This window comes from Acinetobacter sp. YH12043 (assembly GCF_013419915.1).
Taxonomy (GTDB): domain Bacteria; phylum Pseudomonadota; class Gammaproteobacteria; order Pseudomonadales; family Moraxellaceae; genus Acinetobacter.
In genome coordinates this window covers 173,014-225,985 of record NZ_VOZD01000001.1, presented here as the reverse complement: position 1 = coordinate 225,985, position 52,972 = coordinate 173,014, and the positions used below count along the sequence as shown (strand labels likewise).

General features: G+C 44.1%; 47 protein-coding genes and 1 pseudogene. 20 read left to right on the top strand and 28 right to left on the bottom strand.

What is annotated here, in order from left to right:
• Nucleotides 1-178: 178 nt before the first annotated feature.
• On the bottom strand, nt 179-424 hold the full coding sequence (locus FTU01_RS01050) for a SlyX family protein (RefSeq protein ID WP_004781873.1): 246 nt from the start codon (nt 422-424) through the stop codon (nt 179-181).
• Between the two features lie 39 nt (nt 425-463).
• Here FTU01_RS01050 and FTU01_RS01045 point away from each other — a divergent pair, with 39 nt between their 5' ends.
• Together FTU01_RS01045 and FTU01_RS01040 are read left to right on the top strand one after the other, a co-directional pair.
• A complete protein-coding gene (locus tag FTU01_RS01045) occupies nt 464-2,371 on the top strand; it encodes an ATP-binding cassette domain-containing protein (protein ID WP_180137817.1) in 1,908 nt (635 codons plus the stop codon).
• 123 nt (nt 2,372-2,494) lie between these two features.
• Entirely contained in the window at nt 2,495-3,430 is a 936-nt protein-coding gene (locus tag FTU01_RS01040; protein WP_180137815.1) for a lauroyl acyltransferase, read from the top strand.
• Between the two features lie 40 nt (nt 3,431-3,470).
• Here the strand turns inward: FTU01_RS01040 and FTU01_RS01035 are convergent, their stop codons facing one another.
• Both FTU01_RS01035 and FTU01_RS01030 read right to left on the bottom strand, forming a co-directional pair.
• Nucleotides 3,471-3,878, bottom strand: a complete 408-nt coding sequence (locus FTU01_RS01035; protein ID WP_180137813.1) for a GNAT family N-acetyltransferase — start codon at nt 3,876-3,878, stop codon at nt 3,471-3,473.
• 334 nt (nt 3,879-4,212) lie between these two features.
• Nucleotides 4,213-5,343, bottom strand: coding sequence for an endonuclease/exonuclease/phosphatase family protein (locus FTU01_RS01030; RefSeq protein WP_180137811.1), 1,131 nt, complete (start codon nt 5,341-5,343; stop codon nt 4,213-4,215).
• Between the two features lie 188 nt (nt 5,344-5,531).
• Between FTU01_RS01030 and asd the strand changes: the two genes are divergently transcribed.
• The 5 genes from asd to truA all read left to right on the top strand — a co-directional run bounded on the left by asd (nt 5,532) and on the right by truA (nt 11,603).
• Nucleotides 5,532-6,650: an aspartate-semialdehyde dehydrogenase gene (gene asd / locus FTU01_RS01025; RefSeq protein WP_180137808.1), complete on the top strand. Its 1,119-nt coding sequence runs from the start codon at nt 5,532-5,534 to the stop codon at nt 6,648-6,650.
• A 138-nt stretch (nt 6,651-6,788) separates the two neighbouring features.
• Nucleotides 6,789-8,378, top strand: a complete 1,590-nt coding sequence (locus FTU01_RS01020) for a hypothetical protein (protein ID WP_180137806.1) — start codon at nt 6,789-6,791, stop codon at nt 8,376-8,378.
• Nucleotides 8,379-8,443: 65 nt separating this feature from the next.
• Nucleotides 8,444-9,772, top strand: a complete 1,329-nt coding sequence (locus FTU01_RS01015; RefSeq protein WP_180137805.1) for a fimbrial protein FimV — start codon at nt 8,444-8,446, stop codon at nt 9,770-9,772.
• 46 nt (nt 9,773-9,818) lie between these two features.
• Complete coding sequence (locus tag FTU01_RS01010; protein WP_004781859.1) at nt 9,819-10,787, top strand: asparaginase domain-containing protein; 969 nt, start codon at nt 9,819-9,821, stop codon at nt 10,785-10,787.
• 18 nt (nt 10,788-10,805) lie between these two features.
• Nucleotides 10,806-11,603: a tRNA pseudouridine(38-40) synthase TruA gene (gene truA, locus FTU01_RS01005; RefSeq protein WP_159123637.1), complete on the top strand. Its 798-nt coding sequence runs from the start codon at nt 10,806-10,808 to the stop codon at nt 11,601-11,603.
• A 108-nt stretch (nt 11,604-11,711) separates the two neighbouring features.
• Here truA and FTU01_RS01000 read toward each other — a convergent pair whose 3' ends face one another.
• Nucleotides 11,712-12,719, bottom strand: coding sequence for an AraC family transcriptional regulator (locus FTU01_RS01000; RefSeq protein WP_004781856.1), 1,008 nt, complete (start codon nt 12,717-12,719; stop codon nt 11,712-11,714).
• Between the two features lie 231 nt (nt 12,720-12,950).
• Here FTU01_RS01000 and infA point away from each other — a divergent pair, with 231 nt between their 5' ends.
• The 3 genes from infA (at nt 12,951) to FTU01_RS00985 (ending at nt 14,304) form a co-directional block, all read left to right on the top strand.
• The gene (infA, locus tag FTU01_RS00995) at nt 12,951-13,172 is read left to right on the top strand and encodes a translation initiation factor IF-1 (protein WP_001284370.1); all 222 of its coding nucleotides are present in this window, start codon (nt 12,951-12,953) and stop codon (nt 13,170-13,172) included.
• Between the two features lie 140 nt (nt 13,173-13,312).
• On the top strand, nt 13,313-13,708 hold the full coding sequence (locus FTU01_RS00990; RefSeq protein ID WP_180052965.1) for a hypothetical protein: 396 nt from the start codon (nt 13,313-13,315) through the stop codon (nt 13,706-13,708).
• Between the two features lie 182 nt (nt 13,709-13,890).
• Nucleotides 13,891-14,304: a hypothetical protein gene (locus tag FTU01_RS00985; RefSeq protein ID WP_159123639.1), complete on the top strand. Its 414-nt coding sequence runs from the start codon at nt 13,891-13,893 to the stop codon at nt 14,302-14,304.
• Between the two features lie 63 nt (nt 14,305-14,367).
• Here the strand turns inward: FTU01_RS00985 and leuB are convergent, their stop codons facing one another.
• The 4 genes from leuB to leuC form a co-directional block, all read right to left on the bottom strand.
• Nucleotides 14,368-15,447: a 3-isopropylmalate dehydrogenase gene (gene leuB, locus FTU01_RS00980; protein WP_004781852.1), complete on the bottom strand. Its 1,080-nt coding sequence runs from the start codon at nt 15,445-15,447 to the stop codon at nt 14,368-14,370.
• Between the two features lie 41 nt (nt 15,448-15,488).
• A complete protein-coding gene (locus FTU01_RS00975; protein ID WP_005232350.1) occupies nt 15,489-16,052 on the bottom strand; it encodes a hypothetical protein in 564 nt (187 codons plus the stop codon).
• Nucleotides 16,053-16,141: 89 nt separating this feature from the next.
• A complete protein-coding gene (gene leuD, locus FTU01_RS00970) occupies nt 16,142-16,792 on the bottom strand; it encodes a 3-isopropylmalate dehydratase small subunit (protein WP_005232352.1) in 651 nt (216 codons plus the stop codon).
• A 21-nt stretch (nt 16,793-16,813) separates the two neighbouring features.
• On the bottom strand, nt 16,814-18,247 hold the full coding sequence (gene leuC, locus FTU01_RS00965) for a 3-isopropylmalate dehydratase large subunit (protein WP_180137803.1): 1,434 nt from the start codon (nt 18,245-18,247) through the stop codon (nt 16,814-16,816).
• Between the two features lie 262 nt (nt 18,248-18,509).
• Here leuC and FTU01_RS00960 point away from each other — a divergent pair, with 262 nt between their 5' ends.
• The 3 genes from FTU01_RS00960 (at nt 18,510) to ovoA (ending at nt 22,142) form a co-directional block, all read left to right on the top strand.
• Nucleotides 18,510-18,746 (top strand): DUF2061 domain-containing protein, encoded by a 237-nt coding sequence (locus FTU01_RS00960; protein WP_159123642.1) that lies wholly within the window; start codon nt 18,510-18,512, stop codon nt 18,744-18,746.
• Between the two features lie 185 nt (nt 18,747-18,931).
• Nucleotides 18,932-19,801, top strand: coding sequence for a LysR family transcriptional regulator (locus FTU01_RS00955; RefSeq protein WP_004781845.1), 870 nt, complete (start codon nt 18,932-18,934; stop codon nt 19,799-19,801).
• A gap of 217 nt (nt 19,802-20,018) precedes the next feature.
• Nucleotides 20,019-22,142 (top strand): 5-histidylcysteine sulfoxide synthase, encoded by a 2,124-nt coding sequence (ovoA, locus tag FTU01_RS00950; protein ID WP_257218446.1) that lies wholly within the window; start codon nt 20,019-20,021, stop codon nt 22,140-22,142.
• Nucleotides 22,143-22,185: 43 nt separating this feature from the next.
• On the opposite strand, the gene FTU01_RS00945 is transcribed toward ovoA, so the two are convergent.
• Together FTU01_RS00945 and FTU01_RS00940 are read right to left on the bottom strand one after the other, a co-directional pair.
• Nucleotides 22,186-22,437 carry a DUF2789 domain-containing protein gene (locus tag FTU01_RS00945; protein ID WP_005232362.1) on the bottom strand — a complete coding sequence of 84 codons (252 nt, stop codon included), beginning with the start codon at nt 22,435-22,437 and terminating at the stop codon, nt 22,186-22,188.
• 156 nt (nt 22,438-22,593) lie between these two features.
• The gene (locus FTU01_RS00940; RefSeq protein WP_180002976.1) at nt 22,594-23,244 is read right to left on the bottom strand and encodes an HAD family phosphatase; all 651 of its coding nucleotides are present in this window, start codon (nt 23,242-23,244) and stop codon (nt 22,594-22,596) included.
• Between the two features lie 182 nt (nt 23,245-23,426).
• Here FTU01_RS00940 and FTU01_RS00935 point away from each other — a divergent pair, with 182 nt between their 5' ends.
• The 3 genes from FTU01_RS00935 to FTU01_RS00925 all read left to right on the top strand — a co-directional run bounded on the left by FTU01_RS00935 (nt 23,427) and on the right by FTU01_RS00925 (nt 26,841).
• On the top strand, nt 23,427-23,909 hold the full coding sequence (locus FTU01_RS00935; RefSeq protein WP_004781838.1) for an RNA pyrophosphohydrolase: 483 nt from the start codon (nt 23,427-23,429) through the stop codon (nt 23,907-23,909).
• Between the two features lie 91 nt (nt 23,910-24,000).
• Complete coding sequence (ptsP, locus tag FTU01_RS00930) at nt 24,001-26,298, top strand: phosphoenolpyruvate--protein phosphotransferase (protein WP_159123644.1); 2,298 nt, start codon at nt 24,001-24,003, stop codon at nt 26,296-26,298.
• Nucleotides 26,299-26,340: 42 nt separating this feature from the next.
• On the top strand, nt 26,341-26,841 hold the full coding sequence (locus FTU01_RS00925; protein ID WP_166138117.1) for a hypothetical protein: 501 nt from the start codon (nt 26,341-26,343) through the stop codon (nt 26,839-26,841).
• On the opposite strand, the gene FTU01_RS00920 is transcribed toward FTU01_RS00925, so the two are convergent.
• Nucleotides 26,838-27,014: a hypothetical protein gene (locus FTU01_RS00920; RefSeq protein WP_004781833.1), complete on the bottom strand. Its 177-nt coding sequence runs from the start codon at nt 27,012-27,014 to the stop codon at nt 26,838-26,840. The genes FTU01_RS00925 and FTU01_RS00920 overlap by 4 nt on opposite strands.
• A 637-nt stretch (nt 27,015-27,651) precedes the next feature.
• Here FTU01_RS00920 and FTU01_RS00915 point away from each other — a divergent pair.
• Entirely contained in the window at nt 27,652-29,172 is a 1,521-nt protein-coding gene (locus tag FTU01_RS00915) for a catalase (RefSeq protein WP_004781832.1), read from the top strand.
• 144 nt (nt 29,173-29,316) lie between these two features.
• Here FTU01_RS00915 and FTU01_RS00910 read toward each other — a convergent pair.
• From FTU01_RS00910 to FTU01_RS00900, 3 genes and pseudogenes are all read right to left on the bottom strand, one after another.
• A pseudogene (locus FTU01_RS00910) lies at nt 29,317-29,436 on the bottom strand (catalase-peroxidase 2); the annotation flags it as partial.
• A gap of 84 nt (nt 29,437-29,520) precedes the next feature.
• The gene (locus FTU01_RS00905; RefSeq protein WP_034704696.1) at nt 29,521-30,576 is read right to left on the bottom strand and encodes an MBL fold metallo-hydrolase; all 1,056 of its coding nucleotides are present in this window, start codon (nt 30,574-30,576) and stop codon (nt 29,521-29,523) included.
• A gap of 411 nt (nt 30,577-30,987) precedes the next feature.
• Nucleotides 30,988-31,926, bottom strand: a complete 939-nt coding sequence (locus tag FTU01_RS00900) for a cation diffusion facilitator family transporter (protein ID WP_180137801.1) — start codon at nt 31,924-31,926, stop codon at nt 30,988-30,990.
• Between the two features lie 132 nt (nt 31,927-32,058).
• Between FTU01_RS00900 and FTU01_RS00895 the strand changes: the two genes are divergently transcribed.
• Entirely contained in the window at nt 32,059-32,496 is a 438-nt protein-coding gene (locus tag FTU01_RS00895; RefSeq protein ID WP_180137800.1) for a GNAT family N-acetyltransferase, read from the top strand.
• A 53-nt stretch (nt 32,497-32,549) separates the two neighbouring features.
• Here FTU01_RS00895 and FTU01_RS00890 read toward each other — a convergent pair whose 3' ends face one another.
• From FTU01_RS00890 to hcaE, 7 genes are all read right to left on the bottom strand, one after another.
• Entirely contained in the window at nt 32,550-33,458 is a 909-nt protein-coding gene (locus FTU01_RS00890) for a DMT family transporter (RefSeq protein ID WP_180137798.1), read from the bottom strand.
• 347 nt (nt 33,459-33,805) lie between these two features.
• The gene (gene hcaD / locus FTU01_RS00885; RefSeq protein ID WP_034704704.1) at nt 33,806-35,035 is read right to left on the bottom strand and encodes a 3-phenylpropionate/cinnamic acid dioxygenase ferredoxin--NAD(+) reductase subunit; all 1,230 of its coding nucleotides are present in this window, start codon (nt 35,033-35,035) and stop codon (nt 33,806-33,808) included.
• A 4-nt stretch (nt 35,036-35,039) separates the two neighbouring features.
• Complete coding sequence (locus FTU01_RS00880; protein ID WP_180137796.1) at nt 35,040-36,005, bottom strand: 3-carboxyethylcatechol 2,3-dioxygenase; 966 nt, start codon at nt 36,003-36,005, stop codon at nt 35,040-35,042.
• Nucleotides 36,006-36,071: 66 nt separating this feature from the next.
• Nucleotides 36,072-36,887, bottom strand: a complete 816-nt coding sequence (gene hcaB / locus FTU01_RS00875; protein WP_004781818.1) for a 3-phenylpropionate-dihydrodiol/cinnamic acid-dihydrodiol dehydrogenase — start codon at nt 36,885-36,887, stop codon at nt 36,072-36,074.
• A gap of 2 nt (nt 36,888-36,889) precedes the next feature.
• Entirely contained in the window at nt 36,890-37,216 is a 327-nt protein-coding gene (gene hcaC, locus FTU01_RS00870; RefSeq protein WP_004781817.1) for a 3-phenylpropionate/cinnamic acid dioxygenase ferredoxin subunit, read from the bottom strand.
• Entirely contained in the window at nt 37,216-37,734 is a 519-nt protein-coding gene (gene hcaF, locus FTU01_RS00865; protein WP_004781816.1) for a 3-phenylpropionate/cinnamic acid dioxygenase subunit beta, read from the bottom strand. Before hcaF ends, hcaC begins: the two co-directional genes overlap by 1 nt.
• The gene (gene hcaE / locus FTU01_RS00860; protein WP_004781815.1) at nt 37,731-39,098 is read right to left on the bottom strand and encodes a 3-phenylpropionate/cinnamic acid dioxygenase subunit alpha; all 1,368 of its coding nucleotides are present in this window, start codon (nt 39,096-39,098) and stop codon (nt 37,731-37,733) included. The genes hcaF and hcaE overlap by 4 nt, the downstream gene beginning before the upstream one ends.
• A gap of 280 nt (nt 39,099-39,378) precedes the next feature.
• Between hcaE and hcaR the strand changes: the two genes are divergently transcribed.
• On the top strand, nt 39,379-40,287 hold the full coding sequence (gene hcaR, locus FTU01_RS00855; RefSeq protein WP_159123907.1) for a DNA-binding transcriptional regulator HcaR: 909 nt from the start codon (nt 39,379-39,381) through the stop codon (nt 40,285-40,287).
• A 375-nt stretch (nt 40,288-40,662) separates the two neighbouring features.
• Here the strand turns inward: hcaR and FTU01_RS00850 are convergent, their stop codons facing one another.
• The 7 genes from FTU01_RS00850 to FTU01_RS00820 form a co-directional block, all read right to left on the bottom strand.
• The gene (locus FTU01_RS00850) at nt 40,663-41,523 is read right to left on the bottom strand and encodes an alpha/beta fold hydrolase (protein WP_180137793.1); all 861 of its coding nucleotides are present in this window, start codon (nt 41,521-41,523) and stop codon (nt 40,663-40,665) included.
• Between the two features lie 283 nt (nt 41,524-41,806).
• Nucleotides 41,807-43,081 (bottom strand): OprD family outer membrane porin, encoded by a 1,275-nt coding sequence (locus FTU01_RS00845; protein WP_180104574.1) that lies wholly within the window; start codon nt 43,079-43,081, stop codon nt 41,807-41,809.
• 415 nt (nt 43,082-43,496) lie between these two features.
• Entirely contained in the window at nt 43,497-44,516 is a 1,020-nt protein-coding gene (gene dmpG / locus FTU01_RS00840; RefSeq protein WP_166138095.1) for a 4-hydroxy-2-oxovalerate aldolase, read from the bottom strand.
• Between the two features lie 11 nt (nt 44,517-44,527).
• A complete protein-coding gene (locus tag FTU01_RS00835; protein WP_004781810.1) occupies nt 44,528-45,424 on the bottom strand; it encodes an acetaldehyde dehydrogenase (acetylating) in 897 nt (298 codons plus the stop codon).
• Nucleotides 45,425-45,446: 22 nt separating this feature from the next.
• Entirely contained in the window at nt 45,447-46,244 is a 798-nt protein-coding gene (locus FTU01_RS00830) for a 2-keto-4-pentenoate hydratase (RefSeq protein ID WP_034169840.1), read from the bottom strand.
• A 408-nt stretch (nt 46,245-46,652) separates the two neighbouring features.
• The gene (locus tag FTU01_RS00825) at nt 46,653-47,321 is read right to left on the bottom strand and encodes an HAD-IA family hydrolase (RefSeq protein WP_159123910.1); all 669 of its coding nucleotides are present in this window, start codon (nt 47,319-47,321) and stop codon (nt 46,653-46,655) included.
• A 320-nt stretch (nt 47,322-47,641) separates the two neighbouring features.
• Nucleotides 47,642-48,610, bottom strand: coding sequence for an RluA family pseudouridine synthase (locus FTU01_RS00820; protein ID WP_004781807.1), 969 nt, complete (start codon nt 48,608-48,610; stop codon nt 47,642-47,644).
• A 769-nt stretch (nt 48,611-49,379) separates the two neighbouring features.
• On the opposite strand from FTU01_RS00820, the gene FTU01_RS00815 reads away from it, so the two are divergent.
• Complete coding sequence (locus FTU01_RS00815; RefSeq protein ID WP_180137791.1) at nt 49,380-52,814, top strand: Rne/Rng family ribonuclease; 3,435 nt, start codon at nt 49,380-49,382, stop codon at nt 52,812-52,814.
• Nucleotides 52,815-52,972: the final 158 nt, after the last annotated feature.

Below are 52,972 nucleotides of genomic sequence, written 5' to 3'. Positions count from 1 at the left end.
TTAATGGAGAAATCTAATCGGTATGTTATACCTGAGAGAAGAGTGAGGAGTTATCCAAGGGTTGTAAAAGGAAAACCTCAAAAATACCCAAGAAAAAGCCAGTCAATCTCTTAACTGACTGGCATTATCACGACTGGAGGGCTTTCTTTTTGTTTTCTTTTTAAAAATTATTTGTAAATTAATAATGCGGGGGACGGTTGGTGACCGGATCAAAAGCATCAATCCCTTCGGACAAGTCTGCAGACTCAACACGTTGATATAACAACTGCATTTGTTTTTTTAAATCGGCAATTTCCAGATTCTGGCGAGTGACCTGCTGATTCAGCTGTTCAACTAAATCATCTAAAAATGCAATTCGCACTTGCAAATCTTCAATGGGTGCGGAAAATGACGCCTGATCATTTAGATTTTGTTGTTTAGTCATTTTAAGTCCTCATTTGGGATTTCAGGAAACATTAACATTATGGCCTATATTACTTTAAGGGATGTCCAACTGGCATTTGGCGGACCTGCCTTGCTCGACGGCGCCAACTTTAATTTGGAACGCGGTGAACGAGTATGTTTGATTGGCCGTAATGGTGAGGGTAAGTCTACCTTACTTAAACTGATTGAAGGAAGTTTACTCCCGGATAGTGGTGAAGTTTCGTTACAAAATGGCATCACCATTTCCATGCTGGCCCAAGACGTGCCAATGGATTCCGGCAAGGTTGCAGATATTGTTGCCGACGGCGCTGGTGAAGCTTCAGAAGTGTTGCGTGCTTACCATGAAGCCAGTGAAGCTTGCGTGCTCGGTGATATGGAAGCCTGTGACCGCATGGGACATTTGCAGCATCAGATGGATCAGCTGGATGGCTGGGCTTTAGAAACTAAGGTTAATTCAATCCTAAGTAAAATGGGACTGGATCCTGAAGCGGATCTGGCCGATTTATCTGGCGGTCGTAAACGCCGTGTCCTGTTGGCACGTGCCCTGCTCACCCAACCTGATGTGCTGTTACTCGACGAACCGACCAACCATCTGGATGTCGAAAGTATCGAGTGGCTGGAAAAATTCCTGCTCGAGCAGAACAACCTGACCTTACTGTTTATTTCGCATGACCGTGCCTTTGTGGACAGTATTGCGACCCGTATTGTCGAGCTGGACCGTGGTATTTTGCGTAGCTATGAAGGCAACTATTCACGTTACCTCGACCTGAAAGCTCAGCAGCTGGAAGCAGAAGAAAAACAGAATGCCCTGTTCGAGAAAAAACTGGCTGAAGAAGAAGCCTGGATTCGTCAAGGTATTAAAGCGCGCCGTACCCGTAACGAAGGTCGTGTTCGTGCTCTGAAAGAATTGCGTGAAGAGTCTAAAGCACGCCGCTTCCAGCAAGGCAAAGTCAACATGTCGACTCAGGAAGCACAGCGTTCAGGTAAAGTGGTGTTCGAGATTGAACATCTGAGCGTGAAGTTTAGTGACAATGCACCGATCATCAATGACTTCTCGGCGCTGGTAATGCGTGGTGACCGTATTGGTCTGGTGGGTGATAATGGTGTCGGTAAAACCACACTGATCAAAGCCATTCTGGGAGAAATCGAGCATGGCGGTACAGTCAAAACCGGGACCCAGCTGGAAATTGCTTATTTTGACCAGCTACGTAATGTGCTGGATCTGGAAAAATCAGTTAAAGATAACGTTTCGGAAGGTTCAGATCATGTCGATGTGAATGGCCAACGTCGTCATATCTATAGCTATTTACAAGACTTCCTGTTCTCGCCAGAACGTGCACGTACGCCAGTTAAAGCTCTATCTGGCGGTGAACGTAACCGTATTCTGCTGGCTAAGCTGTTACTGAAACCATCAAACCTGATCGTGATGGACGAACCGACCAACGATCTGGATATGGTGACATTGGAACTACTGGAAGAAATGCTAGCTGAATACAAAGGCACTCTGCTACTGATCTCGCATGACCGTGCCTTTATGGACAACGTCGTCACATCGACCTGGGTCTTTGATGGCAAAGGCAATATTGATGAATATGTCGGTGGTTATCAAGATTATCTGGAGCAACGTCCAGATCAGACTGTGGTTGACCAGAAAATGGCAGTCAAAAAAGCTCAGGCCAAAGCCGAAGCAGCGGCTACACCTGTAGCACCTGCGCCAAAGAAAAAACTCAGCTACAAAGATCAGCGTGAACTGGAAATGTTACCGGCTGAAATTGAAGCACTGGAAAAAGAACAAGCTGAACTTTCCGATAAACTGGCGGATGGCTCGTGGTTTGTCACAGATGCCGCAGCAGCGACCAAAGCATCTGAACGTTTAGGCGAAATTGATGAGATTTTGCTGGAAAAAATGGAACGTTGGGACCAACTGGAAAATATGACCAAAGGCTAATCTTTAAATCGCCTAGTCACTAAGCATCTGTATTCGTACAGGTGCTTTTTTATTTTACAGTTTTTTATTTCAAAAAGCTCTTCTGCTACACTGCTGACATCTTTGATTTCAAATATTGAATTTATGAGTCGAACGCCAGAATACAAACCCGGTGAATTTCAATGGTCATTCCTGTTGCCGCAATACTGGGGCATCTGGGTGGGTATTGTATTTCTGATGATTCTGGCCATCTTACCTTGGGCGATTCAGCATCGTCTGGCAGATCTACTCGGCCAGATGGCATTTAAATATTTGAAATCTCGCCGTGAAACCACGCTTCGCAATCTGGAAGTCTGTTTCCCGGAATGGTCAGCTCAAGAAGTTCGGGATAATGCCCGTATGGTCTTTATTGACCAGATGCTCGGTGTATTTGAGACCTTGAATGCCTGGTACTGTCCAAAATGGTTTAAAGGCCGGGTACAAATTGAAGGACTGGAACATATCCAGCAGGCTCAGGCAGAAGGTAAAGGGGCTTTATTGCTCGGTACCCACTCGACTTTGCTGGATGCTGGCGGTTATTTATGTGCACAGTATTTTGAACCGGATGTAGTGTATCGACCACAAAATAACCCCTTGCTCGATATGCTGATTTACCGCTGCCGTGCCACCATTTATGCCAACCAGATTGACCATGATGATATGCGTGGTCTGGTGCGTAACCTGAAAAATGGCCATGCTATCTGGTACAGTCCGGATCAGGATTTTGGTTTAAAACAGGGTGTAATGGCGCCCTTTTTTGGGGTACCTGCAGCTACAGTCACTGCACATCGTCGTTTATTGAAAATGACCAAGGCCGCTGCTATTCCACTCTATTTTTATCGAACTGGCGATATTAAAGATCCGCGTTACTGTGTGCTGATCGAGCCTGCGGTAGAGAACCTGCCAAGTGCGGATGAAGTCGATGATGCAACCCGGGTAAATCTGATTATTGAACGCCAGTTGCGCATTGCACCGACGCAATATATGTGGTTCCACCGTCGCTTTAAGACCCGTCCTGAAGGCTACGATAAAATCTATTAAGAACTAGAATTAATATGAATGCTATTATTGGCAAGAAAAATCAATGATCGGTTCCCTGATAAATCCACATTGCTTGTGTATGCCCTGCACGCTCAAAGCCTAGAGCTTTATAAAATTCAGTGGCATGCTGATCAGCCACCAGAATTTTCTGATGAAATCCTGAATAACGTTGCAGCATTTCTTGCATGATCAGACGACCAATGCCCTGTCGCTGCACCTCCGGGTGAACCAATAAATGTGGGAAATACACCACCAGATAACCGTCTGAAATCGCATTTCCCAAGCCAACCAGCCGACCGTTGATACGTGCGGTCACCAGACTATGAAAATGCTGCAAAGCCTGTAAAAGTAATTGAGGTTTTTCTGCAGCTGACCATTGATTGACAAGATAGAGCTGTAGCACTTCAGATTCATTGACTGAATCATGATCGGAAATCATAACTTTCATTCAGGTAATATCCATTTTTAATTTAAAGTTTATTTTAATAATCAATTAATTATAATAAAAAATGAGCTAAAAATAATTTAACCCAGGTTCTACATCCTGTAAAACCCGGGTTAATGAGGTTGTGCTTTCATATGTTATAATTGCTTCTTCGTTGTTGTGATTTCCCTTTCAGCATCATTTCCATGATGTTTTCATTCAGCTTCGTCTTCCTTATGAGAATATCCTTTCTCGACTCCCTGTGCTGATGAGCTTAGAATACGTGGATTCCTCTGTGCTGCCCATTCGCAAGAAGCGGAAACTGCTGTAAGCAATATCGTACACTTTTCAGCTAAAACTATAAGAATTTCTCCTTATTCTTATATGCCATCGCAATCTTATCAGTGACTTTCTTCTCTTCTTTCTCTGCCTTTTCAATTCCTTCCTGAATGGCTTCTTTGGCTTCCTGATCATCCTGGTCCGTTTCTTCCAGCTCTTCCTGATGATGCTCAAATACCCGCCCAGTTTGTAATACCAGATAAACCGGAAAATGATCTGACCCGACATGTTTTAAACGCTCCATATGCACCAGAGCGAAATCAGTACTATGAAACACATGGTCAAGCGACCAGCGCAATAAGGGATAATCGGCATGAAAAGTATTCACATAATGACGCCCTACCCGCGGATCAAGCAACCCACTAATACGCTGAAATAAACGTGTCGTGCGTGACCAGGCCACATCATTCAGATCTCCCATCACAATGCAGCTTTCATCCAGATCCTTAATCTGATCCCCTACAATCAGCAGTTCCGCATCACGTAAGGTTGAATCTTTGGCTTCAGTTGGGCTTGGTGGTTTCGGATGCAGACAATAAAGCTGTACCGGCTGTCCGGAACGTAACAAGACCTTGGTATGAATCGAGGGAATTTCATCACTCAGAATAAATTTAACCTCGGTTTCACTCAGCTCAAGTTTGCTGTACAGATGCATGCCATACAGATTATCCAAAGGTACAGGTACCCGATAGGGGTAATCTGGCTCAATGACGGCCAGCGCATCCTGCCATGCATGATCGGTTTCCAGCGTTAAGACCAAGTCTGGCTGATGGGTCTGGATCTGTTCAATCAGTAAATGATATTTAGTATTGGTGGTCAGAACATTTGAAACAATCAGGGAAATCTGACGATCCGGATCCAGCTGATCCTGCTTGACCTGCTTGACCTGTTTTGTCCAAACAAAGGTATAAGGCAAGACCATTTTCAGCTGATACGCCAAAGCAGCGATCAGGCCGACAAAAAGCAGCTGATTGAAGGCCGTCCATGGGTGATCGACCAGGAGAAAAAGAACAAAGGCAATGAAGCCCAAAACCAGAATCTGTAAACGTGGAAAATCTGCACCACGAATCCACCATTCATCTCGGGGAATCAGCGACCAGAAACTTAACCAGATGACCACGATTGCCATGATCTGGATAAACCCTACCATAAGATACACTCTTTACTAAGTTATTATTTTTTCTAAAAGAAAAATTGCTTTATCAATTTTGTATGTATCATAAAGCAGATATTTCGCTCAAGAATATTGATGTTTTGATTGTGTAGCTCTTGCAGTCACGTCCCTTTTTGATACACTCGAATCCCTTTTGATTTTTTAACGCACCGAGGCAAAGTGACATGAAAGTAGGTCTGGTCGGTTGGCGCGGGATGGTGGGTTCCGTCCTTATGCAACGTATGGTTGAAGAGAATGATTTTGCTCATTTTGAGCCATTCTATTTTTCTACCAGTAATGCGGGTGGTGAAGCTCCGGCATTTGGTGGTAAGACTGCCCCAGCACTTATGGATGCAACAGACATTAACAGTCTGAAGCAAATGGATGTCATTATTACCTGTCAAGGTGGCGATTACACCACTGAAGTTTTCCCAAAAATCAAAGCTGAAGGCTGGAATGGCTACTGGATTGATGCAGCATCTACCCTGCGTATGGATGATGAAGCAATCATCGTACTTGATCCGGTGAATATGCATGTGATCAAAGATGGTTTGGTTAAAGGCACCAAGACTTTTGTCGGTGGTAACTGTACAGTTTCCTTGATGCTGATGGGCTTGGGCGGTCTGTTCCAGAACAATCTGGTGGAATGGGCAACGTCAATGACCTATCAGGCCGCTTCAGGTGCAGGCGCGCAAAACATGCGTGAACTGATCAATGGTATGGGTTATTTATATAACAATACCAAAGAGTTGCTAGATGATCCGCGTTCTCCAATTCTGGATATCGACTCTAGAATTGCTGAATTACAACGTGGTGAAGGCTTCCCGTCTGCAAACTTTGGCGTTCCTTTAGCAGGTTCTCTGATTCCATACATCGACAAGCAGCTGGAAAGCGGCCAGTCGAAAGAAGAATGGAAAGGTCAGGTTGAAACCAACAAGATTCTGGGCAACCAGCAGATCGTGCCAATTGATGGTCACTGTGTACGTATCGGCGCAATGCGTTGTCACTCTCAGGCATTAACGCTGAAACTTCGCAAAGACGTTCCACTGGATGAGATCGAAGATATCATTGCAAATGCAAATGACTGGTCTAAAGTCGTGCCAAACACTCGTGAAGCCTCAATGACTGACCTGACTCCTGTTGCAGTCACTGGCACATTAACTGTACCTGTTGGTCGTCTGCGTAAACTGAACATGGGTAAAGAATACCTAGGTGCATTCACAGTAGGTGACCAGTTACTTTGGGGTGCTGCAGAACCTTTACGTCGTATGCTGCGCATCTTGATTGACTATAAAAACTCTTAAGTTTCCGTCAGGAAATAAAGCATGAAGCCGATCTTTATTGATCGGCTTTTTTGTGTAACTATTGCGTAAGTATTTTACAAAAAACAAACATCCCGTTAATCTATAATTTTCGCTATGCGATAATGACTGAGCTCACAGATGACTGTATATAACAAATTAAAGCTTGCCATTTTAGCCATTGTTGCTTCACAAAATATCTATGCGATTAATGTAGATTCGGTACAAATCCAGTCTGCACCTGGGGAATTGCTTTATGCGGAAATGAATTTCCGTCAATCAGATATTAACTTGCCCATTGAGGTAAGTTTAGCCTCGCCAGAAGACCTGATTTCTATGGATGCATCGCATCAGCCACCGGGTCATTTAAATTTTTTCACCCGTCGCAACAGTAATGGTACTGGGGTTATTACCATTACCTCCTCGCGCCCGGTCACTGATCGTGAATTAAATATCATTGTCAAAATCAAGGAAGGCAATGCAGCACGCCTACAGCATATCCGTACTGCATTAAGACCTAAAACTGATTTGTTACAGGCCAGCCTGAAACAGAATGAACAGCCACTCGCGCCTGTCGTAGTCGTGAGTGAAAAAGATATTGCCCTGAACTTACCGGTGAGTACGCGTTATACCAATGCACAATCCAAACCAGCCACCCCGTTTGTGGCAGAAAAACCGTTAGCCTTACAAAACACAGCACCTCCTGCATTATCAGCCAGCTCTATCCCTAAAACAGCGTTAGCTGCTGTGACCCATGAGCCGACATCGAGTATTGCAGCTCAAGTCACAAGCCCAACAAAACTTAATACTGAAACTGCGGTAGCAGCGACAAGTCATAGTTCACAGCAAGCTGGCAATGTAAACACTGCGCCAGTGAATACTTCATCCAAAGCGGCTCAAGCAGATGCAACGTCAAACTTACAGGCTGCAGCTACAAAAATTCAGGCTGAAACAAAACCAGCTGAAATTACAATAGATCCAACAAATAAAAATGCAGCCTCAGCGCAAGTTTCTGCACCGACAAGCACTGAAAACCAGATGGTGTCCAGTGATCCACTTGTCAAAAAATATGCAGAACAACAGGCTCGCAAGCAGGCGGCATCCAGCACTGCACAGGACAAACCAAATTTAGCGACTAAAACTCAGGCACAGCCGGCAGCCATCAAACAAAGCACCTCAACCCAGATCAAGCCGACGTATGTGGTACAGTCAAATGAGTCGCTTTGGGGCATTGCTTCCAGGATTGCCAATGAACAGCAGCGTCCAGTAAGTGAGGTCATGCAGCAGATCAAGCGTGAGAATGAACATGCTTTTATTGGGGGTGATGCTAACCGCTTGCGTAAAGGCGCAGCACTTAATTTAGCGACCGTTCATACTGCGAAAACTCCGATACAGGCCTCAGCAATTAAGTCTGCTCAAGCACCCTCCAAACCTGCTGCAAAAACCAAATATCGTCTAAATGAGGCTGAAATGAGCCTGGTTGCCGAGAATCAGCGTGATTCCGGCCAGGTTTCTGCCAACTCAAACACAAAAGAAAATCGAACTTCGAAAGAGTTGTCATTAAAAGTTATGACAGCCCGTGAAAAAACCGTTAAATTACAGAGAAACGTAACTGAACTAGAATTGGCACTCAATCAGAAGGATCACAGAATTCAATTATTAAATGCTCGTCTTGCCCAGCTGCAACAGCAGCTTAAAGCACAACAGGCAGATAAAAAGCCAATTAATTAAAAAGTTACACATGACGATTTATTGGGATAGGCGAACTTAAGGACTCTATCCCCAAGGGGTAAAACATGCTGATTTATGTGATTCCATTAGTGATATTGATCATCGTATTAATTGTCGTAAAAAAACGACAAGATGCTCAAGAATCAGATAAAGCAAAAACTAAAACTGTAAAAGCGAAAAAACCTGGCGCTGCGTCAAAATCCACTTCACAAAGAACCAAAGTGGTCGAGCCAGCCGGAGTCGTTAAAAAATCAGCAACGCCTCTATCAGCAGAAACACGCAAGAAAATTGAAGGTCTGATTCAGGAACGTAATTTCTTTGCAGCTGAAGCTCAAATCAATCAGGCACTGAATCGCGATAATTCTCAACATGAGTTATATTTACTGCTACTCGACATTCATATCCTGCAAAAAGATGAATTTGCGATTTCACAGCTGATTAACCATGTTCGCTCTCTGGAACTGGAAGATATTCTGGCTCAGGCTGAGGTCAAAAAGCGTGAGTTTGAAAACTCTTCGGTCGCTGTTCAGGATACTATTGATTTCCCAAGTGCTCAGCCACAAACCCCTCCTGTACAGGAAAGCAAACCTTCTACAGATGCCTTTGCAGACCTGGTTGCCACTCCTGCTTCAAACGAACAGGCATTTGATGCATTACAACAGGAACTGCAACCAAGCAAACCAGCTGCTGTAGCGGAACCAGTACCTGATATCCAACCCTTAGAGTTCAACTTTGAACCGAAGATTCCAGCGGCTGAGCCAGTAAAAACGGAAGAAGCTTCGCTTGTATCAGATAATTCAGTTGAATTTGATCTTCAGATGAATACTGCTGAAACCCAGACTGCTCCAACAACAGCAACTGAGTCAGCACCGGTTCTGGATTTTAAGCTTGAGCTTGAACCATCTATATCCTTAAAAACAGAATCAGCGCCTGCAACAACAGAAGAAATCCAGCCTTTAGATTTCTCTTTCTCTTTAGACACTCCAATACCTGCAGCAGAAAAAACAGCCGAACCTGCGACTGAGTTTGACCTGTCTAGCCTCGATATTGCAACGCCTGCAACTGAAACGCCTGCTGCGACTGAAACATCTGGACTAGATTTTAAACTTGATAATGTCGAAGCTGTAAAAGAGGCTCCTGTTTCTACAGGGGTGAATTTTGAGATTCCGACAGCGCCTGTGACTTCAACAACCGATCAACATGATCCATTGGTGCAGTCCTTCCCGGAACTGATGGAAGTTAATGAAGCGGACCTTAACCTGGAGCTGGCACAGCAATATATCCAGTTAGGCGCTTATGCAGCTGCCCGTGAAGTCATAGCTGAACGTGAAGCTGAATATACAGCAGCACAACGTCAGCAAGCCGATCAGTTGCTGAATCAAATCGCATCTTAATCAATTTCCCTTTACACTAAAGCAGTCACATTTGGCTGCTTTTTTTATGATGAAAGATATTGCACTGATTTATATGGGCGGCACCTTTGGCTGTGTCGGTGATCCGCTCGCCCCTATGTCTGCCGATTTATTTATTCCAAAACTGGAACAGCTACTTACAGATCAACCGTTCATTCAGTATTACTGCGCTCCTGTGATTAAGGACAGTAGTGCCTGTACTGCTACAGACTGGTTAGAACTGGTGCAATTTATCCAAAATCTGCAATCTGAACAGCAGATACAACATTTTGTGATTATTCACGGGACAGATACCCTGAGCTATGCCAGCGCAGTATTGGCACATTTTATGGGGAATTCGGCTCATATTGTGCTGACTGGCAGCCAGTATCCCCTCCTGAATGCTGAAGGCGATGCGCAACGCGAATTTAGCGATGCCATGGACAATCTGAGCTTTGCGCTCGCTTCAGTAACTCAGTGTAATGCAGGTGTTTATCTGGCTTTTCATCAGCAACTGATTCATGCTCAAACTGCCTTAAAGCAACATACCACTGAGCTGAATGCCTTTACTGGTCTGGATGCGCATATCGCTATTCAGGCCAACCAGCAAAGTCATCAGGTTACAGCAGACGATATTGCCAAAGCTCTGGATTTTAACTGTATGAGCTTGATGATGCAGCCGATCGATTTAGTTCAACAGTTCAATAATCTGAAAAATATTTTGGCCTATCCTCCGCATTTTCTATTCCTGCAAGGCTTTGGAACCGGCAATCTGGCCGTCAATCCAGAGATCGTAGATTTTATCAATCAGCTCTATGCCAAAGGCTGTATCTCGGTCTTAACTACTCAAGTGCCTTTCGGTGCCACCGATCAGCGTTATGCCATTGCTGAATGGGTGCATGATTGCAAAATTCTACTCAATGAAAGTTATGGCCATGCTGATCTTTATGCAAAAGCCCTAAAAATGTATTTACAATATGACACGGTAGAACAATGGCATGCCCATTGGTACGATTAGTCAGGTTTTGAGGTCATTATGCAGCGTTTTGCGGTGGGAATTGAGTTTTGTGGAACGAATTATCGAGGTTGGCAGACTCAACAACCGGGCGTAATCAGTGTTCAGGAAACCATCGAGAAGGTTCTCAGTAAAATTGCCGATGAACCGATTATTCTGCATGGTGCAGGCCGAACCGATGCCGGCGTGCATGCGACCAATATGGTCGCACATTTTGATACCCATGCCTTGCGTTCTGAACGAGGCTGGTTAATGGGCTCAAATAGCCAGTTACCTAAGGATATCTCAATCCAATGGATCAAGGAGATGGATGATGGCTTCCATGCACGCTTTAAAGCACAGGCACGCCGTTATCGTTATATTGTCTATAACTATCCGGTACGCCCTGCCTTGCTGCATAAACAGGTCACTCATATTTACTATCCACTTGATGTCAAAAAGATGATTGAAGCGGCTGCAAAGTTTGAAGGCACACATAACTTTGAGAGTTTCCGGGCAGCAGCCTGCCAGTCCAATCAGCCGGTACGTCACGTCCGTCACTGCCGCCTGATCCAGCATGGGCCTTATCTGATTCTAGATATTCAGGCGGATGGCTTCCTGCATCATATGGTACGCAATATCATGGGCTGTTTGCTGGAAATCGGCCAAGGCATGTATGGGGTTGACCATATTGACCATATTTTTGCAGCAGAAGATCGTAAAGCAGCCGGTGTTACCGCACCACCGGACGGTCTGTATTTTATCCAGGCTGAATATCCAGAGTATTTTGACCTACCCAAAGTACCTTTGGGTCCATACTGGTTAAATATGCCGGAATAAGCTAATTATTTTTAATTTTTAAATCCCTCCTAACCTCCCTTTGAAAAAGGGAGGAACTCCTCTCCTTTATTAAAGGAGGGGTTGGGGGAGGATTTTAGATTTTAAAGATTAACGCTGTTTCCGCTTTCGATATTCAACCGGTGTTTCATTGGTCCAGCGTTTAAACGCACGGTAAAAAGTACTTGGCTCCGAGAATCCAGTCAGATAAACAATCCGCTCCACACTTTCATTGGTACTCGCCAATAGACGTTTAGCCAGACGACAGCGATAATCAGACAGAATCTGCTGGAAACTGGTATTAGCCTCACTGAGCTGGGTACGTAAACGGCGTGGGGTAATATTCAGTTGAGCGGCTACAGTTTCCAAAGTCGTTTCACCACTTTCTAAAGTAGAACCGATTGCACGACGTACTTCCCCGACTAAATCGTAACGAGCCAGTTCCTGTAATTTTTCAATTGCCAGCTGTTCATGTAGCTGCAACAGTTCCGGTTCTGCCTGCCAAAGCGGGAAATCAAGAATGCTTGGATCAAAATACAAACGGGTTTCTTTCTGGCCCAGACTTACCGGACATTCATAAACCCGGAAATATTCTTCATCTGCCGCGCCTTTGGAAAAATTGAAATCGATATAGATCGGTTCAAAACGGCCTTCAGTAATAAATTTAAAGAAACGCAACACACCTGACATCGCACATTCGGTAAAGTGACGATTGACCAGACTTTCAGCAAAAGGCTGTTCACCATTGGTCAGATAGCAGCGATCATCTTCGACCACCAGCTTGGCATGAAAGGCATCACTGATCAGACGCTGATAAGCCAGTGCACGTTTCAAGCCTTCACCAAAATTCTCTGATGAAATAAACAGATGCTCAATCACCTGTCCGCGATAGAGTGGCAAATGTTCACCCAGATGCAATCCGATATCCGGGTCCTTACTGACCTCTTCTGCGGCAACCCAGAAGGCATACTGAGCACTAAGCGGAGTACGGTCATTGGTCTCCACCTGATTTAAAGCGACTCCTGCTTTCGTCAGAAGTTCTTCTGTTGGCAAACCTGCACGACGAATCGCCTGATAGCCTAAACGCAATACGACTGATGCATCCGTTAGCTGACTCACTCAAAAACCTTCCTTGTATGTACTTCATTTATACTTAAAAAGATTGAAATTAGATTAACTGTGATTGACCAAACTGACAACAGATACCACACGCTTTTTAGTTAAAAAGTTTAAACTCACACTTCGCTTATTTTACTGACAGATGATCAGTCTAACGCCCGTTACACCTTGTGTTTTGCGAAAAAATTGACTATAATTTGCGCCTTTCCAATTTATTCATTCAGGTAGGCTATGGCCAATAAAGAGGAACTCATCGAGTTCGAAGGCGTTGTCACCGAGACGCTTCCTAATACTATGTTCCGTGTACGTTTAGAAAACGGTCACGAAGTAATTGCCCATATTTCTGGTAAAATGCGTAAACACTATATTCGTATTTTGACTGGCGATAGCGTGAAGGTCGAAATGACTCCTTATGATTTGACTAAGGGTCGTATCACATACCGTGCGCGCTAAGTTTTAGCGGAAGCAAAAGCCACTCATCCAGTGGCTTTTTTATTACTTTTTCTTTTATATCAATTCCCCTGCACATTCCCTATACTGCATTCGAAGATAATAATTTCTATTTTTCTTCTAATAAAAACAGTGAATCATTCATGCAAAAAATCTTGTTTTCTCTGATCCTAGGAATCAGCCTGAGTGCCTGCGCCACTACAAGTTCGATAAAATCACGACAACTAGATCAGCAACTACAGCAATATATTGGCAAATCTGCAGAATCAATTCGCAAGGATCTGGATTTAACTGCACTCGGTTTTAAGACCTCAAAAGCACCTGTACAAACGGAAAAACGTCTGAGTTATACTGTACTTCGCACCATTGAACTTCCGTTGGGAACACCGGCCATTCAGCAAAGTGTCAGTATAGGTGCTCCTGTACGATTCGCGACTGCACCCGGCCCAGGTTATCAGGTTGAAATGCCCTGCCAGATTCATTTTCAACTAGAACAAGGGATTGCTCAATCCGTGCAATATAGCGGACGTGCCTGTTAAGACTTATTTTTGCGTTTTATTCATTTTAAAGTGGATATAAGAGCGTTCTAAGTTGTCTTGAATTTGACAGCTACAGCTAACTGCCTGATTGATCCTGTCTTGCCTAATAATAAATTACAACAGTTCCTCTCACACTTTGCTACTACACTGTTTTTAAGCGTTCCTTGAGTAGGAGTGATGTGATGTTGTTAAGCAAAGGTACTTCTCTGGTATTGGGCTTGAGCATCCTGTTGCTCGGTCTGTCAGGGTGTGCACAAACACCTACGATCAGCCAGACTGACCGTGAAACTTATTTACAGCAATTTATTGGGCAGAGTAGCCAGTATATTGATCGCAATTTAGATCTGAAACGTTTGGGTTATCAGCAAATCAGTGAACCTGAGCTCAGCTCCCAACAGCTCAGCTATGTCGTGGAACGTCCTGTGACCGTTCCCTTACCGATTGCCCAGTTTCCGGCAGCAGGTACTGGCACAGTTCCGGTTCCAGTCACTGTGAGTCCTGCATCAGGTTATGATGTGAATTTGCAATGCAAGATTACCTTTTTGCTGAAAGACAATATTGCAACTTCTGTCAGCCTTTCGGGTCGAACCTGTTAATCAAAATCAGTCGTAAAAAACGCAGCTCAAGGCTGCGTTTTTTACGTGGAACTAATGTGTAACTTAGTTCAATGCAGTTACCACTGCCTGACCCATTTCCACAGTACCCACTTTAGTCATGCCTTCAGACATGATGTCAGCAGTACGCAGACCTTGGTCTAAAACATTACCTACCGCATCTTCAATCGCTTTAGCGGCTGCTTCTTCACGGAAGGTATAACGCAGCATCATGGCTACCGACAGAATGGTTGCCAATGGGTTTGCCAGGTTTTGACCTGCGATATCTGGTGCAGAACCATGGCAAGGTTCATACATACCCTTACCATTTTCATCCAATGATGCTGATGGCAACATACCGATTGAACCAGTCAGCATTGCAGCTTCATCAGACAGGATGTCACCGAACAGGTTAGACGTTACGATCACGTCAAACTGTTTAGGCGCACGTACTAATTGCATCGCAGCATTGTCTACATACATATGAGACAGGTTAATGTCCGGATATTGCTCTTCTTTCAGTGCAGTCACGGTCTGTTTCCAAAGCTCAGTCACTTCAAGCACGTTGGCTTTATCGACTGAACATACTTTACCGCCACGCAGACCAGCAAGTTCGAACGCAACTTTGGCAATACGTTTGATTTCAGACTCTGCATAAACGTCAGTGTTGAAACCTTGTTTTTCGCCATTTTCCAGTTCACGGATCCCGCGTGGTTGACCGAAGTAAATACCACCAGTCAATTCACGTACGATCAGAATATCCAGACCAGAGACAATTTCCGGTTTCAAGCTAGAGGCATCAGCCAATTGTGGATAAAGAATCGCTGGACGTAAGTTCGCAAACAGATTCAACTCACTACGTAGTTTTAACAGGCCACGTTCTGGACGGATTGAACGCTCAATCGTATCCCATTTTGGACCGCCTACAGCACCGAGCAGAATTGCATCTGCTTTTTTCGCCTGTTCAGACGTTACGTCTGGATAAGGTGAACCGTGTGCATCAATCGCAGCACCGCCTAAAAGACCTTGTTCCCATGTTAAACCCAGATTGAATTTTTCATTAACTCGTGTAAGCACCTGTTCTGCGGCTTTTACAATCTCAGGGCCAATACCGTCACCAGCTAAAATCAAAATTTGTTTAGACATGAGCTTTTCCATTTATAAGGTCAGGCATCCACCTGACTAGGTTAAATTTTTTTTTCTACAAACTCTGCAATGCCATTGATGACATTATAAGGTTTGCAAAAACGACGAATCACTTTCTGCTCTTGCAACAGGTCCACACACAATGGATCAGGTGCAGAGGCATTTAATAAACTGGTGCTACGTGCATTTCGGTCACGGAACATTTTCAGGGTATAGCGTTTATTCGCCTTAAACTGCTGGAACAGATGCAAGGTCTCAGCCTTATCCTTGCTAATCGGATAGAAACGCACCACCAGTTCATGCTGCCCTTCCGGTACAGATAAATAAATCGGATTATCCTGTTTCAGGTTTTTGGCCTGCAAACGAACCAGACGCTGATCCAGCGCTTCTGGGCTGATTCGCTTGGTGGACTCATCCACAATCATGGTCCGATCTAAACGTTCAAACTGACAATCCGGTGTGCCTGCACAATAAATCAAGGCATTGGATTTGCTTTCTGCATCTTCTTTGGCATGTTTAAGTTTGAAGGTATCAATGCTCTGACACGCGGTCATCAGCACTGATACTGCACTTAGAGCAAGCCACTGTTTCCAATACGTTGCCATGATGTCTGTATTAACCTATCAAAAAAAAATTAATAATCTTCTGATATTAGCAAGGCCTTCGCAGTCATGCCATGACAATTTTTGCTGTTTTATGAATGAATTTCAGCAAATACCCATGGGCGTGATTGTTTGGTTTTTTCTTCATAGGCCCGAATATCATCTGCTGCCTGCAAAGTTAAGCCAATATCATCCAAACCATTTAACAAACAATGCTTACGGAATGGGTCCACTTCAAACTTGAAACTTTCGCCATTTGGTGTACGAACTTCCTGCGCTTCCAGATCAATCGTTAGCTGATAACCTTCAGCTGCTGCACATTCTTTAAATAACTGATCAACCGTTTCTTCCGGCAAGATCACCGGCAACATGCCATTTTTAAAACAGTTATTAAAGAAAATATCAGCAAAGCTTGGTGCAATCACAGTACGGAAACCGTATTCATTCAATGCCCACGGCGCATGCTCACGGCTTGAACCGCAACCAAAGTTAGCACGAGAAATTAAAATCGATGCACCTTGATAACGTGGCTGGTTTAACACGAAGTCCGGGTTAATCGGACGAACCGAGTTATCCTGACCCGGATAACCTTCATCCAAATAACGCAATTCATCAAACAGGTTTTCACCGAAACCGGTACGTTTGATCGATTTCAAAAACTGTTTTGGAATAATTAAATCTGTATCGACATTGGCACGGTCTAAGGGTGCAACAATACCTTGTTCAACGGTATAAGCTTTCATATTTCTGCTCCTGCGTACCAATTAAAATGAACGGACATCAACAAAGTGACCGGCAATCGCCGCCGCCGCCGCCATGGCTGGGCTCACCAAGTGGGTACGACCACCATTACCTTGACGACCTTCAAAGTTACGGTTTGAAGTTGAGGCGCAATGTTCGCCTGGCTGCAATTTGTCAGCATTCATTGCCAAGCACATAGAACAGCCTGGTTCACGCCATTCAAAACCAGCTTCGATAAAGACTTTGTCCAAACCTTCAGATTCTGCCTGCTGTTTCACTAAACCCGAACCCGGAACGACCATGGCCTGCTTAATGCTAGAAGCCACTTTACGGCCTTTGATTACTTCAGCCGCAGCACGAATATCTTCGATACGTGAGTTGGTGCAAGAACCGATGAATACACGGTCTAACTGAATATCTGCTAAAGGCTGACCTGCAGTTAAGCCCATATATTGATAAGCACGGTTCCAGTCATTGCGCTGTACATCATCTTTGGCCTGTTCCAAAGTTGGAACCGCTTGAGACACCGGAATCACCATCTCAGGAGAAGTCCCCCAAGACACTTGCGGTTCAATTTCTTCACCTTGTAACACTACAACTGTATCGAAGTGAGCACCTTCGTCGGAGTGCAAGGTCTTCCAGTACGCAACCGCCTGATCCCATTGCTCGCCTTTCGGTGCATATGGACGGCCTTTAACATACTCAATGGTTTTTTCATCGACTGCGACCATACCGACACGTGCACCCGCTTCGATTGCCATGTTACACACGGTCATACGGCCTTCAATCGACATGTCACGGAACACCTGACCACCAAATTCAATCGCGTGACCTGTACCGCCTGCAGTTCCGATTTTACCGATAATGGCTAAAACCACATCTTTCGGTGTTACGCCTTGACCCAATTTACCGTCAACGCGTACCAACATATTTTTCATTTTCTTCTGAACCAGGCATTGGGTTGCCAATACATGTTCAACTTCTGATGTTCCAATCCCGTGTGCCAAGCAGCCAAATGCACCATGTGTTGCAGTATGTGAGTCACCACATACAACGGTCATACCTGGCAAGGTTAAGCCTTGCTCAGGACCAACAACGTGCGCGATGCCTTGACGAATATCGTTAATATCAAATTCAACAATATCGAACGTCTTACAGTTATCATCCAGGGTTTGTACCTGGATACGTGAAGTATCATCTTCAATCCCAGCCACGCCCTGCTCACGCTCTTTTTTAGAGGTCGGTACGTTATGGTCAGGTGTCGCAATATTGGCACTTAAACGCCATGGCTTACGGCCAGCAAGTTGTAAGCCTTCAAAGGCTTGTGGCGAAGTCACTTCATGCAATAAATGACGGTCGATATAAAGTAGAGCTGAACCATCATCTCGTTGTTTTACTAAATGGTCATCCCATAACTTATCGTATAATGTTTTTGCTGTTTGGGTCTCGCCTGCCATGTCGATGTGCTCCACTGGACTGGGTAAATTCTTTCGCTAATTTTGATTATATCGCTGCATTCACATAAATCTAATTTATCATTTTTATTAGTTAAAAAACTTTTTGGAATCTTTTAAAACTTAAATTAAATCATGGTTTAGCTCTCTTTTTATAAATCTAATTTTCCGATCGTTTTATTAAAAATATTCGTTTTTACAAATTAAATGAGAATTATTATTATTTCCTCATCGGCACAGATCATTTGTTTTGAGGAAGATCCACATGGCACATATTCAACGTTTCGTAGACAACAATCAGCGCATGTTCAAAAAGACATTTAGCTATTACATCATGCACATCACTGTCGCGATGTTAGTGGGCTATTTTGTCACAGGCAGTTTAACCATGGCGATTGCCTTGAGTTTATTAGAACCGACTGTACAGGCAGTTGCTTTCTTCTTCCACGAGAAAATCTGGGAAGCAAAAAGCCAGCAACAGGATGAGGAAATCACCGCATAATTTTTTGTCGATCTTCCTCTTTGAGCCACCTACCCTCGGTGGCTTTTTTTATGACATAAAATAAAACATTTAAAAATGTGTATTAATTCAACATTAAACCAATAGTTCTATATTTTTACTTTGATTTATTCTTAAATTATTACAATAATAAACTTAAGCATAAAAAAACTTTATAGGTGATCAAGATGAATCTCGCAGCTTTTGAAGCCTTTGTAAAAGTCATGGAAACAGGTTCGATTTCTTTGGCTGCAGATCAGCTTTTTATTACCCAACCGGCTGTGACCAAACGTATTCACAGTCTGGAAGAATATTTTGGGGTGAAATTATTTGAATCTGCGGGCCGTGGTGTTCAGGCCACTCATGCGGCACATTCCCTGCTGCCTAAGGTAAAAAACTGGCTGAACGAGTTGGGTGATATTCACTACACCCTGAGTCATGAACAAGGTCAGGTCCAAGGCAAACTGAAAATTGGCACCAGCCATCATATTGGCCTGCATCATTTACCGAGCCATCTGCGTGAATATGTACAGCAATATCCAAATGTGACGCTAGATGTACATTTTGTAGATTCTGAACAGGCGCATGAACAGGTCATTGCTGGTGATCTGGAACTGGCTTTCCTGACCTTGCCACCGCATGGTGATGAACGCCTAAAATATGTCACTATCTGGAATGATCCTCTGGTTTTTGTGGTCGCACCATTCCATCCACTGGCTCAGCAAAAAAACCTGTCTCTTGAAGATCTGGTGAATTACCCAAGCCTGCTGCCTTCTGCGCAGACCTATACTACGCAGATTACGATGGCCGAGTTTGAAAAGCAGGGCATCAAGCCGAAAACGACCATGAGCAATAACCCGCTTGAATCCATCCGGATGCTGGTTTCGATTGGTTTAGGCTGGTCAGTCTTGCCCAAAACCCTGGTCAACCATGACCTGCAAGAACTGGATCTGAATCTGGAAATGAACCGTCAGCTCGGTATGGTCTGGCATCCGGGTCGTACTCAATCGAAGGCGGCTGAAGCATTGGTTCAACTGATGCAAGGCCCGTCAATTTAAAATTAATTTTCACATTTCTCTGCTGCATCGATATCGATGCAGCATTTTGTTACCTAAATACATCGCATCAGTTGCTTCCTTTCAAGTACTTTTAAAAGTATCAAATTCATTTTCCTGAAGATGAAAAATTAAAACGTATTCAAGGAAGCACAGAATGCAGATCAAATCTTCTGATTCCAAAACTTTATTATCTTCTTCTCATGACCTGCTCGAAGAAATGGGTTTATGGAAACCGCTTAAACCAACGCTACACCCGACTCCCAACCTTGATTTTGAAGATGAACCGACAGCGCGTGCCGTATTACGTGATTATTTTCTAAATACCTTTGACACCTATGAGCAACTGTTTGACTGTCTGAAAAATGAAGAAGCCTTTTATGACAAACCGATTGCCTTACGTCATCCACTGATCTTTTATTTTGGTCATACTGCCACTTTTTTTATCAATAAGCTGTTGCTGGCTCAACTGATCCCGGAACGTTTAAATCCGCATCTGGAAAGTATCTTCGCGATTGGTGTAGATGAAATGAGCTGGGATGATCTGGATGAACAGAACTATCACTGGCCTAGCATTCAGGCGGTACGTGATTACCGGCATCAGGTGCGTGCCCTGGTCTTGAAAGTGATAGAACATGCGCCGCTACAACTTCCATTGAACTGGCACAATCCCTGGTGGACCATCATCATGGGCATTGAGCATGAACGGATTCATCTGGAAACCTCTTCAGTTTTAATTCGCCAGCATCAGTTACGTTATGTACAGAATCATCCGCAGTGGCGTGCCAATGTCATTACCGGTATTGCGCCTGAAAATAGTCTGGTAAAGGTACCGGCAGGTCAGGTCAATTTACATAAAAATTTCGAACATGCTTTTTATGGCTGGGACAATGAATACGGCCACCATCATGCCGAAATTGCAGAATTCGAAGCCTCTAAATATCTGGTGTCCAATCAGGAGTTTTTAGCCTTTGTTGAAGCAGAAGGTTATCAGACAGCTGACTACTGGACTGAAGAGGGCCAGCAATGGTTAGCATTTTCTCAAGCCACACATCCTACCTTCTGGGTCAAAACGGAACTGGGTTGGTCCTTAAGACTGATGCTGGAAGAAGTTCCAATGCCTTGGGACTGGCCAGTCGAAGTGAATTATCATGAAGCCAAAGCTTTCTGTAACTGGAAATCAACACAGACCGGAGAATCCATTCGTCTGCCCACTGAGGATGAATGGTATCGATTGTATGCAGTTTCAGGACTGGATCCAAAATTACCAAGTCCTGAGCAAGCCAATATTGAATTAAAATATGGCCCTAACTCTTTTCCGGTGGATCATTTTCAGCATGGCGATTTTTATGATGTTCAGGGCAATGTCTGGCAATGGACCGAGACCCCGATTTATCCTTTCGAAGGCTTTCAAGTCCATCCTTTCTATGATGATTTTAGTACCCCGACCTTCGATGGCCAACATCATCTGATTAAAGGCGGTTCCTGGATTTCAGCTGGCAATGAAGCCCTGCACAGTTCACGCTATGCGTTCCGGCGACATTTTTTCCAGCATGCCGGTTTTCGCTATGTTGCCGCGGAAGAGACATCACCGCAGTTTCACTCTCAATATGAAAGCGATCAGCTGATTTCCCAATATCTGGAATTCCAGTATGGGGCGGAATATTTTGCTGTTCCAAACTTTGCCCAAAGCCTCATTCAACTGGCCCGTCCTTATTTTCAAAACATTCCATGCTATAAAGCGCTGGATATCGGGTGTGCAACCGGGCGCGCCAGCTTTGAACTGGCTCAGGATTTTGATCAGGTCACAGGTCTGGATTTTTCAGCCCGTTTTATTCAGCAAGGTGTGGTGCTGGCCCAAGGCGAAACCCTGCGCTATAGCATTCCTGTTGAGGGCGAACTGGTGGAATATAAATCCTGCTCACTGGCAGAACTTGAACTTGAACAGGTTGCCAATAAGGTCGAGTTTTATCAGGCCGATGCCTGCAATATGAAACCGCAATTCAAAGATTATGATTTCATTCTGGCAGCCAACCTGATTGATCGTCTGCATCATCCTAAAGCTTTTCTAAGTGAAATTCATAATCGCCTGAATATGGGCGGCATCCTGATGCTGGCCTCGCCTTATACCTGGCTGGAAGAACATACAGCACGCAGTGAATGGATCGGCGGATTTAAGCAGGCGGGAGAAAACCTGAGTACCTTAGAGGGCATCAAAGCTTTGCTAAGTCCACATTTTGAAATGCTGGACGAACCTGTGGATGTGCCTTTTGTGATCCGAGAAACAGCGCGTAAATATCAACATACCCTGTCCCAAATAACTTTATGGAAAAGGGTACGATAATTCCAAAATAAAAAAGCCAATCAGTTGATTGGCTTTTTGTTCACTACTCAATTCCGCTAGTGGCATCCTCATGCAGAGATTCATTGAGCTGATCCACCACAATGGCCCATTCTCCATCTGAAGCAATTTTTTCAGCCAGGAACTGGCGCTGTGCATCTGACCAATACGGCGCCTCCATCAGGTTTACATCTTTGGGTAATTGATGCTCATGAATAAATTGGGCAATCCCTTCTGCACTCGAATCCAGACCTAACTGTGCAAATAGATGAGTCATACGTGGTCTAACTTGGGTCATTTTCATTACCTCAGCGCTTGCTATCGTTATTGTCGACTTGCTTTATTTATTCTGAGCATAGCATGTTTATTCAGCAACGGGCATGTCAAAAAGTACCCTATTCTGCTTATAAAAAAGCACAACCGAAGTTGTGCCTGATTAAATCAAAAGAATTGCTTAAATCGACCAGTCCTGAATTTCCCAGCCCTGTTCTTTGGCCAGTGCTTCCAGACGATCATCCGGATTCACAGCAATGGCATGATCCGCATGTTCCAGCAGAAAACGGTCATTGATTGAATCTGAATATGCCCAAGACTCGGTCACGTCACGACCAGCCAACCATTGTTCCAGACGGGTCAGTTTACCTTGTTGATAGCAGGCAATATTGGTCACCTTACCGGTATATTTACCATCAACGACTTCAGCATTGGTGGCAATAATTTCAGTAATCCCAAACTCACGGAAAATCGGTGCAGTAATAAAGTCCGAAGTTGCAGTAATGCCTACAATTTCATGCCCTGCATCTTTATGGCGCTGAATCGCTTTAAAACCTTCCAGACGCATCTGGGGGCGAATGACTTTTTGCATGAACAGTTGATGTAATTCGGTCAGATAATCATGGTCATGTTGGGTCAAAAACTGGAACACAAATTCATTATAGGCATAGGGATCCAGTTGACCCTTTTTATAGTCCTCATAGAACTTGTCATTCATGGCGCGGTGATGAACGGGATCCACCAGGCCTTCATTGACCAGGAATTCCCCCCAGGAATGATCCGAATCGGTGTTTAACAGGGTGTGATCGAGATCAAATAGCGCCAATTTCATGAAAATACTCGTAAAAACTGAAATTTAAGAAAAAAATTGTAAATCTATCTCCGCTAGTCGATAGAAATTCGTTAAGATCATAGCAATTTTAACATTTTTAAACTTTGCTTTTTTTCGAGTTGGATAAAGAAATAATATTCCCCGAAAGCAAAGGCATAAATTAAACAATTTTAGGTAGCCAAATGATCGACTCAGAAGGTTTCCGACCGAATGTCGGGATCATTTTGGCAAACGATGCTGGACAGGTTTTATGGGCAAAACGCATTGGTCATAATGCATGGCAATTTCCACAAGGAGGTATCCAATATGGAGAAACCCCTGAGCAGGCACTTTATCGTGAGCTGAGAGAAGAAGTTGGCTTACTGCCTGAACACGTCCAGATTATCGCGCAGACCAAAGGATGGTTGCGTTATCGTTTGCCGTATCGATACATTCGCACGGATTCAGATCCGGTATGTATCGGTCAAAAACAGAAGTGGTTTTTACTCAAACTGACGGCGCCCGTACAGAACATTCAACTTGATCTGTCCGATCCGCCCGAATTTGATCAATGGCAATGGGTCAGTTACTGGTATCCATTAGGCCAAGTGGTGAATTTTAAACGCGATGTTTATCGCAAGGCCATGATTGAACTCTGTCAGCAATTACCACAACAAAAACCTTAAAAAAATCGCGTGCATGTGCAGATTTTTTGCTCGGCTATTGTTATAAATAAACTAAATTACCGGACTTCTAAAAAAATACGGAGCAGCCCCCATGTCGAATATGCAACTGGATACCCTGAGACGCATTGTCCAAGAGATTAATGCGTCTACCAGTTTGCATGAATCACTCGATATTATGGTCAATCAGGTCGCTGAGGCCATGCATGTGGATGTCTGCTCCATTTATCTGCTCGATGAACGCAACCAGCGCTATCTGTTGATGGCATCTAAAGGCCTGAAGCCTGAAGCTGTCGGTCATGTGTCTCTACATACCGGTGAAGGTCTGGTTGGTCTGGTGGGTCAGCGTGAGGAAATCGTTAACCTCGACAATGCCCCTAAGCATGATCGTTTCCTGTATTTACCGGAAACGGGCGAAGAAATTTATAATTCCTTTCTGGGCGTTCCAGTCATGTACCGCCGTAAGGTCATGGGCGTACTGGTGGTCCAAAATAAAGAATCCCAGGATTTTAGTGAAGCGGCTGAATCATTCCTGGTTACGCTATGTGCCCAGCTTTCGGGCGTAATCGCTCACGCTCACGCAGTCGGTAATATTGATGTATTCCGCAAGCCAAATAATTTACCGGCATATAAAACCTTCCAGGGCGTATCGGGTTCTGGCGGTATCGCACTCGGCCGTGCCATTGTGCTTTATCCACCTGCAGATCTGGGCGCTGTTCCGGATCGTGAAGCAGATGATATTAGCGAAGAACTGGCTTTGCTAGATAATGCTTTAAATTCGGTGCGTGAAGAAATTCAGTTCCTGGATGACAAAATGCAGGATGCGCTGATGGCCGAAGAACGTGCTTTGTTCAGTGTGTTCCTGCGTATGCTGGATGAAAATGCCCTACCATCGGAGATTAAAGCACTGATTCGTGATGGTCACTGGGCACAAGGTGCGGTTCGGATCGTGATTGATAACCATGTGGCGCAGTTTGCCCAGATGGAGGATGATTACCTGCGTGAACGTGTCGCTGATCTAAAAGATCTGGGACGTCGTATTCTGGCCAAGTTGCAGGAAGCCGATGAAAGCCATCGCGAACTGACAGATGAAAGTATCCTGATTGGTGAAGAAATTTCAACGGCTGCACTGGTGGAGTTACCTGTCGATAAGATTGCAGCAATTGTCACCACTGAAGGTGCCATGAATTCGCACATGGTGATTGTGGCACGCGCACTCGGTATTCCGACTGTCGTGGGTGTGACTGAACTGCCAATCAATACCCTGGATGACGTCGAGATGATTGTCGATGCGCATCAGGGCCGTATCTTTATCAATCCACCACGTCGTCTGCGTACCCGCTATAAAGAAATTCAGAAAGAAGAAGAACAGATTGCCAAAGATCTACGTCAATACGAGACCAAAGATGCAATTACGCCAGATGGTACCGCTGTACGTCTGTTTGTAAATACCGGCCTGATGATTGATGTGGTTCGTGGTGTACAGCGTGGTGCCAAAGGTGTTGGCCTATACCGTTCGGAAATCCCGTTCATGCTACGTGACCGCTTCCCGGGCGAAGAGGAACAACGTGCCATTTACCGGCAGCAACTGAGTCACTTTGCCAATAAACCGGTAGTCATGCGAACGCTGGATATTGGTGCAGATAAAGACCTGCCATATTTCTCGATTGAAGAAGAAAATTCAGCATTGGGCTGGCGCGGAATTCGTTTCACGCTGGATCATCCTGAAATCTTTTCTTCACAGATTCGCGCCATGCTAAAAGCCAGTATCGGTCTGAACAATCTGCATATCCTGTTGCCGATGGTGACCAGTGTCAGTGAAGTTGAAGAAGCACTGTATCTGTTAGAGCGTGATCATTATGCCGTTCAGGAAGAAGAGCAGGTCAAAATTACCAAACCGCAAATCGGAATTATGGTCGAAGTACCAAGCGTACTGCATCAGATTGATGAATTTTCTGAACTGGTCGATTTCTTCTCGGTCGGTTCTAACGATTTGACCCAATATTTACTTGCTGTAGACCGGAATAATCCACGTGTGGCCAATGTCTATTCACACTTACATCCAGCGATCCTGCGTGCCCTGACCCGTCTGGTAGAGGATTGTCACCGTAATAACAAACCGATCAGTATCTGTGGTGAAATGGCCGGTGATCCTCTATCGGCCGTACTATTAATGGCCATGGGATTCAATACCCTGTCCATGAGTTCTAGCAATATTTTGAGAGTCCGAAAAACGATTTGTCATGTACCGATGCCTGATGCACAGGAATTACTCAAACATGTACTAAAACTGGACAATCCACTCATGGTAAAAAGCTGGATGGAGCATTATTTTAGAACACATGGTTTAGGAGATATGGTGAAATCCACCACCCGTATGGTCAGCGCTTAAGGAGGAACTTTTCCAGGTTCCTCTGCATCTGTCGAGGTACTTATGGAATTTGTGCTTATCCTGCTTATGCTGGCTGCAGCGTTTTATTTTATTATTGTTGCACCGGCCTTACGTTCGCAAAAATCCAGATATACATCTTCTCGTGGTCGTAATAACACAAGTACCAGTCATCAGTATATCCGTGAAACTGAACGTCCTAAAGCCTGTCCCTTATGGGGAATTGAAATTTCTCGTACCCAGCAACGGCGTTTAGGCAAGAATGATCCATCGGTCATTGCCGCAAAACTGTATCGGCAACAGCTAGGAAAATTTGCCAGTTTTCAGCAAACCCGGCCTATGGCTGATGCTGATCCAAATAGATCTTCGAGTTCTGCGACCCTGCCCCGTTTTTTTCAAAATATGTTTCCCGAAGAAGCTTCTTCAACCACCCGGCGGACTTCACCGCATTCTTCGAAAAGAAATTCATCTTTTCACTATACCCTCCAGAATCCCTTAAAGTCAGCTCCTGTCCAAAGCAGATCCACTTCTTCCTGGCCGCCCTAAGCCGCCCATAAAAAAGGGCGATCATCTTGTTGATATCGCCCTTGTTTGTGCTTGGTATAACCACGTTTTGCATTTTTCTTCCGGTCTACAAAAACCTGGCTTTTATTGACTTCATGCATATGTTTGGCCACGAAGTTTGGCATGACTGCCTCTACAGCTTTTTTCTTTGCCATCTTGCTCTCTGTTTAATTTGGACTAAGGAAATGATCCGCTCGGGATGTGAAATGATTATAAGGGCGACTGGCCAATTTTCAAGCAGATCAGGACTTAAATATTTTCCAGAAAATAGATAATTTGGTAGATATTCTTGCTGTAAAAATCAGAAAATTGTGAGCAAGAGAATGCTGATTTAACTACCTGTTTAATCCTTGAATTTTAATCCTTAAATCTTTCTATTTAAAAAATATTTATAAAATTAATAACTTAATAAATATTTAATAAAACCTAATGAAATCTAAAAGAGATATTGAAGCATTTTTCTGACTTAGAGAAGACATCTTAAATTCTGATTTTCTTACTTAATCATTTTAAACTGAGTAAAAAATTTGCATATTTTAACATTGTCACATTTCTAGAAATATCTTATGTTCAAATTAGATTATTTATTTTCAATGACTTAATTTTTATTCATTTAGGCAGTATTTTCTGAAGTTACAGAAAAACCAAACTTATTGCCAAAACACCCAATTCAACAACTCACTTAATTAAAAATCTGTTGGAAATAAAGCCCCTAATGTTATTCCTGCGCTTATAGATGATTTTTTTGAATGCTGGAATAACGAATAAAATTCTCAACGCTTGGAGAGAAATATGAGCCAAGATATGAAAAAGTGCCCTGTCACCCATCTGACTACTGAAGCTGGCGCACCTGTAGTCGACAACCAGAACAGTATGACGGCAGGTAGCCGTGGCCCATTGCTGGCCCAAGATTTATGGCTGAATGAAAAACTGGCTAACTTTGTTCGTGAAGTGATTCCTGAGCGCCGTATGCACGCAAAAGGTTCAGGTGCATTTGGTACCTTTACCGTAACCAATGACATTACCGAATATACCCGTGCAAAAATTTTCTCGGAAGTCGGTAAAAAAACTGAACTCTTTGCCCGTTTTTCGACCGTCGCTGGTGAACGCGGTGCAGCTGATGCAGAACGTGACATTCGTGGTTTTGCCCTGAAATTCTATACCGAAGAAGGGAACTGGGACCTAGTCGGTAACAATACACCGGTATTCTTCCTGCGTGATCCACGTAAATTTCCTGACTTAAACAAAGCAGTAAAACGTGATCCGAAAACCAATAAACGTAGCGCCACCAATAACTGGGATTTCTGGACTTTATTGCCGGAAGCACTACATCAAGTTACCATCGTAATGTCCGATCGTGGGATTCCGGCTGGTTACCGTCATATGCACGGTTTCGGCAGTCATACCTACAGTTTTATCAATGCCCAAAATGAACGCTTTTGGGTAAAATTCCATATGCGTACCCAGCAAGGTATCAAGAATCTGACTGATGCTGAGGCAGCAGAGTTGATTGCTAAAGACCGTGAAAGCAGTCAAACCGACCTGTTTGATGCGATTGAACGTGGCGATTATCCGAAATGGAAAATGTACGTTCAGATCATGCCTGAAACAGATGCCGAGAAAGTGCCTTATCATCCGTTTGACCTGACCAAAGTCTGGCCGAAAGGTGATTATCCACTAATTGAAGTAGGTGAATTCGAACTCAACCGTAATCCGGAAAACTATTTCCAGGACGTAGAACAAGCCGCTTTTGCGCCAAGCAATCTGGTACCAGGTATCAGCTATTCACCGGATCGCATGCTACAGGCACGTTTGGTCAATTATGCTGATGCAGCGCGTTACCGTGTAGGTGTGAATCATGCCCAGATTCCGGTCAATGCCGCACGTTGCCCGGTACATTCAAATCACCGTGATGGTTTGGGCCGTATGGATGGCAACTATGGTTCATTGCCGCATTATGAGCCGAACAGTTTCAGCCAGTGGCAGGAACAGCCAGAATTCAGAGAGCCCCCTCTCAAAATCACGGGTGATGCAGATTTCTGGGATTATCGCAAAGATGATAATGACTACTTCAGCCAGCCACGTGCCCTGTTCAACCTGATGAATGATGAGCAGAAACAGGCTCTATTTAATAATACCGCAGCCGCAATGGGTGATGCGCTTGATTTCATCAAGTACCGTCATATCCGTAACTGTTATGCCTGTGATCCCGCCTATGGTGAAGGTATTGCTCAAGCTCTTGGGATGAGCGTAGCTGATGCCCAGATGGCTCGAGCAACTGATCCAGCTAAAGGCCTACCAAGCTTTCTCTAAGTTTTTTAGCTTGAACTGAGCGAATAAAAAACCACCCGAGGGTGGTTTTTTTATTGGTGTTAAATTAAAGCATTAGGAATATGAATTGCAGTTCATTTCAGGTCATGTGTTTGACGGTCACGGATTTCAAAAAGGTTCTTCTACCGGTACCCAGATCTTTTTCATATCCATCAGATTCACGAAGAAATCATTGCTCAACATACCCACCCGATCAGTCAGTATGCCATGCTTGTTTCCACCACGATTGGCACCTGTACCCTTCAGCATAGGATTTAATCCTATACAAATGAGAGCTACTCTATATGCTAGCTAACGACTCAATCGTTATACAGGAGTGATCTTAAGCCCTTAGACAATAATCCGTTTGCCTTCACGAATACAGTAAAACGGGTTAATCAGCTTGGATGAATGCTGAATAATATGCTGCAGTTCATTTTCAGGCTGGTCACGTGCTTCATCAGTGAGCTGGAAGGTCCGATAATGAATGGCCATAGAACAACGTGCCATTAAGTCCTGATGGGCATGAAAAGCATCTTCCGGATTCATATGAATATTGCGCATCAGTTCACGCGGTTCATAGGCACCGATCGGCAACAGCGCAATTCGTGGTGGTCCAAGGCGTTTGCGAATTTCCTTGAAATGCGGCGCATAGCCGCTATCCCCGGCAAAATAGCAATGATCCTTACCATTCAACAAGGAAAAACCGCCCCATAATGCACAGTTCTGATCGCGCATTCCACGTCCTGAAGCATGCTGTGCTGGCGAGTAGACAATCTGGATATCTTCAAAAAATGCATTTTCCCACCAGTCCATTTCAATGACATTATAGTCTTTAGGCAGGTACCAGCCATTGCCAAGGCCAGTATAGATCGGCATTTGATAGGTCTGATGCAGCCAGGCCAAGGTCGCCAGATCCATATGATCATAATGGTTATGGCTGAGCAATACGGCATCAATATGCGGCAGCTCATCCAGGGCAATGCCAGCAGGAATGACGCGCTGTGGCCCTCGGGATGCAGAAGGACTGGCATATTCACACCAGACCGGATCAGTCAGAAAATTATACGGCCCGATCTGGATCAGAGCGGTAGCATGCCCAATAAACCAGATTTGCCAGTCATCTAAAGTGGCTTCCGGCCGATTTTGTGGTAAAGCACGCGGACGTGAAAAAAACTCGGCACGTTCCTGTTCCAGATTTACTTCCCAAGTTCTGGATTTTCTGGTGAATAACCATTTATACAAGTCAAAGCGACTCTGCTCGAGCGAATGATGCTCCAGATTCTTAAACCGCTCACCATCAAAATGATCGGAATGTAGATAATCAAATACCGGCTTGGACCAGAGATGTTTCCAACTGGACTCAGTCTCAAGCTGAAATTTTTTAGTCTTGAAAAGATCTTGCATAAATATCCACTATTTATTATTTGTTATATGCAAGACAGCATCCACCTGGAATTTTCAAACGGAGCATCTCTTTAAATCGCATACAAACTTATATACTTCGGTATTTCAGCATAGTATGAAATACGTGCCTAAGATTCATTTATGTTTTTGTTATTTTTAGCAAAACATCGAGCCCATGGAAAGACTAAAACCGATGAAAAGCTTCTAAAAAAATGAATACTCGAGATCAAGTTTGTGTCCATTCTGCTTTCTAAAAAGACAGGAGAATGATCGATATTCATCCGACAATTCTCACTCCATACCTGACTGTACATGATTTCATGACCTAAATTTTTATTCCGTATTCATGTAATCACGCTTGATGCCCTCCTGACTATCCGACGAAAGTTATCTGCTGAAATCTTCACTTCCTCAAATACGACCTTGGGTCCGTTCCAGCCATACCGCTTTGGTTTGAGGTTTCACAAACAGAGTAATAATTTCAGGGTGTAGCTGTTTGATCTGCGCTTCAATCCGGTTGACGCAAGCTTCGATTTCATCAGAAGTAAGGTCATCTTTAAATTCCAGACTTAAGGAGGCAATCACCTGATGCGCGCCCATCTGCTCGGTGAGTACACCATTGGCGCTATAGACCGCAGCATCCTGCTGAGCAATGTTAAGTACATTTTCACGCAGTCTAGGATCTGCTGTTTCACCCAGTAATAGGCCTTTGGTTTCACGTGCCAGCAACCAGGCCGATACCGCCAGCACAACACCAATCAGAATTGAAGCTGCGCCATCCAGCTCAGGAATATTCAGTTGATGTGCCAGGAAGATACCGGTCAAGGCAATAAACAGACCGATCAATGCAGCTGTATCTTCAAATAACACGGTAAAGGTTGTTGGGTCTTTGCTGCGTCTAAAGGCTTCAAAATAGCCCATTTTCCCTTTCATTTTTCGGAATGTTTTCAATGCGACAAACCATGAAAAACCTTCACATAGAATGGCAATACCGAGCACCACGTAGTTGATCATCGGATCCTGCATTTCTTCAGGATGAATAATGTGCTGGATGCCCTGGTAGATCGACACAATGGCACCTAGAGCAAAGACCATCAAGGCCACGATAAAGGCCCAGAAGTACAGTTCACGTCCATAGCCGAAAGGATGCAAGGCATCAGGGCGCTGCTCAGCCTTTTTCATACCATACAGCAGCAGAATTTCATTCAGTGTATCAACCACCGAGTGAATCGCTTCACTCAGCATCGCAGAACTATTGGTGATATAGGCCGCAATAAACTTCACCAGCGCAATAGCCAGGTTGCCAAATAATGCTGCATAGACCACAATTTTATTAGATTCAGATGACATTCAAAGTTGTCCTAATTTTTTTCTCAAACAGATGGATCTATTTGATTTTTCATTTTATCTCTTTGCATCTTAATAAACTGCTGACATAAATTGTTTATTGTTTTGTTGTTCTCATTTTTAATCGGAATCTTCATGCCTGTGATTATCCCTACTTCTGCCGATCGTCATCCTCAGCTCCTAGAACTGTGGGAGCAGTCCGTCCGGGCTTCGCATCACTTCCTGAATAACGAGCAGGTCCTGAAGATCCGTCAGCAGATTATTGATCATAATTATTTCACCCACGTGCAATTGTTCCATGTGGAACATCAGCAGCAGATTCTGGGTTTTATGGGCATTGCAGGCAACAAACTGGAAATGCTGTTTGTCTCTCCTGCGGCATTTAGAAAAGGCATAGGCAGCCAGTTATTACAACATGCGCTTGCTCTAGGTGTGACTGAAGTCGATGTGAATGAGCAGAATCCTGATGCGACTGCTTTCTATTTAAAACATGGTTTCAAGATCATCAGCCGTTCAGAAACCGATGCTGAAGGTAATCCCTACCCAATTCTGCATCTAAAACTGCAAAAATAAAAAAGGAAGCCAAAGCTTCCTTTTAGGTCTGAATTTAACTTGAACAATCTATTTTAAGATTTAGAAAAATACTGCTCGCGCCATTCTTTCCAGAAGTACATCACGATCCCGAACATCACCACGGCAATTCCGGCAAAGGCATGACTGCTGATCACTTCGTTATTCAGGGTTGCACCGAGAATCAGGGCAATGATTGGCGTCATTACATTACTGAGGGATACGGTGGATGCGGCTAAACGGCGAATCAGCCAGAAGTAACAGAGCATCGCCACAATCGAAGACAGGATCATGGTAAAACCAAAGCCGAATAGCGCCTGCATACTTGGCGTTTGTGTTGGGAAAGATTGCCAGATAAAAGGAATGATTAGTAATGATCCCAATGAGGAAACAATCAAAGAACCCGTTGCTTGTGACATTGGTTTTAACGGTGCATTGATCTGCTTCACCCAGAAAATCGAGCTGATATAAGACACCATGCTAATCAGCATTAGCACCACACCCCACGGATTCACCTTACTATCTGCTGATTCCGCAAAGACAAAACTTAAACCACCGACGGCAACTGCCATACCGAGCCATTGCAGCCAAATCAGACGATTGGTTTTCAGGATGACATGCCCGATTAGACCTGCAACCAGTGGTGAGAAACCGAAAATCAATGCCATTAAGCCAGAGGTCAAATAATTCGCCGCCAGATAGATAAATAACTGCGCACCAATGAGGTTCAGACTACCTGCTACATAGCTCATCATTGAGGTTCGGTCAAAGGGCAATGGATTACGCATCGCTGCCAAGATCGCCAACGCCAACACAGAAGCCCCGAAATAACGGATGATCAGCACCCACATCGGGTGCACTTCCTGCACGCTCCAGACAATCGCCAGTGGCGTTGCTGCCCAGATCAGTACCAGCAAGGCATAAATACTTGCCGTCACCAGCATGGGAGATGAATTTGAATTCATAAAGGACTCAATTAAATTTTAATCAGAAAGAATTGAACTAACTTCTCGCTTAAATCCACAATCAACAATACTGATGGCGGCATAGATGCCGCTCGAGCTTTTGGAATACAGGGAAGTAGCCTCAAATGCTCAAAAGATTTTTGTTACCTTGCGCCATATATGGCTCATCTTTTAAAAGTAAAAGCACCTACTCTATAACTTATATAAGTAGAATCAAAATTGGAGGTCATGATAACTGCTCATCACAATCAAGTCCCTACATCTTTCAATATTTTTTAATACTCATAAAAAAGCAGACCCAAGTTGCCCAAGGTCTGCCCTTTTGTAAACTTATCAATAAAACAAAGTTATTTCACAAGTTTACGAAGATCCTGGCTGAGATCTAAATATTTATCTGCTTCAAACGCTGCATTCTTGCTGATCAGCTTTTTCAGGTGACGCATTTCTTTTGCCGCATTTACCGTAATACCGCCGACAATAACGCCATCAGTCACACCAAACATCACGAATGATGATTCAGCGCGAAGCTCTGGATTGATTTCACCACGAACTTGCCATTCAGCAGCCGCCATGTCACCTACGAACTGATAATTGATGTCCAACTGATCTGTCCAGAACCATGCCGGGTTAGGTGTCGGATGCTCAACGCCCATCACATGACGTGCAAAGATCCCTGCTTGCAGGTTGGCATTTTCCCAAGTTTCGACACGACGGTGGTTACCGCAATTACGAAGTTGAGTTGCCACATCACCTGCTGCATAGATGTCTGCATTTGAAGTCTGGCAGTTTTCATTTACTTTAATCGCGAAATCAACATCCAGGCCAGCTTCTACAGCCAATTGTGCATTTGGCACGATACCAATACCATAAACTACAGCATCAGCGCGAAGTTCTTCACCACCCTCAAGGGTAATCACCACTTCTTCACCATCCAGTTTGCAATCTGCAATTTTGGTTTCCAGACGAACGTCGATCCCTGCCAAACGTTGTTGTTCAAGCAGGAATTCGCTCAGGATACGAGGTGAACAGCGGCCCATCACCATAGGACCCATTTCGATCACAGTTACCTGACACTCTTTGAAACGTGCTGAAGAAGCCAGTTCCAGACCGATCACGCCACCACCAATCAGGACAATACGACGGCCTGATTGCAATACTGGAACCAGTGCTTGTGAATCTTCTAGGTTACGTAGCGTATAAACATGTTTACCCAGCGCATCGAAGTTCGGCAGACGACGAGCTGCGCCGCCTGTAGCAAGCAACAGTTTGTCATAAGCAACAACGTCACCATTTTGAAGTTCAACCGTTTTCGCTTCAGCGTTGATTTTTTTCACGCCATTGCCACGAATGGTTTCTACACCAAGTTCCGCCAGTTTTTCTTCTGACAGGATTTCAATCTTGGTCTCTTCAGGTTTTAGAATCACGTCTTTAGACAGTGGCGGACGCTCATAAGGAAGATGCGTTTCATCACCGATCAGAATGATTTTACCTTCGTATTTGTTGCCACGAAGTTCTAAAATCGCGCTTGCACCTGCCTGGCCAGCACCTACAATTACGATGGTTTCGATGTTGCTCATGTCATTAACCTTTTAACTCTGCAGATACGATGCCGAAGCCCGCAATCCATTCACTGATTTCTTCATAACAGTGCGTTGTCATTTCGTACTCGCCCATTTCGCTTAAAGCAGCAAATGCCGCCATCCACGAACGGACTTCCTGACCACCACGGCCACCATCACGGCGGATTTCAGCTTCAGTCATGGCTTCTAGTGCAGCGAAATCAGCATTTTTGAATTTTTCAAGCAATGCGATATCCCATTCAGCATTCAGAGGAACTGCAACAGAGGTGTCGCCCGCTGCCAGTTTTTGTCCCACTGCAATGATTTTTGACTGACGCGCGTTACGTGCTTCAGGTGTCGGGTTACGACCTGCAATCAGGAACTCTTCCACTTCTGGTGGTACAGAACCCATTTGCGGAGTTGGTGGATCGTGTGACAGACCACCTGTACCTAGGACAAGTACACGCTCATTTTCAAGGTTCAGAGATTTGATGAACTGACCTACAGCACGGCCTAAAGCGATGGTACGCTTCGTAGTTGGCATCGGTGCTGCAGCGCCATTAATGAAAATTGGAATCGTTGGATAACGATCAAGTTTGCCGTCGCACAGGAAGTGCAATGGCTGAGTCACACCATGGTCAGCTTGCATACGGTAAGAATACGCAACGTCCACGCCCTCATCGAGTACACGACGCACTAAGCCCAGTGCTTTGTCTTCTGGTACATCAATGTATGCATTGTCTTTACCATAGTCCCAGTCACCTGCAGCAGTCGCGCGAATGCCCACACAGAAGCTTGGCATCAGGTCATAGAAGAAACCATTGAAATGGTCAGGACCAAAGGTAATGATCAGGGTTGGGTCGTAAGCTTTTACTTCAGCAGAAAGTTTTTCAAACGCTTCACGAACAGCCTGTTCTTTGCGTTTTTCCTGCGGTGAAGCAAATTCCATTAAAGGACTGTGCGATGCACAAATAAGTTTAACGGCCATGAGAGACTCCTTAAAAGGAAGGCAGCCAAGAACAGGCTGCCGAAAAGTCCATTTCAGACTAGATTTTTATTCGTCAAAGAAACCGGCACGTGGCTGACGTAAGCCGCGAATACCCAGACCGCATTCTGCATTGATCAGAACACCAGTCAAAGGACGGTTATTTTGACGAGATGCCAAGAGCACATATGAACCAGTCATATCTTCCGGCTCAGGTAAGAAATTCAGTGGCATGCCACGGGCGATTTTCTCAGGATCACGTGCATCGAGCAGGCCAAGATTTTCCTGACCCAAAGATGCAGCACCTTTGATATTCACATTCATACCTGATGGCGCAACGGCATTGACTCGGACTTTAGGTGCAAGTTCATAAGCCAGTTCTTTCATAATGCCTACACCGGCATGTTTTGATGCAGTGTAAACCGGACCGCCACCTGCAGAATAAAGTGCAGAATTTGACAGTGTGAAAATGATCGAACCTTCAGATTTCACGAGCTCATCAAGTGCAGCTTTGGCACCCAAGATCAGAGATTTGGTATTAATCCCCATAATCTCATCAAAGGCTTTTTCCAGCTGCTCACCTGAAGTATTGACGATATCGGCATAGTGATCCCAGATACCGGCATTACCCACGAAACAGTCGAGTTTACCGTAACGCTCTACAGTCGCTTTAACAGCACGGACGTTGTCTTCATAGCTGGCCACATCACCTGCGATTGCCAGCACGCGGTCACCAAAATGTGCATTCAGTGCATCGACTTTAGACTGTGAACGTTGAAGAACGGCCACTTGTGCACCCTCTTCCAGGAAACGTTCTACCAGTGCCCAACCGAGACCTGAACCACCACCAGTGATCAGTGCAACTTCGCCTTGTAGCCAACCCATGATTACTCTCCTGCCATCTCTACGTATAACGCACCATCTTCAAGTACAACTGGGAATGTTTGAATTGGGTCAGTTGCTGGTAAGCAAAGTGCCTGACCTGTTTTCAAACAGAAACGAGCTGCATGAAGTGGACATTCCACTGTACCGTCGTCTTCAAGGTAGCCTTCAGACATAGAAGCATTACCGTGTGAACAGCGGTCGTTCATTGCGAAGAATTCGCCACCGTTGTTGAATACTGCAAGCGCTTCGATACCGTTTACGCCGCAATCCACTTTTAACGCTTCGCCTTCGTCTAATTCGTCAACTTGGCAAACAAAAATCTTATTCATTAGAAGAACACACTCAGGTTATGTGAGTTATAGGTAACTTGGTCAAGCGTGATCTTACGGTTGAAGATCTGGAAGCCCAGGCCGCCTTCAACTTTGCGGATCTTGTCATGACGTTTACCACAGTAAATCGTAACGTCTTTCTCTTTCTGAGTACGGTACAGTAGGTATGTCACGTACACATCGTATTCGCCTTCAACTTCAGTTGGCTCAACAATCACGTTGCTCACCATGTGAGTGGTACGTGATGGAGGCTCTTCAGCCCAAGCCATACCAGTTTCTAGACGTGCAACACGACGTTCCAGAAGATCTTTCGTATCGTTGAATACCCAGGTAGTAGGTGGTTCAACTGAACGACGACGGTCACGCGTTTGAGCGTTTGGTGTAGTACGTAGCGTGTAAGAAATATCTTCAGCTAGCGTGTCTAACCATTCGCGGAATTTCCAGTCATCAAGAAGCTTGGCTTCTTGATACAGGAACTGACTAATTTGGTGATGAAGTTCTAAACTGATTTGACTCATTTCATAAGCTCCTTCTCGTATTCGTCAGCCGCAGCTTCAACGTCTTCCCATTTTTCATGAATCAATAAATCTGCCCAACGGCGGTACATACCACGTGCTGCAGTTTCAGAGAAAATATAGTTAGTGATACCCGGGATACCATCTTCACGTACTTTCTCGTTACCTTTACCCATTTCCATAATGAGTTTGTTTTGACGCGCTTTGTAACCACGTAAAACTTTTTGGATTTCGATCCAGTTTTCAGAGTCATCTTGCTCTAGGAAACCAGCAGGACCGAAGGCACGAGTTGCAGAACGTTCAAATGCTGCTTGTACATCTTCTGGCGCGTCCGCATCACAGATACAGAATGCCCAAACTTCAGTTTTGTTTGGACCACGTGGGTGCCATACACGAAGAGTCGCAGTACCGTTCAACCAAGACAATGTAGGGAACATGGTGTTGTGACCTGCAAGACGCAGCGCACGAGTTTCACCTAGGCGTTCTTTCACTTCTTCGTAAGTTTCGCGGAAGTAGTTTGCTACTTCACCATCAACCCATACGTTTGCGTCTGGTTTCTCTGTGAAGAAGAAGCCTGAACCGTGACCACGTGAACCGTATTGGATCGCGTCTTTCGCAGTTTCCCAAACTGGACGAGCAGTTTGTGCAGCACCTAATTTCTTAGAAGATTCGTCGTCTGGTTTCGCACCAAGCACCTGAATTGCAGATGCGTGAGAGAACAACGCGTGATATTGGTCAGATGCGAACTGTTCAGCTGCAAATTTCCAGTTACACTCGATTTCCCATTTGTGTACACCACCCACAATCACAGTACCGCCTTCACGACGATCTACAACGCCGTCCAGGTACCAAGCGATATCGCCCATGTATTCTTCTAGATCTGGAGTCGTTTCATCCCAGCATCCGAAAATCAGGCCTTTGTATGATTTAACACGGTTAACTTCTACCAGACCCCATTGCTCTTTACATGCACCATGTGGGTAAGCACGATCTTCAAGCGGGATGTCTTTTAGAGAACCATCAATACCGTATGACCAGCCGTGGTATGGGCAAGTGAACGCACGTGTATTACCACAGTCTGCGAAGCTTACGCGCATAGAACGGTGACGGCATTGGTTTAAGAATGCTTTGATTGAGCCATCTTTTTGGCGTGCCACGATGATTGGATCTTCACCCATGTAGGTATTGAAGAAATCGCCAGCCTTAGGAATTTGGCTTTCATGGCAAAGGAATAACCATGTACGACCGAAGACACGTTCAAGTTCTAATTCGTAAATGTCAGGATCTGTATAGATAGATGGCGTGATACGTCCATTTTGTGCATCGACTAAAGCGTCGATTTCGCGCACATCAATTTTTCCACTCATGAAAAGCTCTCCTGTGACCAGTTATGGCACAAAGTAATAGACTCAACTTTTCAACGATGATGGATTTTAGGGCGGTTTTGGGGAAATATTTTTTTTGTTTCAATTAATAGTTTTAAGCAATTATTCTAGGCGTGTATTTTTATATTAAAACACTAATCAATCCCTCCAAAGCATTTACTTTCTAAATGACAAAATAATCTTCACGACATAGTTGTTTATAGATTATACTCTTCTGAAATTATAGTAAGACATTTTTTGGATTACTCGACGGGCTGATGATATGGAATTACGACACCTCCGCTACTTCATTACTGTGGCTGAAGAACTCAACTTCAGTAAGGCAGCACTCAAACTTTACACGGCTCAGCCATCACTTAGTCAGCAAATCAAAGATTTGGAAGAAGATGTCGGTGTCAAACTGCTACACCGTACCAAGCGTAAAGTCGAACTGACCGAAGAAGGTGCTGTATTCCTAGAACAGGCCCGCCTGACGCTGGCACAAGCTGATAAGGCGATTGCCATGGCCCGTCAGGTCTCACAAGCCAAGCAGCAGATGCTACGCATCGGTTTCGTCCCTGTCGCGGAAATGAAAATCTTCCCATATATCCTGCCGAATCTGCGCGTGCAAAACCCTGATTTAAAAATTGAATTGCTCAGTCTGAACAATAATGAGCAAATGCGATTATTGAAGAAAGGCGAACTGGATCTGACCTTTACCCGTCACAATTTCCATAGTGATGAAATTGAAAGCCAGTTTGTGATTCGTGAGCCATTGATCTTCATTTTGCCGAAGGATCATCCTTTAGCGAAATACGACCGTATTCCAGTTAAATTACTGAATGGTATAGATTTTATTATTCCATCTGCAGAACAGTCACTCACCCTGCACAATACGATTATGGAATTTGCCAAGACCAATGGCATTGAGCTTAATATTGTGCAAAAGGCGGATAATATCCTGTTCAATATCAACTCGATTGGAATGGGCTTGGGCTGTGCCATCCTGCCAGGCTATATCGCACCATTGACCATGAACAATACTGTAATCCGCCCGCTGGATGTAGAACTTCCCTTTTTAGATCTTTATGTTAGCTATCGCAAGGATAGTAATTCAGTCGCAGTGAAGAAGTTCCTGGAACTCCTGACTCGCGTATTCTACCTAGACATTAACCGCGACGAACCACATTAATTTTCTATTTTTATAGCAGCACACGTAATTTCCTCTGAGAATACGTGTGCTTTTTTGTTTTTATTTTTTCTGATCAAAATTTCATTTTATATTCATTTTTCCTATGAAAGACCACATCTAGCTTGGCTTCCAACATCTCCGACCATGGCTTATTAGGTTTAATTTTTGCTCAAATTAGGCTTCTTTTACAACTTAAGTCTAATAAGAAGTCTAAGGCCCATTTTAATTTTTGAAATTCTGATTAATAGCTAAAAGGCATTAAAAACATTCAAAAAATTCACTGAATGAAATGACACTCATTTGGCAGCTGTAAATTAAATATTTTAGAAAGAAAAAAAGGATGACCGAAGCCATCCTTTTTCACCGAGCTACGACTTATTTTACGCCGTGAACAGCCAGGTAGTTTTTAATGACAGTATTGAACTCATCTGCTTTTTCAACTTGAGACCAGTGGCCACATTGGCTGAAAATATGTGCATCAGCATTTGGCACGATGTTCAGGATGTCCCAAGTACGAGAAACCGGAATGACCACGTCTTGAGTACCATGAATCAATAATACAGGTACAGTGATGTCTTTCATTTTTTCGAAGTCTAACGGGAATTCGAAACGGTCACGGTCACGTGCGCCCACTACATCCATCAAACGATTTGATGCATAGTCATTTGCAGCAGAAGCAAAACGTACTTTCACCAGTTCGTCAGTGATCAGATCTTTGTTCACGACAAACATAGAAAGTGTTTTCTTAATACCTTCTTCAGTCAGTACAGGGTTTGCATGCGCTTTAAGTGCAGCAGTCTGTTTTGCACCGCCGGTACCCATAGATACAATACCTAAAACACGCTCTGGATAATCCAGTGCCAATTGGAATGCCAACCAGCCACCTAAAGAGTTACCTACCAACCAGGTTTTTTCAATGCCAAGAGCATCTAGAGTACGGATCGCGTGATCAACCCAGGCACGGATACCATAAGCAGTACCTGGTGCAACCACAGTTTGACCATAACCAATGGTATCGATTGCGATACAACGTGCTTGTTCACCAATTGCAGGCAGGTTTAACCACCAGTTTGCAGCAGCAGACACACCCGTACCTGAACCGTGCAGGAACAGAATAGGCGTACCTTCACCAATTTCATGGTAGTGAGTCAACTCACCTTCTGCAGTTTCAATCCATTTGTCTTCTAAGCCGAAGAAAGGATCTGTTTTATAATCAGGGATTTGAACAGTGCTCATCATGATTCCTCTTACAGTTTCTTGCTTGCGTGTTCCTCGATGACGAGAATTCGACGTCAAGTTGACTCATTAAAAATGATCTTTTTACCGTCTTATATTAACCGCTCTACTGTCTTCAACTGATATAAAATTACGATTGCATACTACAAAAAATATATTATTTAAGTATTTGTTTTAATTAATTATTTTAAATTTAAAACCCTGTTTAATTTAAGGCTTTGATTAAGTTCTTAACTCAAAAAAAAGCAGTCAGAATACTGACTGCCCTTAAAATGCGCTTAACTTAGAATTTATGGGTATAAGTCGTCGCTACGCGGTATTCTTGAAGATCTGGTTTAGTAGGATTAGCAAAATTCACATCGATATACATCGCTTGAATGCCTAATCCTTTTAACTTACCCTCTGGAACAGTGTAATTCGCAATCAGATTTAACTCATCAGTATTAAAGTTTTGATCACCTGATTGAGCATCATAACCTTTGAAATAAACTGCAGTCGCATTTAAGCCTTTGGCACCCATTTCAGAGAAGTCATAGCCATAAGAAATATTCCATGACTTTTCTTCTGGTGCAGTAAAGGTTGCAACGCCCCAGTTCACCAGATAAGGCTGCGGCACCCAGCCGCCGAGTGATGGAAATGCAGTATCACCAAACATTTGCTGATAACCCAGACCTACGGTATGCGCACCATGATTAAGTTTTGCCCCTACTGACAATGCCTGATTATCAATATCACCATACAGTTTGTCACCTGAATCTGAGTTATCAAAATAACGCACATGGCTATCTAATTTGGTTTTTTCGCCTAGCGCAGTTTTGTAATTCACACCCAAGTAATGCTGTTGGTAGATGTCTTGAACATCTGCATACCAGTAGCTACCACCAATTTCAGGCGTGAACTGGTGATCTACACCGGCAATCCACATACCATCAGATTCAGGACCTAAGTCATAATGACCTTGTGTACCATCAGGTAAAGTTCTACCTGGAGAAAATAAAGCTAAATCACGGAACTGATTGTCGTAACGATTATTAATTTTATCAATATAAGCCAAAGTCAGTTTGGTATCTTTAATCTCTTTAGATTCTAACCATGCACCGCTATAAGTAGTGATGAGCTGACGAGATGGATCAAATACTAGCACTGGAGATACAGGCAATAACTCACCCACTTTCAGCTCAGTCTCAGAAACTTTAGCTTTTAAGGTTGCGCCAACTTTACCAAAATGATCTTTAGATTCTTTACCATCGTGAGGCAACACCCAATCCGGATTTTGATCACGGCCTTTGAGTTTAACTGCATGTTGAACCAGAACATCTGCACCAACCTGCACCCCACCACCAATATCGTGATAGCCTGACTTCGCATCCAAAGTCACACCTTGTGACCAAGAACCCCAATTACGTGAAGAAAAATCATCTTGATACTGACGATCTAGATAAAAGTTTTTAAATTTAAGCTGGACATTACTATCGTCAATAAAATCTGCATTCGCTGCAGTTGTTCCTAAACTTGCTGTTGCAGCAAGCATTGCTATCCATAAGTTTTGACGACGCATGGCTTATTCCTAGTAATCAAATTAAGCTATGCCGCTATCATGCTCAACTCTAGTTTTTTTAAAAATCCGACTACAGTATTAAAATTTTTCTATTAATCTCTATAGATAGAATAAGTATGCTGAAATTTGAAAAAGACTTATATTTATAAACAATTAACTAAAATAAAAAATTAACCAGATAATCAATATAAATCCATGTTTTCTATTATATAAACAGCTATTATTTTTTTATTATTTAAAAATAACTTTTTATTTATCGTTTTTATGTTTAAGGAAATGTGCGTGATTATTTTCTTAAAATAAATAGTAATAATTAAAATATCTTATTCTATCGTTTTAATATCTTATTCATTTTATTCAAATAAATAAAAAAGCGCCCTTTCGGACGCTTTTTTTAAAATTTAGCTTTTAACTATTAAGCTTGAAGCTCTTTCGCTTTAGACATAGTCAATGCCAAATCTTCAATCATATCTTCCTGACCACCAACGGTGCCACGACGACCAAGCTCAAGCAGAATTTCACGAGCAGATACGCCATATTTTGCTTCAGCACGTTTAGCGAACAATAGGAATGAAGAGTAAACACCTGCATAACCCAGAGTTGCAGCATCACGGTCAGCACGGATCTGATGAGTCATCATTGGAATGATCAGATCTTCTGCAACGTCTTGTACTTTAAACAGGTCAACACCAGTTTCCATTTGCATACGGTTTGCAACCGCAACAAACAGTTCAAGTGGAGTATTACCTGCACCAGCACCTAGACCAGCTGATGCCAAGTCAACACGTGTTGCACCTGCTTGCACTGCTGAAACAGAGTTCGCAACACCCATACCTAGGTTATGGTGACCATGGAAACCGATTTCGATGTCTGAACCTAAGTTAGCACGTAAAATACCAACACGGTCAGTCACGTCTTGCGGCAGCATATAACCTGCAGAGTCAGTTACATAGATACAGTTGGCGCCGTAAGACACCATTTTTTGCGCTTCTTCAAGCAGTTTTTCTGGAGAAGCCATGTGTGCCATCATCAGGAAGCCCACAGTATCCATACCCAGTTTACGAGCAGCAGTAATGTGCTGTTCAGAAACGTCTGCTTCAGTAGAGTGAGTTGCAACACGGATGGTTGCTACACCTACATCATGCGCCATTTTCAGGTGATCAACCGTACCAATACCAGGAAGTAACAGCGCAGATACTTTTGCTTGTTTCAGGTTTGGAATAACCGCTTTCAGGTATTCTTCATCAGTTGCAGCTGCGAAACCGTAGTTCACAGAGTTACCGCCAAGGCCGTCACCGTGTGTTACCTCGATTAAAGGTACACCTGCATCATCCAGCGCAGTTGCAATCGCAACCATTTGCTCAGGTGTAGTTTGATGGCGCATTGGATGCATACCATCACGTAAAGTCATATCATTAATAATAATCTTAGACATGAAGGTGCTCCTTAAGCTTCAACTGCATTTAAAACACGTTCTGCAAACATCTCTGCGGTACGTGCAGCTGCTGCAGTCATAATGTCGAGGTTACCTGCATATTTCGGCAGGAAGTCACCCAGACCTTCAACTTCAAGGAAGATCGATACGCGGTTGCCATCAAATACTGGACCATTGACCAGTTTGTAACCTGGTACGTATTTTTGAACCTCGAGGATCATCGCATGTACAGATTCAGTGATCGCTGCCTGATCTGGCTCACCTTCTACTAGACAGTGAACAGTATCACGCATCATCAGTGGTGGCTCAGCCGGGTTAATGATGATGATCGCTTTACCTTGTTTCGCACCACCGACTTTCTCAATTGCACCAGCAGTAGTACGCGTGAATTCGTCGATGTTTTTACGTGTACCAGGACCAACTGATTTAGTAGATACAGTCGCAATGATTTCGCCATAGTTCACAGGCTGAACGCGAGAAATCGCAGCCACCATCGGAATAGTCGCCTGACCGCCACAAGTTACCATGTTTACGTTTGGCACTTCACCTTGTTCAAGCAATGCTTCAAGGTTTACTGGTGGTACGCAGTAAGGACCGATTGCAGCTGGTGTTAAGTCAATCATTAACACGCCAAGCTCGTTCAGCTTACGGCTGTTTTCAGCATGTACATAAGCAGAAGTTGCATCGAAGGCGATTTTGATGTCATCTTCAACTACGTGAGGCAGCAAACCGTCTACGCCTTCAGCAGTGGTTTTTAAACCCATTTTTGCTGCACGTGCTAGACCTTCAGAAGTTGGGTCAATCCCCACCATCCATACTGGTTCTAACCATTCGCTGCGTTGCAGTTTATAAAGCAAATCAGTACCAATATTACCTGGACCGATCAATGCACATTTAATCTTTTTCATGAATGTACTCTCTTGTATTCCCTTATTCAGCAGCAAAAGCAGCTGTTACTGAACCAAAGCCTTCAATTTCAACTTTGAATTCGTCGCCAGGCTGAGCCACGACCATTGGACCTAAAGCACCAGTCAAAATAATGTCGCCTTTTAATAATGGACGGCCACGGCGTACCATTTCATCTGCCAGCCATACCGCAGCATTTAACGGGTTTGCCAGACATGCTTTACCCACGCCTTGAGAAACGATTTCGTCGCCACGTGTCATGACCATCTTGCAGTTCACAAGATCAAGGTTTTCCAGTTTGACCGGCTTAGAGCCCAGAACGAATGCAGCAGAAGATGCGTTATCAGCTACGGTATCAATCAGGCTGATTTTCCAGTTTTCGATGCGGCTATCGACCACTTCTACAGCAGGAAGTGCATAGTCAGTTGCACTAATGATGTCTGCATAAGTGTGTTTTGCTTTAGTCAGATCTTCTTTGATGACCAATGCGATTTCAGCTTCAACTTTCGGTTGAATCAGCAAACCTGCAGGGATTGCTTCACCATCGCCATAGGCCATGTCGGCAAACAACATACCGAAGTCAGGCTGATCTACGCCAAGCTGTGCTTGAACCACTTTCGATGTCAAACCAATTTTACGACCTACCAGACGGCGACCTTCCGCCAGAGCACGCTCGGTATTTACTTCCTGAACGGCATAGGCAATATCTACGTCAGCACTTTCACCACCAAGTTCCGGGCGAATCGGTGCGATCGCAGTTTTTGAGAGTTCAGCAGTACGTAATGCTTGTGCAACTGATTCAACAACAGCAGAATTCGACATCAATGTTTCCTTAAACTGCAAAAATGAGGCTTATGCCGAGAACTAAGACAAGCAAAATGTTCTGACCTGATCATTTCGATCATTCCAATAAACAATTGCGCCTAGTACGGGCATATGAATAAACAGTTTTAGGATGGGAAAAATACGACGTGAATGCCAATAGTTATTTTATTTTTTGCAATAGCTATTATCTATAAATTAAATTTATAAAAATCAATTAAAAACATAATCTTATAATTATGAATTAAGTTATATCCAACTAAATAACTCAACAATCATGACAGAACAAAACCACTGTAATCACAACTTTAGACTAAAAGATAAGATCAGTTGTTCAAATCTACCGCATTGATCCGCATCTTCTATTTCAGAAAATGCCGGATCTTGAAGAATGACTAAGATACTGAATTAAATCGCTTCCTTCCATTGGACTTTAGCCAATAAAAAGTCATGCAAACTGCTGACATCCTTTACAATCGACAGTGGATTAAACTGTGCCAAAGTTTCCGGTGTATGTACGCCATAAGTCACACCTACACTTGGCATGGCAATGTTCATCGCCATTTCCAGATCATAAGAAGTGTCACCGACCATAATCGCTTCATGCGCATTGACACCAGTTTCAGCCAGAATTTCAGCCAGCATTAAAGGATCCGGCTTCGAGCGGGTTTCACTGGCAGCACGAGTGGCATGGAATAGTTCCAGACTATTCGTTTGTTTTAGTACCCGGTCTAAACCTTTACGACTTTTACCTGTCGCCACTGCCAGTTTGATGCCTTCATCCTTTAATGCATAGAGCATTTCAGATATGCCTTCAAACCACGCATCTTCAACAGAGTTCGCCACATAATGATCTGAATAGGCCTGCAAAATATCCGCATGTAATTCTGGCACAGTTGGGAATAGTCGCTGTGCGACTTCTGGTAAACCTAGGCCAATAATGCTTTTCGCATCTGCATCAGTCAGCGGTTGCTGAAACTGCTGCGCAGCAAACTGCAGGCTCGACACGATCTGCCCCACTGAATCAAATAAAGTGCCATCCCAATCAAAAATGACCAGTTTTACAGGTGAATTCATATAAGGTTCCTAGTATTTGATTCAGTGTCTTTAAGCCCTCTCCTTCTAGGAGAGGGTTTGGGAGAGGTGAGTTAAATTAATTCCCCACCACAATTAACATCAGTGAGCAGCTGTTTTCGTATAGGTATTATCTACTTTTCAAGGATGAAAAGTAGCAAAAATCCTTTGTTACTCTGATGGCACGTCCCTGTACCACAGAGTAACAGCGACATCCATGTCGCCCTTCATTGATTTAGAAATTGTCTTGAATCATCTCTAATAAAGAGGGAAATTTCTCCCACTCAAGTAAAGCAAGATAAGACTCATTAAAAAGCTAAAAATTACTCGTCATCTTCCGTAGGTATTACCACCTTATCCGCCTTTTGCGCACGAAGCTGAGCTACAAGACTCTGCATATCTTCAGGCAAAGGCGCTTCAATCGTCGGATAACCCGGAATTTCTAAGCGCATCGCATGCAGACATAAACGACGTGGTTTTGGTCCACGATATTCAGTCTCGTGACCATATTTCTCATCACCCACTAACGGATGACCAATGCTGAGACCATGTACACGAATCTGATGGGTACGACCAGACAATGGAGAAGCATACACCAGTGTCGCATGCATAAAACGCTCTGCCACATTCCACTGGGTTTTAGACTCTTTGCCTTCTTTAGAGACACGGACACGGCGCTCACCATTAGAAAGTTCATAACGATGCAAAGGTGCATCAATGAGTTGCTTATCTAGCGTTACCTGCCCTTTCACGACAGCGGCATAAGTTTTTTTAATCTTATGTTCACGTAATAAATCTTGTAGCGTTTTTAAGGTACTGCGCTTTTTCGAGATCATCACCAGACCCGATGTGTCACGGTCAATACGGTGAATCAATTCCAGGTATTTTTTACCTGTTGCAGCACGTAGGCCTTCAATCAGGCCATACGCCACACCGCTACCGCCATGCACAGCAATACCCGATGGTTTATTGACAACCATCAAGCCTTCATCTTCATATACCACACGTGACAGAAGACCTTGAGCCACCTTGTCCGAAATCGGCGCTTCTGATTCATCTTTTTGTTCATAACGGATGGGTGCCACACGAATCTGGTCGCCAATCGCCAGTTTGGTTTCGGCCTTAATACGTTTTTTATTGACGCGAACCTGTCCTTCACGAATCAGACGATAAATCCGACTTTTAGGCACCCCTTTCAGACGACTGAACAAGAAATTATCGATTCGCTGTCCATCTTGATGTTCATCCACTTCAAACCAAGTGACGCTTTGCCATTGTTGTGTAGAATTCATACAGTTACTATGACCCAAAAAATACTAAAATTGATTAAAAAATGATCACTTAGGTTATGCTTTACACAAGAAACATAAGCTTAGCCCATAGGCAGATGATGCAAGGTTTGATATAGTCAGCGCACGGAAACCATCGTTTGTGAGTAAAAGTTGAAGCATTTCAGATTTCTCTGAACTTGATTATTCAATTAAAGACTCACATGATACGGGAAGGTCCCAAAAGAATTATGCCGACGCCGAAGGCTTATTATATCGGCAAACAAAGCAAACTGTTGCGTTTAATTGTACCTCAGGTACATAAATCAGTTTGTCTGAAAAAATATGTCGCCAACCTAGTTGGTTTTTAAACGTAAACTGATACACATCAGATTAGTCGCACCCTGAAGACGACTTCAGGCTACAGCGTTTGATGCATTGGATCTGCACAGTTTGTAAAGATACGACGACAATTCCGTATCAAGACACTTTCTATAAAGAAGGGATGATCTTCGAGCAATGTGACAGTGAAAGTTACTCACATCTAATGCACCGCTTGTCCGCCAGTGAAACGTTCAGGTGACTTTAATCGTTTAAAGATTGAAGCCGTATTGCCATCATCAATACGTGAATCAAAATACCGAAGCTGATCTATATTCAAGTAGACGCCGGGAATAAAAGACTCAGACCACAATGCCAAGCATTGGAGATCTGGGCCATTGATCCGTGATGTGTGATGTTCGCTACGTGAATAGCGATTTTTTGCTGTGTATCACTATAAGGTGTTACACCCATGAAACGTATGTTGATTAATGCAACACATGCCGAAGAAATTCGCGTTGCACTTGTCACTGGTCAGCGTCTTTACGATTTCGATTTAGAGAATCGTACCCGTGAACAAAAAAAATCTAATATCTATAAAGGTCACGTGACTCGCGTTGAACCTTCTTTAGAAGCTGTATTCGTTGAATACGGCGCAGGTCGCCAAGGCTTCCTGTCTATGCGTGAAATCGCAAACTCTTATTACAAAGCCGATCCTCGCCAAACTTCAAATATCCGTGAGCTGATTACTGAAGGTACTGAACTTCTGGTTCAGGTGGAAAAAGAAGAGCGCGGCAATAAAGGCGCTGCCCTTTCTACTTTCATTTCACTTGCTGGTCGTTATCTGGTTCTGATGCCAAACAACCCGAAAGGTGGCGGTATCAGCCGTCAGATTTCTGGTTCAGTACGTGAAGAACTGAAAGAAATGCTGGCCTCTTTAAATGTGCCACGTGGTATGAGCGTCATTGTTCGTACAGCAGGCATTGGCCGTTCTCAAGAAGAATTACAGCTTGATCTGCAACATTTACTAGACCTTTGGGCACAAATCCAAAGCACTGCAAATTCAGGTCCATCACCTATGCTGGTCCATCAGGAAGCAGGTGTGGTAACTCGTGCGATCCGTGATTACCTGCGTGATGATGTAGCAGAAATCCTGATTGACTCTGAGCAAGCCTATAACGAAGCTTATAACTTCGTTAAAGCAGTAATGCCGCTTCAGTTAGACAAACTGAAAACTTATACATTGAATGAGCCTTTGTTTGCGCATTTCGGTATCGAAAGCCAAATTCAAACTGCTTATGAACGTGAAGTAAAACTGCCTTCAGGCGGTTCGATCGTGATCGATCAAACTGAAGCTTTAGTTTCAATCGACATTAACTCGGCAAAATCAACTCGCGGTCAGGACGTTGAAGATACAGCGTTAAATACCAACCTTGAAGCCGCTGAAGAAATTGCTCGCCAATTACGTTTACGTGATATCGGTGGCTTAGTTGTCATCGACTTCATCGACATGACCAAAGACCGCAACCAGCGTATGGTAGAAGCGAAACTGCGTGAAGCAACTCAAAGCGACCGCGCACGTATCCAGTTCGGCCAACTGTCTCGTTTCGGCCTGATGGAAATGAGCCGTCAACGTCTGCGTCCATCGCTTGAAGAAGCAACTGGTTATGTCTGCCCACGCTGTCATGGTACCGGTATGGTACGTGACCTGCGTTCTCTATCACTTTCAATTATGCGTAAAGTGGAAGAAATCGCACTACGTGAACGTCATGGTGAAGTTCAGGTTGAAGTACCGGTAGAAATTGCGGCGTTCATGCTCAATGAAAAACGTCACAGCCTGGTATATCTGGAACAAACTTCAAATACACGTGTGACTGTACTTCCACATCCACACTTGGAAACACCTCACTACGAAATTTCGTATAATCCTGAAGGTTTCGCACCGACAAGTTACGAGCGTACTGAAGCAACCCGTTCAAGCGAAAAAGAACTGGGCTATGAGTCTTCTGAGTGGCATTTAGAAGAAGAACATACGCATACCGCTGCACCAGCACCTGCTCAGCAGCAAAACAACGGCAAAAACAATAAACGCCGCAATAACCAGAATCAGCAAAACGTACAGCAAGCACCTGCTGCACAACAGGCACCTGCTCAAGTTGCCGCACCTGCTGCCAGCCCATGTGCATGGTTAGAAAACCTGTTTGTACAAAAACAGGCAACTACTGTTGATCAATCTCGCACAGCGAACAATGCTGCTGCTGCTATTGAACAGATGGTGAATGGCGGTGCAGTGAGCCGTGGCCAGTTCGGCCAGGTTGCTCCTGTAACACCAGCAGTATCCGCACAGCCAACAGCTGTTGCAGCACCAGCAACTACCGGCAATGCTTATCTGGCGCCATCGACTGTAGTCCATAAACCAGAGCGTGATCAGTCTGAAAAAGCTGAACGTGAAGAGAAATCACAGCGTCATAACAAGAAAGCACGTAGCAACAAGCACAAAGAGCCACGTGAACAGGCGCAGTCTGATAATGCATCACAACATCAGGTGCATGAAGAAGTGGTTCAGGTTTCTCGTCAGGAACAACGTCAGGAAGCGCGTGAAAACAAACGCAACTCTCGCCGTCAGCACCACAATGAGTCTGCACAGCAAAGCGACACTCACGGCAATGAGCAACAGCAAAACGTGCCACGTCGTGACCGTCGCAACCAGCAACGTCCAGAACGTCCAAATCGCCACCGCGATCCAAGTGTTCTAAATGAACAAGCTGCACCTCAAGCACCTGCTGCCGTTGAAGCGCCAGCAGTCAATGAAAAGCAAGTTCGTGTGGAACTGGTCGATGCTCCTCGTAAAGAAGTGATGCCAACAGCAATGGTGGTAAATATTGACGAGGCGAAAAGCGAAATTGTGGCATTGAATGACACTGCTCCAGTCGCAAAACCTGCTGTTGAAGTGACTGCCCCTGCCGATGCTCCTGTAGAAGCACCAGCTGCGGAAGAGTTCCTGGCTGAAGTGACTGCATCTGCTCCTGCAGAGAAAACGCCTGAAGCTCAGTCATCATCAAAACAGCGTGCCAGCAATGACCCACGTCAACGTCGTCGCGACCGTCGTGCTGCACAAGGCCAACAGGCGAAAACTCAGCAATTGACACCATCACAGGTGCCAACACTTGGCCAATACACTATTGGTAGCCTGATTCGCCATGTTTATGGTGAAGACTGTTCAGTCCTGATTGAACAGTTCGGTCTGTTACCAACATTTAACCGTGCATTGCAAAAGTTCACGCAGGAATATAATGCGACTTTAGCAACGGTTTCGACCGCGGCCACAGAGAAAAAACCTGTAACTCGCGATGTAGAAGTCAGCAAAGCGCAACCTGAAGCAGAACCTGCACCTGTGCTGGATTTAACTCCGCCTGCACCGGTTTCAGAGAAACGTGTGGCGAATGATCCACGTGAGCGTCGCCGTCTTGCTAAACTGGCTGCCGAGCAAGCGTTACAGCAGGCAAAACAGCAAGCACAAGCTGAAGCAGAATCTACTGCGGTTGAACCTGTTCCAGAAGCAACGGCTCCAGCAGAAGAAGCAAAAGCTGAAAGTGCTGAAGCTGCACCTGCTGAAGCTCCAGTAGCCGCAGTGGAAAGTGCTGATACAACTGAAGCCACTCAAACTCCTGAACCAGCTGCTGAAGCGCCTGTAGAAACTGCGAAAGCTGAACAGGCTCCAGCTGAAGAAGTCACTGAAACGACTACAGCTGAAGCAACTCCAGCAGAAAACGAAGCTGCACCTACCGAAACTCCGGAAGCCGATAAAGCTGAAGAAGCTGTAGCAAAAGCTGAAAAACCGGCTGCCCGCCCACGTCGTCCACGTGGCCGTCCACCGAAAAAACCCAATACTGCAACTGAGTCATAATTCGCCCAATTGCAGTTAACTAAAAAACCTAGTCATTTCGGTGGCTAGGTTTTTTTTGCTAGATTTTGTCAGAATAGGTTGATTACTCTAGTTTCAACACGCTAAAAGATGGCTATCATCCGTTTATTGCATATAAATTAAACGCATTGGATACGAAA

Bases quoted from the DNA above. Each gene is read 5' to 3' on its own strand.
- FTU01_RS01050 (WP_004781873.1), bottom strand. From the start codon at position 424: ATGACTAAACAACAAAATCTAAATGATCAGGCGTCATTTTCCGCACCC.
- FTU01_RS01045 (WP_180137817.1), top strand. From the start codon at position 464: ATGGCCTATATTACTTTAAGGGATGTCCAACTGGCATTTGGCGGACCT.
- FTU01_RS01040 (WP_180137815.1), top strand. From the start codon at position 2,495: ATGAGTCGAACGCCAGAATACAAACCCGGTGAATTTCAATGGTCATTC.
- FTU01_RS01035 (WP_180137813.1), bottom strand. From the start codon at position 3,878: ATGAAAGTTATGATTTCCGATCATGATTCAGTCAATGAATCTGAAGTG.
- FTU01_RS01030 (WP_180137811.1), bottom strand. From the start codon at position 5,343: ATGGTAGGGTTTATCCAGATCATGGCAATCGTGGTCATCTGGTTAAGT.
- asd (WP_180137808.1), top strand. From the start codon at position 5,532: ATGAAAGTAGGTCTGGTCGGTTGGCGCGGGATGGTGGGTTCCGTCCTT.
- FTU01_RS01020 (WP_180137806.1), top strand. From the start codon at position 6,789: ATGACTGTATATAACAAATTAAAGCTTGCCATTTTAGCCATTGTTGCT.
- FTU01_RS01015 (WP_180137805.1), top strand. From the start codon at position 8,444: ATGCTGATTTATGTGATTCCATTAGTGATATTGATCATCGTATTAATT.
- FTU01_RS01010 (WP_004781859.1), top strand. From the start codon at position 9,819: ATGATGAAAGATATTGCACTGATTTATATGGGCGGCACCTTTGGCTGT.
- truA (WP_159123637.1), top strand. From the start codon at position 10,806: ATGCAGCGTTTTGCGGTGGGAATTGAGTTTTGTGGAACGAATTATCGA.
- infA (WP_001284370.1), top strand. From the start codon at position 12,951: ATGGCCAATAAAGAGGAACTCATCGAGTTCGAAGGCGTTGTCACCGAG.
- FTU01_RS00990 (WP_180052965.1), top strand. From the start codon at position 13,313: ATGCAAAAAATCTTGTTTTCTCTGATCCTAGGAATCAGCCTGAGTGCC.
- FTU01_RS00985 (WP_159123639.1), top strand. From the start codon at position 13,891: ATGTTGTTAAGCAAAGGTACTTCTCTGGTATTGGGCTTGAGCATCCTG.
- leuB (WP_004781852.1), bottom strand. From the start codon at position 15,447: ATGTCTAAACAAATTTTGATTTTAGCTGGTGACGGTATTGGCCCTGAG.
- FTU01_RS00975 (WP_005232350.1), bottom strand. From the start codon at position 16,052: ATGGCAACGTATTGGAAACAGTGGCTTGCTCTAAGTGCAGTATCAGTG.
- leuD (WP_005232352.1), bottom strand. From the start codon at position 16,792: ATGAAAGCTTATACCGTTGAACAAGGTATTGTTGCACCCTTAGACCGT.
- leuC (WP_180137803.1), bottom strand. From the start codon at position 18,247: ATGGCAGGCGAGACCCAAACAGCAAAAACATTATACGATAAGTTATGG.
- FTU01_RS00960 (WP_159123642.1), top strand. From the start codon at position 18,510: ATGGCACATATTCAACGTTTCGTAGACAACAATCAGCGCATGTTCAAA.
- FTU01_RS00955 (WP_004781845.1), top strand. From the start codon at position 18,932: ATGAATCTCGCAGCTTTTGAAGCCTTTGTAAAAGTCATGGAAACAGGT.
- ovoA (WP_257218446.1), top strand. From the start codon at position 20,019: ATGGGTTTATGGAAACCGCTTAAACCAACGCTACACCCGACTCCCAAC.
- FTU01_RS00945 (WP_005232362.1), bottom strand. From the start codon at position 22,437: ATGACCCAAGTTAGACCACGTATGACTCATCTATTTGCACAGTTAGGT.
- FTU01_RS00940 (WP_180002976.1), bottom strand. From the start codon at position 23,244: ATGAAATTGGCGCTATTTGATCTCGATCACACCCTGTTAAACACCGAT.
- FTU01_RS00935 (WP_004781838.1), top strand. From the start codon at position 23,427: ATGATCGACTCAGAAGGTTTCCGACCGAATGTCGGGATCATTTTGGCA.
- ptsP (WP_159123644.1), top strand. From the start codon at position 24,001: ATGTCGAATATGCAACTGGATACCCTGAGACGCATTGTCCAAGAGATT.
- FTU01_RS00925 (WP_166138117.1), top strand. From the start codon at position 26,341: ATGGAATTTGTGCTTATCCTGCTTATGCTGGCTGCAGCGTTTTATTTT.
- FTU01_RS00920 (WP_004781833.1), bottom strand. From the start codon at position 27,014: ATGGCAAAGAAAAAAGCTGTAGAGGCAGTCATGCCAAACTTCGTGGCC.
- FTU01_RS00915 (WP_004781832.1), top strand. From the start codon at position 27,652: ATGAGCCAAGATATGAAAAAGTGCCCTGTCACCCATCTGACTACTGAA.
- FTU01_RS00905 (WP_034704696.1), bottom strand. From the start codon at position 30,576: ATGCAAGATCTTTTCAAGACTAAAAAATTTCAGCTTGAGACTGAGTCC.
- FTU01_RS00900 (WP_180137801.1), bottom strand. From the start codon at position 31,926: ATGTCATCTGAATCTAATAAAATTGTGGTCTATGCAGCATTATTTGGC.
- FTU01_RS00895 (WP_180137800.1), top strand. From the start codon at position 32,059: ATGCCTGTGATTATCCCTACTTCTGCCGATCGTCATCCTCAGCTCCTA.
- FTU01_RS00890 (WP_180137798.1), bottom strand. From the start codon at position 33,458: ATGAATTCAAATTCATCTCCCATGCTGGTGACGGCAAGTATTTATGCC.
- hcaD (WP_034704704.1), bottom strand. From the start codon at position 35,035: ATGAGCAACATCGAAACCATCGTAATTGTAGGTGCTGGCCAGGCAGGT.
- FTU01_RS00880 (WP_180137796.1), bottom strand. From the start codon at position 36,005: ATGGCCGTTAAACTTATTTGTGCATCGCACAGTCCTTTAATGGAATTT.
- hcaB (WP_004781818.1), bottom strand. From the start codon at position 36,887: ATGGGTTGGCTACAAGGCGAAGTTGCACTGATCACTGGTGGTGGTTCA.
- hcaC (WP_004781817.1), bottom strand. From the start codon at position 37,216: ATGAATAAGATTTTTGTTTGCCAAGTTGACGAATTAGACGAAGGCGAA.
- hcaF (WP_004781816.1), bottom strand. From the start codon at position 37,734: ATGAGTCAAATCAGTTTAGAACTTCATCACCAAATTAGTCAGTTCCTG.
- hcaE (WP_004781815.1), bottom strand. From the start codon at position 39,098: ATGAGTGGAAAAATTGATGTGCGCGAAATCGACGCTTTAGTCGATGCA.
- hcaR (WP_159123907.1), top strand. From the start codon at position 39,379: ATGGAATTACGACACCTCCGCTACTTCATTACTGTGGCTGAAGAACTC.
- FTU01_RS00850 (WP_180137793.1), bottom strand. From the start codon at position 41,523: ATGAGCACTGTTCAAATCCCTGATTATAAAACAGATCCTTTCTTCGGC.
- FTU01_RS00845 (WP_180104574.1), bottom strand. From the start codon at position 43,081: ATGCGTCGTCAAAACTTATGGATAGCAATGCTTGCTGCAACAGCAAGT.
- dmpG (WP_166138095.1), bottom strand. From the start codon at position 44,516: ATGTCTAAGATTATTATTAATGATATGACTTTACGTGATGGTATGCAT.
- FTU01_RS00835 (WP_004781810.1), bottom strand. From the start codon at position 45,424: ATGAAAAAGATTAAATGTGCATTGATCGGTCCAGGTAATATTGGTACT.
- FTU01_RS00830 (WP_034169840.1), bottom strand. From the start codon at position 46,244: ATGTCGAATTCTGCTGTTGTTGAATCAGTTGCACAAGCATTACGTACT.
- FTU01_RS00825 (WP_159123910.1), bottom strand. From the start codon at position 47,321: ATGAATTCACCTGTAAAACTGGTCATTTTTGATTGGGATGGCACTTTA.
- FTU01_RS00820 (WP_004781807.1), bottom strand. From the start codon at position 48,610: ATGAATTCTACACAACAATGGCAAAGCGTCACTTGGTTTGAAGTGGAT.
- FTU01_RS00815 (WP_180137791.1), top strand. From the start codon at position 49,380: ATGAAACGTATGTTGATTAATGCAACACATGCCGAAGAAATTCGCGTT.